The organism is Streptomyces sp. NPDC002580 (assembly GCF_042889485.1).
Taxonomy (GTDB): domain Bacteria; phylum Actinomycetota; class Actinomycetes; order Streptomycetales; family Streptomycetaceae; genus Streptomyces.
Genome location: NZ_JBIAQZ010000015.1, coordinates 1 through 57,671, shown reverse-complemented (window position 1 = coordinate 57,671; position 57,671 = coordinate 1). Strand labels below are relative to the sequence as shown.

Sequence of the window (57,671 nt, the reverse complement as noted above, 5' to 3'; positions counted from 1 at the left end):
GGAGAAGCGCCGCCCCCTACAGTCGCTTCGTGCTCTTTGGAATGGTGTGCGCCCTTGGTGCCTCGGTCTGTTTCGGTACGGCGACGGTCCTCCAGGCGATGGCCGCGCGGGCGGCGGGCGAGGGAGGTACGGGCGGCGGGGCCGGCGGGGCGGCGGCCCTGTTGCTGCGCGCGCTGCGCGAGTGGCGCTATCTGGCGGGGCTCGCCCTCGACGGGGTCGGATTCCTGCTGCAGATCATCGCGTTGCGGTCGCTCCCGATCTACGCCGTCGGCGCGGCCCTCGCCGCCAGCCTGGCCGTGACCGCGGTGGTGGCCTCGCGGCTGCTCCACGTACGGCTGAGCGGGGTCGAGTGGGGCGCCGTGGCGGTGGTGTGCGCGGGGCTCGCGATGCTGGGGCTGGCGTCCGGCGCGGAGGGGGACCGGACCGGGTCCCTGGGGCTGAAGTACGCGGTCCTCGGGACGTCCGTGGCCGTCCTGGTTCTGGGCCTCGTCGGCGGCCGGCTCCCCGACCGGGGGCGGGCGCTCGCCCTGGGCCTCGGGGCCGGGTTCGGGTTCGGCGTGGTCGAGGTCGCGGTGCGGCTCATCGAGGACCTGGATCCGGGGACGCTGCTGGCCAACCCGGCGACGTACGCGCTGCTGATCGGTGGCGGGGCGGCCTTCCTGCTGCTCACCACGGCCCTGCAACGGGGTTCGGTGACGACGGCCACCGCCGGGCTGGTCATCGGCGAGACCATCGGGCCCGCGCTGGTCGGGGTGGTGTGGCTGGGCGACCGCACCCGCGAGGGGCTGGCCTGGCTCGCCGTGCTCGGCTTCGCGGTCGCGGTGGCCGGGGCCCTGGCGCTGGCGCGGTTCGGCGAGGCGCCGGAGACCGAGCCGGTGGCCCCCTCCACGTGAACCCCGGCCCACCCGGCCGGCCTCAGGGCAGCGCCCGGCACAGCGCGTCCAGCGCGCCGGACCACGCGTGGTCCGGCGGGGTGCCGTAGCCGACGACCAGGGCGTCCTGGGCCGCGACGGCAGCGCCGGGGTGGCGGTGGCGGTCGAGACCGTGGACCGCCAGGCCCTGCCAGACGGCGGCCTCGACGACCGCCCGCTCGGTGCCCGGCGGGAGCCGGAGCACCGCGTGCAACCCGGCCGCGATGCCGGTGGCGTGCACGGCGGGGGCACGGTCCGTGAGCGCGGCCACGAGGGCGTCCCGGCGGCGCCGGTAGCGCAGCCGGGCGGAGCGGACGTGGCGGTCGTAGGCGCCGGAGGTGATGAACTCGGCCAGGGTCAGCTGGTCCAGCACTCCGGTGGACCAACCGCCCTCCCCCTTCAGGGAGATGACCTCGTCCGCCAGGGACGGCGGCAGCACCAGCCAGCCCAGCCGCAGCGCGGGCGCCAGGGACTTGCTCGCGGTGCCCAGGTAGACGACGTGGTCGGGGTCCAGTCCCTGCAACGCGCCGACCGGCTGCCGGTCGTAGCGGAACTCGCCGTCGTAGTCGTCCTCCAGGACGAGCCCCCTGGTGCGACGGGCCCAGCCGACGACGGCGGCCCGGCGGTCCGGGTGCAGCGGCACGCCCAGCGGGAACTGGTGCGCGGGGGTGAGCAGGACGGCTCGTGCACCCGCCATGTCCCGGGTGTCGGTGCCGAGTTCGTCGAACGGCAGGGGCACCGTGCGCAGGCCCGACCGGTGCAGGAGGTTCCAGTGCACGTCCAGGCCGTACGACTCCACGGCGATGGAGCGCAGACCCCGCCCCCGCAGAACCGCGCCGAGCAGCGTCAGTCCGTCTGAGAAGCCGGAGCAGATCACGATGCGGTCCGGGTCGGCCCGGACCCCGCGGGCGCGGGAGAGGTAGCCCGCGAGGGCGGTCCGCAGTTCGGGGCGTCCGCGCGGGTCGCCGTAGCCGAGGGCTTCGTGCGGTGCGGCGGCCAGGGCGCGGCGGGCCGCCTTGAGCCAGGCGGCCCGCGGGAAGGAGGCGAGGTCGGGGCGGCCGGGGACGAGGTCGTAGCGGGGACCGCCCGGCGCGCGGCGGGGCGGCGCGGCCTCCGGCGCCGGTCGCACGACCGCCCGCCCGGCCACCTGGGTGCCCGAGCCCTGGCGCGCGGTGAGCCATCCCTCGGCGACAAGGTCGGCGTAGGCGTCGGCCACCGTGTTGCGGGCGACGCCCAGGTCGGCGGCGAGCGAACGGGAGGACGGGAGACGGGTCCCCGGGGCCAGCCGCCCGCTGCGGACCGCCTCGCGCAGCGCTTCCGTGAGTCCTCTGCGCACTCCGGGGCCGGCCGGCTCCACATGCAGGTCGACGCCCAGAGTGGCCCATGTTCTCGCCATGGAAATGGACCATACCCCTGGGCTACTCATCTCGTAGGGTGGATCACATGACAACCCAGGACATGACAGCACAGAACACCCCCAAGGCGCCGACCGGTCGGACCACCGCGACGGCCGACGGCGGGAGCGCCCGGTACGCGCCCGAGCGCGCCCCCCGGCTGGACTGGGCGAAACTCGCCCCCGACGTCTACAAGGCGATGGTCAGGCTGGACGCGGCGGCCCGGCAGGGGGTGGACCCCGTGCTCCTGGAGCTGGTGAAGATCCGTGCCTCGCAGCTCAACCACTGCGCGTTCTGTCTGGACATGCACACCAAGGACGCGCTCGCGGCGGGCGAGAGCGTGGAGCGCATCGTGCAGCTCGCCGCGTGGGAGGAGTCGCGGCACTTCTACACCGAGCGGGAGATCGCGGCGATCGAGCTGACCGAGGCGGTGACCGTGCTGACGGAGGGATTCGTCGCGGACGAGGTCTACGCCCGCGCGGCCCGGCACTTCGAGGAGGCCGACCTGGCGCAGCTGATCGCCTCGATCACGGTGATCAACGCCTGGAACCGGTTCGGCGTGACCTGCCGCCTGGTGCCCGGCCACTACCAGGCGGGCCAGTACAAGTGACGTCGCGGCGCGAGCCCTCGGGGAGTACGGCGTGGTGACCGGGGCCGAGGCGTTCCGCGCGCTGCACCACGGCCGCGCGCCGGGTGATCCGCTGGTGCTGCCCGGGCCCTGGGACGCCGCGAGCGCCCGGGTGTTCAGGGACGCGGGGTTCCCCGCGCTCGCCACACCGAGTGCCGGGGTCGCCGCCTCGCTCGGGTACGCGGACGGGGAGACGCCCCCCGACGAGATGTTCGCCGCCGTCGCCCGGATCGTCCGGGCGGTCGACGTGCCGGTGTCGGCGGATGTCGAGGACGGCTACGGGCTGGCGCCCGGGGAGTTGGTGGAACGGCTGCTGGAGGCGGGCGCCGTCGGCTGCAACCTGGAGGACTCCGAAGGCGGCGTCCTCAAGGACGCGGCGCGGCACGCCGACTGGCTGGCCGAGGTGCGGAGCGCGGCGGCGGACCGGCTCTTCCTCAACGCCCGCGTCGACGTGTTCGCGTACGGGGACGGGAATCCGGAGCGGGCCGTCGAGCGGGCCGCGCTGTACGTCGCCGCGGGCGCGGACTGCGTGTACCCGATCGGGGCACCGCCCGAGGTGATCCCCGTACTGCGGTCGGGTATCCGCGGGCCGCTGAACGTGTTCGCCCGGCTCGACGGAGTTCCGGTCGGCGAACTGGGTGAGCGGGGGGCCACACGGGTCACGTTCGGACCCGGGTTGCAGCGCCGGGCCGCCGAGGCGCTGGCGGACATCGCGGCGAGGCTGAGGTAGACCGGGCCGGCCGGGCCTCCGCGAGTCGCCCGGCCAGGTCGGCCCGCGCCGCGCCGGCCCTCGTGGCACCGGTCCGCATGGGGCTGATCCCTATGGGGCGGGTCTCCATGGGCGTGCCATCCATGGGGGCGCCGCCCATAGAAGCGCTCTCCATGGGGCACCCGACGCCGGCCGAGGGACGAGGACCGCTCGTTCCCGGCCCCCTCCCCCCGCACCGCGCCCCGACAGGACCTAGGACCGCAGCCACGCCCGCCATGTCGACGCGTGCCGGTCCACCCACCGTTTCGCCGCCTCCTGGGCCGTCAGCTTGTCGTCGGCGATCATCAGGGAGACCTCGTTCTGGTCCTCGGTGGTCCACTCGAACTTCTTCAGGAAGGCCGCGGCCCTGCCGCCGGTCCTCGCGAAGTCGGCGTTCAGGTACTTCTTCAGCGGGGTGTGCGGGTAGGCGCAGGCGACCTTCGCCGCGTCGGCGTCGCAGCCCTCCTTGTAGGCGGGCAGTTTCACCTCGGTCATGGGGACCTTCTCGAACAGCCACTGCGGGGAGTACCAGTACGTGAGGAAGGGCTTCCGCTCCTTCGCGAACTGCTTCATCTGCGTGATCTGCGCGGCCTCCGAACCGGCGAACACCACCTGGTAGTCCAGCTTCAGGTTGGCCACCAGCGCCTTGTCGTTGGTGACGTACGACGGGGAACCGTCGAGGAGCTGTCCCTTGCCGCCGCTCTCGGGCGTGCGCATCCGGCCGGCGTACTTGTTCAGGTTCTTCCAGTCCGTGACGTCGGGGTGCTGCTTGGCGAAGTACGTCGGGACGTACCAGCCGATGTGGCCGGTCACGCCCAGGTCCCCGCCGGACGCGATCGTCCTCTTGTCCTCGACGTAGCGCTTCTCCTGGTCGGGGTGGCCCCAGTCCTCCAGGATCGCGTCGACGCGGCCCTGGCTGAGCGCGTCCCAGGCGGGTACCTCGTCGACCTGGACGGTGTCGACGCGATAGCCCAGCTCGTGTTCGAGGAGGTACTGCGCCACGGCCACGTTCGACTGGGCGCCGACCCAGGACTGCACGGACAGGGTCACCGTCCTCGCGCCCTGGGCGTTCGCGAAGGGCGAGGCCTGCTCGGTCATGTCGGCGGCGCCGCAGCCGGTGAGCAGCAGCAGGGCCGAGGCCCCGGCCACCGTGGAGGTCGTACGGACACGAAGTCCCATGTCAGGCTCCCTTCTTCGCGCGGCGCCCGGTCGGCTGGGTGACCCGGTCGAGCATCAGGCCGAGGCAGACGATGGCGGCGCCCGCGACCAGGCCGGTGGCCAGATCCCCCTGGGCGAGGCCGAACACGACGTCGTAGCCGAGCGCGCCGCCGCCGACGAGACCGCCGATGATGACGACGGCGAGCACCAGGACGACCCCCTGGTTGACGGCGAGCAGGAGGGCGGGGCGCGCCAACGGCAGCTGGACCTGGCGCAGTTGCTGCCACGGGGTCGCCCCGAGGGAGCGCGCGGACTCCAGTGCCGCCGGGTCGACGGCGCGCAGTCCCTGGGTGGTGACGCGGACGACGGCGGGCAGCGCGTAGACGACCGCGGCGGCGACGGCGGGGGCGCGGCCGACGCCGAACAGCGCGACCACGGGGATGAGGTACACGAACTGCGGCAGGGTCTGGCAGACGTCGAGGACGGGCCGGAGCAGCCGCTCGAACCGCTCGCTGCGGGCGGCCGCGACACCGGTGGCGAAGCCGAGCACGAGGGTCACGGCGACGGCCGCGAGTACCTGCGAGAGCGTGTCGAGGGACGGCTTCCACACGCCCAGCACGCCGATCGCGGCCATCGCGAGGACGGCGGTGAGCGCGGTGCGCCAGGTGCCGATCAGCCAGGCGAGTGCGGCGACGATCAGCAGGACCGACCACCAGGGCAGCCACTGCAGGCCGTCCCGGAGCGGGTCGAGGACCCAGGTGGTGAAGCGGCCCGCCCAGTCGGCGGTGCCGCCGATGTACGGGACACCGGAGTAGAGGTGGCCGGTCATCCAGTCGACGGCACGGTTCACCGGCCCGGCGATGCCGACCACCCACGCGTCGGGCCAGTCCAGCCGTCCCGCGAGACGTCCGGCGACCGCGACGGCCCCGGCGGCGACCGCCGCGTACACCCAGGGGCCGCTCTCGCGGGCCTCGCCGAGCCGCTCGCCCGCCGCGGCCGTGACCCGGTCGAGGACGACGGCGAGGAGCACGATCGGGATGCCGGCGGCGAGCGCGGCGCCCACGTCGACGGAGGCCAGGGCCTGATAGACGCGGTCACCGAGCCCGCCGGCGCCGATCACGGAGGCGATGACGGCCATGGACAGCGCCATCATGATCGTCTGGTTGAGGCCGAGGAGGAGTTCCTTGCGGGCCAGCGGGAGGCGGGCGGTGAGCAGGCGCTGGCGGGCCGTGGCGCCGAGCGAGGCGACGGCCTCCATCACGCCCTCGTCCGCGTCGCGCAGGCCGAGCGCGGTGAGCCGGGCCATGGGCGGGGCGGCGTAGACGACGGTGGCGAGCACGGCCGCGGGGACGCCGATGCCGAAGACCAGCACGACGGGCAGCAGGTACGCGAACGCCGGGAGCACCTGCATGGTGTCGAGGACGGGGCGCAGTGCCCGGTGGGTGCGGTCGGAGAGCCCGGCGGCGAGGCCGAGCAGCGCTCCCAGGACGACGGAGGCGAGGACGGCGACCACCATGACGGCCAGCGTCTGCAGGGTGGGCACCCACATGCCGAGGAGCCCGCAGGCGAGGAACGCGGCGGCGGTGCCGAGCGCCAGGCGGACGCCCGCCGCGCGCCAGGCCACGAGGGCGGCCACGGCGGTCACCCCGGCCCAGCCCGCCGCGAGGAGCGCGAGGTAGACCCCGCGCACGGAGAGGACGACGGCGTTGCTGACGTGGCCGAAGAAGTACAGGAACAGCGGGTGGCTGTCGCGGTTGTCGATGATCCAGTCGCCGGCTCCGCCGAGCGGGCCGGTCAGATCGACGGTCAGCGCGTCGGGCCAGCCCCCGTCTGCCCGTCCGGCGTCGGCGAGGGGCACCAGCACGGCGGCGACGACGGCGAGGACGGCCAGGAGCAGGAGCTTGCCGACGGCCGGACGGTGCCTGAGGCGGCCGGGAAGGCCGGCGCGGGGAACGGATGCGGTGACCGCTGCCATCTCACACCGCCTCCTTGCGCGGGCCCTGACCGGTAAGCGGGGCAGGACCGCTGAGCGGGGCAGGGGTGCTGAGCGGGTCCGGCCCCGTGCACTGGTCCGGGCCGGTGCGCCGGTCCGGACCGCCGTCCGGGTCCGCGCCGGTGCGGGTGGCGTCCGGCCGCCCGTCCCGCGGGTCCGCCCCGGCCACGACGCGGAGCAGCCGCTCGTGGTCGACGACGCCGAGGCAGCGGCCGTCCCGTACGACGCAGGCAGGTCTCCCCGTGAGGGCGACGGCCCTGATGGCTTCGGCGACCACGGTGTCGGGGGCGAGCCCGGCGGGGTGGTCCGGTCCGCCGGAGTGCTCCGGCGCGCCGCAGCCCCCGTCCCGCATGACCGTGCGGACCGTCATGACCTGCTCGCGGGGCACGTCCCGGACGAACTCGCGGACGTAGTCGTCGGCCGGCGAGCCGACGATCTCCTCGGGGGTGCCGAGCTGGACGATCCGCCCGTCGCGCATCAGGGCGATGCGGTCGCCGAGGCGCAGGGCCTCGGTCAGGTCGTGGGTGATGAAGACCATCGTGCGGCCCTCCTCGCGGTGCAGCCGGACGACCTCCTCCTGCATGTCGCGCCGGATCATCGGGTCGAGCGCGCTGAACGGCTCGTCGAAGAGCAGGACCTCGGGGTCGACGGCGAGCGCGCGGGCCAGTCCGACACGCTGCTGCTGACCGCCCGACAGCTGTCCCGGCCTGCGCTCCTCCATGCCCTCCAGACCGACCTTGGCGACGATCCCGGCGGCCTTCGCCCGGCGTTCCTCGCGCGGGACGCCCTGGATCTCCAGGCCGTAGGCGACGTTGTCCAGCACGGACCGGTGCGGCAGCAGACCGAAGTGCTGGAAGACCATGGCGGCGCGGTGGCGGCGCAGTTCGCGCAGCCGGACCCGGTCCATCGCGAGGACGTCCTCGCCGTCGATCGTGAGGTGCCCCGAGGTGGGCTCGATCAGCCGGGTGAGGCAGCGCACCAGCGTGGACTTGCCGGAGCCGGACAGGCCCATGACGACGAAGACCTCGCCCTTGTGGACGTCGAAGCCGACATCGCGGACGGCGGCGGTGCAGCCGGTGGCCGCGCGCAGCTCGGCCGGGCCGAGAGCGGCGAGTTCGGGGTCCGCGGGGACGCGGTCGGCCTTCGGACCGAAGACCTTCCACAGGTTGCGCACGGAGAAGACGGGGGTGTTCCCCGTGTCCCCGAAGGCGTTCCCCGTTTCCGCGGCCGGGGTCGCCGTGCTCGGGCCGGCGGTCGCCGTGCTCCCGGAGCGGCTTCCGGCGGTGCCGCCGGGGCTGCCTTCGGTGGCGCCCTCGGCGCTCGTCGTCGGCGTACTCATCGGGCACCGCCTCCGATCAGATCGGCGGCCTTCTCCCCGACCATGAGCACCCCGACCATCGGGTTCACGGCGGGCATGGTCGGGAAGACGGAGGCGTCGGCGATCCGGATGCCGTCGAGGCCGCGGACGCGCAGTTCGGGGTCCACGACCGCGAGTTCGTCCGAGGGCCCGCCCATCCGGCAGGTGCCCGCCGGGTGGTACACGGTGTGCGCGACCTGGCGTGCGTACGCGCTCAGTTCCTCGTCGTCCGTGATGCCGGGGCCGGGACACACCTCGCGCTTGAGCCAGCGGGCGAGCGGCTCGGCCGCGGCTATCTCGCGGGCGATCTTGATGCCGTCGACGAGCGTACGGCCGTCGTAGTCGTCCTCGTCCGTGAAGTACCGGAAGTCGAGGGCGGGTTTGACGGCCGGGTCGGCGCTGGTCAGGTAGAGGCGGCCGCGGCTGCGGGGCTTGGGGATGTTGGGCGTCATCGAGACGCCGTGCGCGGGGCGTTCGTAGCCGAGGCGCTCGGGGTTGTCGGTGAAGGGCACCTGGTAGAAGTGGAACATCAGGTCCGGGCCGGGTTGTTCGGGGTCGCGACGTACGAACAGGCCCGCGTCGGAGTCCATCGCGGAGTTCTCCGGGATCGGCCCGTCCGTCTCCCAGACGATCACCGACTCGGGGTGGTCGAGCAGGTTCTCCCCGACGCCCGGGAGATCGTGGGTGACCGGGATGTCCAGCTCCTCCAGGTCGCCGGCGGGTCCGATGCCGGAGTGCAGCAGCAGGCGCGGCGAGTCGACGGCGCCGGCGCAGAGCAGGACCTCGCTCCTCGCGCCGATGAGGACCTCCTCGCCGTCCTTCGTGCGGACGTGGACTCCGGTGACCCTGGTCCCGTCGAGTTCCAGCCGGTACGCCCACGTCTCCAACAGCAGTGTCAGGTTGGGGCGTTCGTCCATCACCGGGTGCAGGTAGGCCACCGAGGCGCTCGACCGCTTGTTGTCCTCCGGGTGGTACGCGAGGTCGAAGAAGCCGACGCCCTCGGTGAACGGCCGCCGGTTGAAGCCCTCCACACGGGGCACGCCGAGCGCCGACCGCGCGGCCTCCACGAAGTCCCTCGCGACGGCGTTCCGGTCCTTCTCGTCGACCGGGACGATGTTGTTGAGGAGCCGCGCGTAGTACGGCTCCATCGGCTCCGCGCCCCAGCCCTCGGCGCCGGCCGCCTCCCACTCGTCCCAGTCGGACGGCAGCGGCTTGAACGCGATCAGCGTGTTGTGCGACGAGCAGCCGCCGAGCACCCGGGCGCGGCTGTGCCGGATGTGCGAGTTGCCGCGCGGCTGTTCGGTGGTCGGGTAGTCGTAGTCGAGCTCCCCGCCGAGCAGGTCCGTCCAGCGGCGCAGGGTGAGGACGTCGTCGCGGCCCACGTCACTGGGGCCGCCCTCGACGACGGCGACGGTGACGTCCGGGTTCTCGGTGAGGCGGGACGCGATCACGGAGCCCGCCGTGCCGCCGCCGATGACGACGTAGTCGTACGTTTTCTCGTGCTGGGACATGAAGTGGTGCTCCAAGTGCCTTGTGCCGTGGGGGTGTCGGAGAGGCGACGCGGGTGCGGAGGCCCGCGGGACGGGTGCCGGGTCAGCCGGCGAACCAGCGGACCGGCTTCGGCGCGAGGTTCTGGTAGACGTGCTTGGTCTCGCGGTACTCGGCGAGCCCGGCCGGGCCGAGTTCGCGCCCGACGCCGCTCCTGCCGAAGCCGCCCCACTCCGCCTGCGGGAGATAGGGGTGGAAGTCGTTGATCCAGACGGTGCCGTGGCGCAGCAGGCCCGCGACCCGGCGGGCGCGGCCCGCGTCGGCGGTCCAGACGGCGCCCGCGAGGCCGTACTCGGTGTCGTTGGCGAGGGCGACGGCCTCGGCCTCGGTGGTGAAGGTCTCCACGGTCAGGACGGGCCCGAAGACCTCCTCGCGGACGACGCGCATCCCCCGGTGGCAGTGGTCGAGGACGGTCGGCTCGTAGAAGTACCCGCCGGCGGGCCGGACTCCGGACGGTTCGGGCCGCTTGCCGCCGGTCCGCAGCACCGCGCCCTCGGCCAGCGCCGAGGCGACGTACGCCTCGGTCTTCGCCCGCTGTTGCTCGGAGACGAGCGGCCCGCACTCGACGCCGTCCTCGGTGCCGCGGCCGAGCCGGACGGCACCGGCCCTGCGGGCGAGTTCGGCGACGAACCGCTCGCGCAGCGACTCCTCGACGATGAGCCGTGAACCGGCCGAGCACACCTGGCCGCTGTGGATGAACGCGGCGTTGAGTGCCTGGTCGACGGCGGTGTCGAACCCCTCCTCCGTGGCGCAGGCGTCGGCGAAGACGACGTTGGGGTTCTTGCCGCCGAGTTCGAGCGCGACCTTCTTGACGGTGTCGGCGGCGGCGCGGGCCACCTTCGTCCCGCTGGCGAGACCGCCGGTGAACGACACGAGGTCGACGTCGGGGTGCTCGGCGAGGCGGGCGCCGACGGTGTGTCCGGGGCCGGTGACGAGGCCCGCGACCCCGGCCGGGAGCCCGGCCTCGGCCAGCAGGCGGAGCAGGGCGACCGTGGTCAGCGGGGTGATCTCGCTCGGCTTGACGACGAAGGTGTTCCCGGCGGCGAGAGCCGGGGCGATCTTCCAACTAGCCTGGAGGAGCGGGTAGTTCCAGGGCGTGATCAGCGCGCACACGCCGACGGGTTCGTGCACGACGACGCTGTGGACCTCGCGGGACCCGGCGTCCACCACGCGCCCGCCGCCCTCGCCCACCACCAGGTCGGCGAAGCAGCGGAAGGCGTCGGCGACGCAGTCGATGTCGACCCGCCCCTCCGCCACGGTCTTGCCCGCGTCCCGGCTCTCCAGCAGCCCGAGTTCCTCGCGGTCGCGGACGAGGAGGTCGGCGACACGGCGCAGCAGGGCGGCGCGCTCGGTGACGGGGGTGCGCGGCCAGGGGCCCTCGTCGAAGGCGCGGCGCGCGGCCGCGACCGCGAGGTCCGCGTCCCTCTCGTCACCCTCCGCGACCACGGCGAACGGCTCGGCGTCCGCGGGGTCGAGGATCCCGCGCGTCGCCCCGGAGAGCGCCGGGCGCCACTCGCCGCCCACGTGGATGGTCTGTTCTGCCTGCTGTCCGGCCATGATCGGTGTTGCCTTCCGTTCCTGTTCGACGCCCCCGTGTCACGTGAACGCGACTCCCGGGAGCTGTGAGCGCCTGCCCTCCGCCCCCGGACGCATGCACAATCCGTCACCAAAAGTGCGCCGGGTCACGGAAAAATCGACCGAGAACGGACGAGAACGACCGATAGACACCCTCCTTCTCTTTGACTAAAGTCAAAGAAACAGCGATCCGGAGGCGAAACCGGTGAGGGAGGCGGAGCCCGAGATGGAGCTGGGGATGGAGCCCGTGGAAGCGGGCCAGGTGACGGCACTGCGGCGCTTCAACCGCTACTTCACCCGGCGCATCGGAGTGCTCGACGACCACTACCTCGGCCAGGACCGGCCCCTGGGCGAGGCCCGGCTGCTGTTCGAGATCGGCGCCACGGGAGCCTCCCTGCGGGACCTCCGGGCCCGGCTCGGCCTGGACGCCGGGTACTTGAGCCGGATGGTCCGGGCCCTGGAGTCACAGGGCGTCGTCCGGGTGAGCGTCCATCCCGGCGACAGCCGACTGCGGGTCGCGGAGCTCACGCCCGCCGGGCGGGCCGAGGTGGCGGAGCAGAACCGGCGGGCCGACGAACTGGCCGAGGGCCTGCTCGGCGGCCTCACCGCGCCCCGGCGCGCGGAGCTGACCGCGGCCCTCGACTCGGCGCACCGACTGCTCCGCCTCGCCGCCATCACCGTCGAGACCGTCGACGGCGCCTCCCCCGACGCCCGCGCCTGCCTCGCCGCGTACGCGGCCGACCTCGACGAACGGTTCCCCGAGGGCTTCGATCCCGGCGCCCTGGTCCGGCCCGAGGAGGTGTCGGGCGACGCGGGCGCCTTCCTGGTCGCCTACGAGGAGGGCCGGCCCGTGGCCTGCGGCGCGCTGCGCGGGCTCGCTCCCGGGGTGGGCGAGATCCGCCATGTGTGGGTGCGTCCCGGCGCCCGCCGGCTCGGCCTGGGGCGCCGCGTCCTCGACGGTCTCGAACAGCGGGCCGCCGAGCGGGACTTCACGGTCGTACGGCTCGACACGCACGCCGTGCTCACCGAGGCCCGGGCGATGTACCGGGCGTGCGGCTACACGGAGATCCCGCGGTACGACGACAACGTGTACGCGGCGCACTGGTTCGAGAAGCGGCTGCCCGGCGCCCGGGACCGGTCCGGGGCGGGGGAACCGCGCACGGTTTAGAGAGCGGCGCAGTCGAACCCGGTCGGGCAGAAGGAGTTCACGGCCGTCGCGAGCTGCTCGGTCAGATCCGTGCCGGCCGGGCTGCTGGCCACGACGGCGTACGGCGTGCCGTCGGCGGCCCGGAAGCGGTGGTCGACGGTCTGGGTGACTCCCCACTGTCTGCTGTCGTAGCGGTAGCTGAACTCCGTCCAGTCCGCGCCGCTCCGCCGGTCGAGGTACCGGTAGCCCTTGAACCCCTCCGCGATCTCCTGGGCCTGGGCCGAGGACTCCGTCGCGGAGACCTCCTTGACCTCGAACACCATGAGCCGACGATCGCCGCCGGGGGCCGTGTAGGTGACGACGGGCGCCAGCTTGCCCTGCGTCTCGTCGCGCACCCAGCCGTCCGGCACGTCCACGGTGTAGCCGAGCGGATCGACCGACCGGCTGTACCCGGGCGACGGGTCCGGGACCGTGGCCCTGGACGGGTCGACGTAGACGCCCTCGCTGCCGGTGGTGTTCCGGGTGTCCGGACTCGCACCGGGCGGTGCCGCCGTGACGGTCACCGCGGAGCCGGTCGGACCCGCGTCCGGACGCCCCGCCGGGTCGTCCCTGGTCAGCGCCCAGAGACCGCCGCCCACCCCACCGGCCAGCACGGCCACGGCCACGATCACCAGCAGCAGCCGGCGCGAGTCACCGGCCCGTCGCGCCGGACCGCCCCCGGGCGGCACGGCGTCCCCGTGCCACGGCTGGGACTGCGGGGGCGCCTGCGGATGCGACCAGGACTGGGACTGCTGCTGCGACGGCCACGGCGGAGGCTGGGGCGGCATCGGCTGCGGCGGTGGGGGCGGGAAGGCGTCGGGCCGCGGCGAACCCACCTGCGTGGCCGCAGCCCACCACTGCCGCTCCCCGTCCGGCGGCGCTCCGCCGGCCTCGGCACCGTCCCGGACCCCGCCGTCGGACTGTCCCGTACCGTCGTCGACCCATTGCCGACGGTCCGCGTCCCATCGCTGCGCCATCCCGTCACCCCCCGCTCCCCGTCGGCCCCGCCCGGCGGCCTCGGCGCGTTCCCGCCGAACCCCTGCCGTGCCCTTGCCCCCTGACGGACCGTACGTGACGACGATAGTGAGGATTCAGCCCACGGCACCCCTCTTTATGAGGACAAAGCACACACGTTCGATACGTACTTTCCGTACGCACCGCCCCGTGGCGCCGTTGGTTCCACGCCCCGGAACACAGCGATGCCCGGGTGGTGACAACCACCCGGGCATCGTGCGCGCTACGGCGGAACCGGACCGGCCGAACCGGATCCGGTCACCTCACGTCGGATCAGATCAGGCCGAGGGCGCGAACCGCCTCGCGCTCCTCCTCGAGCTCCTTCACGGAGGCGTCGATGCGGCTGCGGGAGAACTCGTTGATGTCCAGGCCCTGGACGATCTCGTACCGGCCGTCCTTCGTGGTGACGGGGAAGGAGGAGATGAGACCCTCCGGCACACCGTACGAACCGTCCGACGGGATACCCATGGAGGTCCAGTCGCCCTCCGCCGTGCCGTTGACCCACGTGTACACGTGGTCGATGGCGGCGTTGGCGGCCGAGGCGGCCGAGGACGCGCCACGGGCCTCGATGATCGCCGCGCCGCGCTTGGCGACGGTCGGGATGAACTCCTCGGCGAGCCACTTCTCGTCGTTCACGACCTCGGCGGCGTTCTTGCCGGCGACCGAGGCGTGGAAGATGTCGGGGTACTGGGTGGCCGAGTGGTTGCCCCAGATGGTCAGACGCTGGATGTCGGCGACCGTGCTGCCCGTCTTCTTCGCGAGCTGCGTCAGCGCGCGGTTGTGGTCCAGACGGGTCATGGCGGTGAAGCGCTCGGCCGGTACGTCCGGGGCGGCGGCCTGGGCGATCAGCGCGTTCGTGTTCGCCGGGTTGCCGACGACCAGGATCTTGACGTCGTCCGCGGCGTTGTCGTTGATGGCCTTGCCCTGCGGCTTGAAGATGCCACCGTTGGCGGAGAGCAGGTCACCGCGCTCCATGCCCTTCGTACGCGGGCGGGCGCCGACGAGCAGACCGACGTTGGTGCCGTCGAAGGCGACGTTCGGGTCGTCCGTGATGTCGATGCCCTGAAGGAGCGGGAAGGCGCAGTCGTCGAGCTCCATGGCGGTGCCCTCGGCGGCCTTCAGCGCCGGCGTGATCTCCAGGAGCCGCAGCTTGACCGGCACGTCCGCGCCGAGCAGCTGGCCGGAAGCGATGCGGAAGAGCAGGGCGTAACCGATCTGGCCGGCAGCGCCGGTGACGGTGACGTTCACGGGAGTGCGGGTCATGGCGTTCTCCGTATGACAGCTGGCGGTGGGGCGTCCCTGCCCCGGGTGCAGGATCGTCCCTGGCAACCACCGCAATGATCGATCAAAGGTTCCGATGATCGATCTCTCGGCGTCAAGAGAGATCCGCCGTCAGGCTATCGCGCATCCGGGACCCCGGACATCCGGGTCCGTGTGGCCCACCCCACAGATCCCCCCGGAAGGCGGCCGCGGGCCCGGGAGAAGGTGAGCCCGACGACCGCCAAAGGGGTTACCGGAGACCACCGGATCCCGTGGGGTACCGGTCCCCATGCCCCCTTCCGAGGAACTCAATCCTCAACTCCCGAGGTTTTCCACCCCACCCGGACCCACCGTTCCTCCGCCCCCGCCGCCCCTACCCGACCCACCCCGGGGGTCCGCCCCGGACCCCGCTCCTCAAACGCCGCAGGGACTGAGTCCTGCCCCCGGCCGAAGACTGAAGAACCGAAACGCACCGGCCCCAAGCCGAACAGCGAACACCGGCACGAGCGAACCCCTACTTCGTGCACCCCTTCTGACCGGACACCAGCGTCACGCAAGCCGTGGCGTCCCCGGCGTCCTTCACCGCGACCATCGGCGTGTACGCGTCCACGTCCGCGTTCCCGTCCACCACACCCGTCTGCTTCGCCGAGGCCCCCGACGACACCTCGACCCGGTCCCCTGCCGCCGCCTGCGTGATACGAGCCCACGCCGTGCCGCACGTCTTGCTGTACCGCACCTCCACCAGCGTCGTCCCCACGGTCACGCTGGTCGCGGTCTTGGCCAGTTCACCGCCGCAGCCCATGTTCTCCGGGTCCTTGCCGGTGCACGAGGCACCGGCGCACTTCACCCCGGGCGGCAGATCGGGCTGCGTACTGGCGGAGGCCGAAGGCGTCTTCGGCTTGTCGCCGGCGGCATCGTCCGCCCCACCCCGCGTGAGGTACACGGCGGCCGAGACGACCACCAGCGCGCCCACGACCCCGGCGAGGAACATCGTCAGCCGCCGCTTGCGCCGCGCGCCGCTCTCCCCCGAACCGGAACCAGAACGGGATCCGGCGCCGGAACCTCCACCGGCACCGACAGGCCGCGCGTCCTCCGGCGGCGAGCCCCCGGCCGCACGAGCCGGTCCCGCCGGAGCCGCCGGACCGAACTGCCCGGCCGACCCGTCGAACGGCGACGCGACGACCCCCCAGCCGCCACCGGCCCGCCCCGCGGCACCGGCCGAGGAGCCGGAGGCTCCACCGGAACCGGCCGCCGAGGCCCCCTCGGACGAGGACCCCCCGTACGACACCGCGTCCCCGTCCCGCGAGGACGGCTGCAGCGGCACCGACGGCGGTGCCATCGGCGGCGCCCCCACGGGACCCCCGGACCCGGTCGCGGGCGCCGCGGTCCTCCCGCCGCTCCTGCGGGCCGCCGACTGCCCGCCGCTGCCCTTCGCCGGAATCGGCCCGGACTCCCCGAGCGCGGCCCGCGCCTGGGAGATCCGTATCGCCTCCATCGTCATGTCGTGGCGCATCTCCGAACGGCTCCAGGCGCGCTCGGCGAGCTCCCACATGGTCGTCAGATGCACGGGACTGGCCCCGGTCACCTCGGCCAGCGCGACGACCGCGCCCTTGGGCGCGAGCAGCCGGCCGTTCAGGTACCGCTCCCAGGACGTCTTGCTGTAGCCCGTGCGGTCGGCCACCGCGGCGATGTTCAGCCCGCTCCGGTCGACGAGCCGTCGCAGCTGACTGGCGAACTCCTTGACCTGCGGATCGAGTTCATCCGGCAAGTCCTTCCAACGAGGCATTCTTTCCCCCCTCTTCCCCCCGTACGTGCACAACTGTTCCCCGCGTGCGGCCCCCCGGCCTCTCGGCGTGGAGCGAGGGAACCCCCGCCTCCGCCGAGTCCCCGTTCTGACTACCCACAGAGATGCGCTCGGCCGGGATCCCAGTTCCCGGAACGGGGGCGCACGGGAGCATTCGAGCCGGAGCATGCACCGTTGCACGCCCGTCGGACCACGGTCCAGTGTTCCACCGACCTCGCGTACGACCGGTCGAACCCCCGCTCCTCGCGCGGGACGTCCCGTCCCGCACCGATTGGCCAGGTTAGCCCGACTCTCCCGACAGATCCGCCCACATCGCCGAACTTGTCAAGACATCGACACATCGGGGCACGAGGACGACCCCGGACGCCACACGGACGACCGACACCCTTCCCATGATCCGCGGACCGGCCGACCGCCCCCGGGGCCGGATTCGGGCGGTTCCCGTCACACAGCGCGCACACCGTACCGGAATGGTCACTTCCGTGCCACAGGGGACCGCCCGCTGTTGAACAGCCCGTTCCCGTGCACAAGGGTTGACCCCGGGCGGAGCACTCGCCCGACGGCGGCCCGTCCTTGACTCGGGGGAGAGGACGGGCCTCCGTCGTCCCCGGCCCGGCGGGAACCCGGCCGGGGACGGCGGCGGGACCGGGACGAACGGCCCGCCCTCTCCCTGGGGAGAGGGCGGGCCGCCGGTGAGCACGGGGAACCCTGTTCGCACGGACCCTCCAGCCCGTGTGAACCGTCCGCGGTTCAGCGCACCGTGAAGTGCAACGTGTCGTCCAGGAACGGGATCTCCAGCCACGGTTTGGGCTGGGCCATCAACGCGAGCAGGATGATGGCGGTGCCGAGGACGCCGTACGTGAGCATGTCCGTGAAGCGGGAGCGGACCGCGAGCATGCCCACGCTGGGCAGTATCCAGCGCATCACGGCACCGGCGAGCAGCGCGGCGCCGATCAGGATCGTCCCGACCCGGAACACGTCGAGCGCGGTGAGCAGCAGACCGAGCGCGACGGCCGACAGCACGGCCAGGATGGGCCACTGCCGCGCGGGCGCGGGGGCGTCCTTGGGTGCCGCCCGGCCACCGCCCTCGGGCCGTGCCGTGTCCCGGGTGAACAGCGGGAAGCGCCGGGTGGTGCGTCGCGGCCGCCCCTCGGCGTCAGGCGCGCTGACGGCGTCCGTCACGGTCACCTCGTCCTGCTCCCCAGCCGGTTCCCCGGCCTTCCGCTCGGCCTCCGCCCCGGCCCCGGACTCCGACTCCGGCTCGACCACGGAGTCCGACGCGACCGCGGCCGCGGGTTCCGCCCCCGCCGCCTCGGTACCGGACGCGGCACCGTTCTCGGGCACGGACACCGGTTCCGTCACGGAACCGGCCTCCGTCCGCGCGGCGACCTCGCCCCGCACTCCCGTGACCGCGTCACGCACAGCACCCTCCGTGTCCCGTACGGCCGACTCGGTACCGGCGGTTCGCGCGCCGCGCGCCGTGCCGCCCCCGGACTGATGTGTGCCGCCGTCAGCCGACACTGCGCTCCGCCGCTTCCACCACGTTGACGAGCAGCTGGGCGCGGGTCATCGGGCCCACACCGCCCGGGTTCGGGGAGATCCAGGCGGCGACCTCGGCGACGTCCGGGTGGACGTCTCCGACGATCTTGCCCTCGGCGCTGCGCGAGACACCGACGTCGAGGACGGCGGCGCCCGGCTTCACGTCCTCGGCCCGGATGAGGTGCGCGGACCCCGCGGCGGCGATGATGATGTCGGCCCGCTTGAGGTGCGCGGAGAGGTCACGGGTGCCGGTGTGGCACTGGGTGACCGTGGCGTTCTCGCTGCGGCGCGTCAGCATCAGCGGCATCGGGCGCCCGATGGTCACTCCTCGGCCGACGACGACCACCTCGGCCCCCTTGATCTCCACGCCGTAGCGGCGAAGGAGTGTGAGGACGCCGTTGGGGGTGCAGGGCAGCGGGGCGGGCTCGTTGAGGACGAGACGCCCGAGGTTCATCGGGTGCAGGCCGTCCGCGTCCTTGTCCGGGTCCATCAGTTCCAGGATGCGGTTCTCGTCGATGCCCTTGGGGAGCGGCAGCTGGACGATGTAGCCGGTGCAGGCGGGGTCCGCGTTCAGCTCGCGGACCACCGCCTCGATCTCCTCCTGTGTGGCGGTCGCGGGGAGTTCGCGCTGGATGGAGGCGATGCCGACCTGGGCGCAGTCGCGGTGCTTGCCCGCGACGTACTTCTGGCTTCCTGGGTCGTCGCCGACCAGGACCGTCCCGAGGCCGGGCGTGACGCCCTTCTCCTTCAGGGCCGCCACGCGGACGGTCAGGTCGGACTTGATCGCGGCTGCGGTGGCCTTGCCATCGAGAATCTGGGCGGTCATGGCCCCCATACTCCCGGATGACCGGGTCCCGGTTCCAATCCGGGCCCGAAGCGGCCTTCCGGCACCCGATTCGCCCGTATCCGGCCATGATCACCGATGTTGCACTTGCACAACGCATAGGGAATGCCGCTGGACAAGTAAGAGTCCGCTAAAGAACGATGAGTACACAGTGTCGCGGGCAAGTACCGGGGGGACAGACCGCTCTGTAGAAATTCCTCCGAACCGTGCCGCGCGTCGTCCCCGCACGTGGAACAACGGAGGAAAGACCGCGATGAGCTTCGGCGACCCGAACAACCCCTACGGCCCCCCGCCGGGCCAGCAGCCCGGATACCCGCCCCAGCCGCCGCAGGGCCAGCCCGGCTACGGCTACCCGGCCGCTCCGCCGCCCCAGGGCCAGCCCGGTTACGGCTACCCCATGGCCCCGCCGGTCCCGCAGTACGGCTACGGCGGCCAGATGGAGATGCCGGGTCTGATGAAGACCGCGCGCGTGTTCCTGTTCATCCTGGGAGGCCTTCAGCTCCTCGCCGGTGTCTTCATCGGTATCGCCGTCGGCGCCGCCCAGGACGTCTCCAACGGCATCGGCTCCGGCGACTCCACCGACGGTCTGGCCGGCCTCGGATTCGTGATCGCGGTGCTCGTGCTGGCGATGGGCGCCCTCTCGATCTTCCTGGGCGTCAAGTTCAAGAACGGTGGCAGCGGCATCCGCATCACCACCATCGTGTACTCCTCGATCATGCTCCTCGGCTCCGTCGTCAACATCGCGAACGGCGAGAGCGGCTCCGTGACCTTCGGCGGTCTCATCTCGCTGACCATGGGCGGCATCATCCTGGCCTCGATGGTCACCAGCAGCGCCTCGGCGTGGTTCAACCGTCCGCGGTACTGAGCGGGCTCACCGCCGCATACGCACCAGGGCCGTGGTCCACCCCGGCGAGGGGGGGGACACGGCCCTGGTGCGTGATGGAGCCCCGTGTGTCACGGAGCCCGGTCGGGTCAGTGGAAGAAGTGCCGCGTCCCGGTGAAGTACATCGTGACGCCGGCCTTCTTCGCGGCCTCGACGACCAGCTCGTCGCGGACCGAACCGCCGGGCTGGACCACGGCCTTGACGCCCGCGTCGGCGAGGATCTCCAGGCCGTCGGGGAACGGGAAGAACGCGTCCGAGGCGGCGTAGGAGCCGCGGGCGCGGTCGGCACCGGCCCGCTCGACCGCGAGCTTCGCGGAGTCGACGCGGTTGACCTGGCCCATGCCGACGCCGACCGAGGCGCCGTCCTTGGCGAGCAGGATCGCGTTGGACTTCACGGCCCGGCACGCGCGCCACGCGAAGGCCAGCTCGTCGAGCTCGCCCTCGCTCAGCGCGTCACCGGTCGCCAGCGTCCAGCTCGCCGGGTTGTCCCCGGCGGCCTGGAGCCGGTCGGTGACCTGGAGCAGCGCGCCGCCGTCGACGGGCTTGATCTCGACCGGAGCGGCCGGGGCCCGGTGGGCCCGCAGCACGCGGATGTTCTTCTTCTTGGTGAGGGCTTCGAGGGCGCCGTCCTCGTACTCGGGCGCGACGATGACCTCGGTGAAGATCTCCGCGACCTGCTCGGCCATCTCCTTGGTGACCGGCCGGTTGACCGCGATCACACCGCCGAACGCGGACAGCGGGTCGCAGGCGTGCGCCTTGCGGTGCGCCTCGGCGACGTTCGACGCGACCGCGATCCCGCACGGGTTGGCGTGCTTGATGATCGCGACGCAGGGGTCCTCGTGGTCGTACGCGGCACGGCGGGCGGCGTCCGTGTCCGTGTAGTTGTTGTACGACATCTCCTTGCCGTGCAGCTGCTCGGCCTCGGCGAGGCCACCCGTGCCGGAGGTGTACAGGGCGGCGGGCTGGTGCGGGTTCTCGCCGTAGCGCAGCGTGTGCGCGCGCTCCCAGGTGGCACCGAGGAAGTCGGGGAACTGCGAGTCGTCGACCGGCGCGTACTCGGAGGCGAACCAGGAGGCGACGGCGACGTCGTACGCGGCCGTGTGCTGGAAGGCCTCGGCGGCGAGCCGCTTGCGGGTGCCCAGGTCGAACCCGCCGCCCTGAACGGCGGCGAGGACGTCGCCGTACCGGTCGGGGCTGGTCACGACGGCGACGGAGGGGTGGTTCTTGGCCGCCGCGCGCACCATCGAGGGACCGCCGATGTCGATCTGCTCGACGCACTCGTCGGGACTCGCCCCGGACGCCACCGTCTCCTTGAACGGGTAGAGGTTGACGACCACGAGGTCGAACGGCTCGACGCCGAGCTCGGCGAGCTGCTGCCGGTGGCTGTCGAGACGCAGGTCGGCGAGGATCCCGGCGTGGACCTTCGGGTGCAGGGTCTTGACGCGGCCGTCGAGGCACTCGGGGAAGCCGGTCAGCTCCTCCACCTTGGTGACGGGCACACCGGTCGCGGCGATCTTCGCGGCGGTGGATCCGGTGGAGACGAGCTCGACGCCGGCCGCGTGCAGCCCTCGGGCCAGATCTTCGAGACCGGTCTTGTCGTACACGCTGACGAGCGCGCGACGGATGACCCGCTTGGTGCCCTCGGTGTTCTGGGCCGTGACTGTGCTCTCGGCGGTCACTGGATAACTACCTTTCGTCCCTCGATGCGATAGCCGTTGCGGGCGATCCGCCCCACGACATCGACGAGCAGCGTTCGCTCGACTTCCTTGATGCGCTCGTGCAGAGCGCTCTCGTCGTCCTCATCACGGACCTCGACCACGCCCTGGGCGATGATCGGTCCGGTGTCGACGCCGTCGTCGACGAAGTGGACGGTGCAGCCGGTGACCCTGGCTCCGTACGCGAGCGCGTCGCGGACACCGTGGGCGCCGGGAAAACTGGGGAGCAGCGCGGGATGGGTGTTGACGAACCGTCCGCCGAACCGGGCGAGGAATTCCTTCCCCACGATCTTCATGAACCCGGCGGACACGACGAGATCGGGCTCGTACGCGGCGGTCGCCTCGGCGAGCGCCCGGTCCCAGTCGTCCCGGCTGCCGTGGTCCTTGACCTTGCACACGAAGGTCGGGAGTCCGGCCCGCTCGGCCCGCGCGAGCCCCTCGATGCCGTCCCGGTCGGCGCCGACGGCCACGATCTCGGCACCGTAGGCCGCCGAGCCCGCCTCGGCGACGGCGTCGAGCAGGGCCTGCAGATTCGTACCTGATCCGGAGACCAGCACGACGAGGCGCTTGGCCTTGGCCACGGCGGGGCCCTTTCTCGGAGGGAGCGTCTGTGTGATCGTACGAATGCTTCGCGCCCCGGGATACGGGGAAGTCTACGAAGCGGCCGACCGCCAGCAACGATACCGGCACACCGGGCGGCCCCCACGGGACGGGGGCGAGGCCGGAAGGTAGCGTCTGGGGAGGATCCACCCGGGAACGCCTCCGGCACGGGGAACGCCCTGTGCGCGCGGGACGTTGACCTGGGACGAGTACGAACGTTCGGGGCACGGCCCCCGACAGCACCCGCGACACGGCCCCGGAGACTTCCGGAGCGCGTGTCCGGGGGTACGAAGCTCGGGGCGCGAGTCCGGAGTGCGAAGCTCGGGACGTCGGTCCGGGGCGGACCGAACCGAGGCGTCAGCCCGGGCGGACCGGCCCGGGGCGCGCGTCGCGAGCGCGAAGCTGTGTGGACACGCCGCCCGCCAGAACCACCAAGGGGAAGACACTCACCTGATGCCGGACCGCAGTCTCCGACTCCCTCCGCTCCTGCTGCGCGAGCGGCACCCTTCGTCCACCCCGCCGAGGTCGGACGGGGGCGGCTCCACAGGCGGCCCCGGCCCCGCGGACGGACACGGCGGCGGCTCGGCAGGTGGCAGCGGCGGCCCCTCGGGCGAGCGCGGACCCGACGGGCCCGACACTCCTCCGTCCGGCCCGTCCGGCCCCTCCGACTCCGACGACAACCCGTTCGCGCCACCGCCGGAGGGGACCCCCGACCGGCCGTGGCAGCCGCGCGGGCACGGCCAGAATTCCGGCGAGACCGGCGAGGGCGGACAGCCCGGACCCGGGTACACGCCCTGGGGCAGCCAGTGGAGCGACCGGCAGCCCGGCCCCTCCAGCGGCGGCGGTTTCGGCGACCGGCCGCGTGCGCCGCAGGGCCAGGGCGGTCCCGAGAAGCCCGGCGGCCCCGGTACGGGCATGCGCTGGGACCCCACGGATCCGGCCCAGCGCCGGGCCCGTTTCGCGCTGCTCTCCGGCATGTGGGCGTTCTTCTTCGCCCTCTTCGGCTGGCCGTACGTGGCACTGATGCTCGGCTCGCTCGCCCTGTACTGGGGCATCAGCGCGCTCCGCGCCAAGGCGCGTACCCCGGACCCGGACGCTCCGGCGCCCGACCCGAACGTCCGTCCCCAGAAGACGGCGGCGGTGAGCGGCATCGTGACCGCTTCGCTGGCCCTCGTGGCGGTCGCCGGGATCTTCACGACCCACCTCGTCTACGACGACTTCTACACCTGCACGGACGACGCCCTGACGACGGCCGCGAAGAAGTCCTGCAACGACCTGCTCCCGGAGGACCTGCGCGGCGTGCTCGGCAACCGCAACTGACGGTTCACCGGCCCCCGCCGACGACTCGCCCTCCTGCCAGGGTCCACCCCCGGCAGGAGGCCGGTCCCGCACCGGCTCCTGCCGGGGCCCGTCCCGTCCCGGAGAGGCAGCGGGACGAACCCGGTCCGAGGCGGTGACGCGCTCCCCGGGTCACCGCCCCGGCCGCCGATCCGGGGCCCCTCACCGGCCCACGGGTCACCCCGGACGCCGACCCGTGAACCCGCCCTCCGGCCCACGGGTCACCCCCGCCGCCGACCCGAGAGCCCCCTCGCCGGCCCACGTCACCGGAGCCCGCCGCGCGGGGCCGCGCTCAGCGCGAGTCCTCCGCTCCCGGGATCCGTCCCCGGTCCGAGTCCGAGTCCTCGGACCTCTCCGTCCCGTCCGAGGACTCCGGATCCTCCGGCCCCTCCGGGCCGGCGGGCCGGTTCGCGTTCTTCAGCGCCTCCCAGCGCATCTCCCGCGACGTCTCCTCGTGCCAGGCGACCGCCGCGGCCTCCTCCCGGAGCAGGCCGAACGAGCCGTCGGCGCCCCGGCCGCCGTAGAGGTCGTACGGCTCGAAGTCCTCGAGGACGGACTCCAGCACCTCGGGTTCGACCCGGGCCACCCGCTTCGCCCCGGCCGCGGCGGACGGCGCCGTCGGCGACGCCGGTCCGGGCACCGGCGCGGCCGACGGCGTCAAGGGAGCGACTCGCCTGCGGCGCGCCATCAGGGCGGGCATCCGCGGCCGGCCGATCCACCGGCGGCCGCCCGCGGCCCGGCGGGCCCCCACCGGCCTCGGGGCCCGGCGCCCACGCCCCCTCCACTCCCCCACGCCCCACGCGACGGGAATCCCGACCATCACCGTCCACGCCGCCGCGGCGGGCCCCACCTGCCACCACACGGGCCCGAAGTGGGTCAGGGCGCCGACCCCCAGCGGCCCTCCCGCCAGCCCGGCGAACGCGCCGAGCGCGGCACCGCACCCCGCGGCGGCCAGCGAGACGACGGCCGCCGTCCGCCCGGGCGACCAGGGCTCCGCCCGGCCCGCGGCCCCGCGCGCGGCCCCCGCCCGCACCGCGGACCACGCCACCGTCACCGCGGCGGCCACCGGCACCAGGACGCCCAGCCAGTTCGGCGGCCCGCCGGACCCCGCCGCCGGAACCGCCGCGAGCAGCGGAAACGCGGGCAGCAGATCGGTCGGCGCCCGCACCCCCGCGGCGGTCGCGTACAGCGGACCCGCGACATGACCGGCGCTCAGCACGACACCGGGCCCGAGCCCGTACGCCGCTCCCCAGACCGCCGCGTTCGGCACCAGGAGCAGACACAGCAGCAGAACGGCGAACCTCCCCGACCACACCTCGGTGAGCTGGACGAACGAACCGCGAGCCGTGTCCCCGTGCCACACCAGGGACACCGCGACGAGCAGGGCGCCGCCGCCGACGAGGACCGCGACCCCGGCGGCGGCGGCCCGCATCGCGGCACCGAGCACGAGGTCGTCGGCGGTGGCGAGACGGCGTAGGGCGGACATCGGACGTGCTCCACCGAGGGGAAGGGCCTCCCCGGCCCGCTTCCCCCAGCGCGGAGCCGGCATCCGCGGGCGGCCGTACGCCGTCCAGACCCCCGCTCCCGCGGCGGTGGCCGCCACGAGCGGCAGACAGATCGCGGCCCAGGCCCAGGAGGGGCGGAACTCGCCGCCCGAGGCGTAGAGCGCGGCGGCCCCGCCGACGCACAGGTAGCCCGCCGCGACACCGGCCCACGCCGTGCGCGGTGACGCCTCGGCGTCGGCGGCCTCGCGCGCGGCCCGGTGCAGCAGCCAGACCGGAAGCGCGACCAGGAGGAGCGGTGTCACCCCCACGGGCATCGGCAGACCGGACAGCGTGTCGGTGCGGACCAGCTCCACGCCGTGCGCGAGCAGCCAGAGCGCGGCGGCCACGTGCAGCGCTCCGCCGGGTCCGCTGTCCGGGTACGGCGAGCTGATCCACAGCACCATGACGAGGACGGCGAACGAGCCGAGCCCGAGCCCCGCCGCGAGGGCCCCGCCCAGGAGGCCGGAGGCCAATCCGGGGGATCGGCCGCGCATCCGGGTGAGCAGGGGTGACAACGAGAGCCTGCGGTCGGTGATTTGGGTCACGACCCTCATGCTCCCAACGACACGCTCTTTCTCGCCGTAACAGGCGAACCTCGGATGTGTCGCTCAATATGCAGTTATGTACTTTTTCGTACGAAGGGGTGTCCTGTGGGATCCGACATGACACAGAGCCCCGCCACCTCGCTGCCTGCGCCCAAGGAGCGCCGCCGTCTGCGCGAGGAGCAGTCGCTGACCCAGGCCGAGATGGCCACCCGACTCGGCGTCAGCAGGGCGACGGTGCGGTCGTGGGAGACCGGCCGTACGACGCCACGCGGCCGCAAGGGGGAGGCGTACGCGAGACTGCTCACCGCCGAGCCGGCGCACACGCCCGCCGACCCGCGCGCCCACGAACGCGCCGAGGTGAGCGCCCGTCAGGAGGAGGGCGCCCACGAGCTGGTGGGCGCGGGGACGGCGGCGCCGTCGGCGCGCCCGGCCCGCGCCACGGGCGACGAGCCCCGGTCCGCCGACGGCACGGACCTGCCCTCGGACGGCGCGGACCTGATCTCCGCCGGCGAGGACCGGGCCTTCGACGGCGACGAACGGTCCACCGCACCCCCCCGGGGCGTGGAGCGGTCCAGCGGGTCCGCTCGGGGAGGGGAGCGGTCCGCCGGAGGCGGCAGGTGGTCCGCCCTGGGCAGGTCGCTGACCGCGGCGGACGGAAACCGCGGCGGCCGGTCCACCGGTGCCCGCCCGCGGCCCGCCCGGACAGAGGAGCGGTCCCCCGAGGCCGAGGACAGTGCTGCCCCCGGGGCCCCGCTGACACCCGCTCAGGCCTTCGACGCGCTCTACGCGTTCTGCGCGCCCGCCCTCGTGCGCCAGACCTACCTGCTGACCGGGCGGCGCGAGCTGGCCCGCGAGTCCGTGGAGTGCGCGTTCCAACTGGCCTGGTACCGCTGGCCCGAGGTGGCCGTGGACCGGGACCCCGCCGGGTGGGTGCGCGCGACGGCCTACGAGTACGCCCTCTCCCCCTGGCACCGTCTGCGTCCGCGGTACCGGAACCCGGAGGCGCCGCCGGCCGGTGCCGCCGACCGCGCGCTGCTCGACGTACTCCTCGAACTGCCGCCCGTGTACCGGCGCACGCTGCTGCTGTACGACGGGGTCGGACTCGGGCTGCCGGAGACCGCCGCCGAGACGGAGGCGAGCACGCCCGCGGCGGCCAACCGGGTGCTGCACGCGCGGGAAGCCGTCGCCGCCCGGTTGCCGGAGCTGGCCGAGCCGGAGGAGCTGCACTGGCGGCTCGCCGAGCTCGCGAGCGCGGAACGGCTGCGCGCGGCGAAGCCCCGCACGGTCCGCTGGTACGGCGAGCGCCGCGCCCAGCGGTGGACCCGGGCGGCCATCACCTTCACGATCCTGCTCGTCGGGGTGACCGCCCTGACGCTGCGCACCGCGCCGGACCACTACGAGGCTCCCCTCGCCCCGCCGGAGACCGTCCGCGGCCTGCCGCCCCGGGCCGCCCCCGGGCCGCTCTCCGAGGCGGAGCTGAAGCTCCGGGCCAAGCTGAAGGCCGAGACGGCGAAAGGGCCCGAGCGGCTCATCCCGGATGTCCGATGACGTCCGACGCCGGTCGATGCCGACCCATGAGGTCCGACGAGGTCCGACGAGGTCCGCGTGGGCGAACGCCGGTGGGCCCGCATCCACGAAGGATGCGGGCCCACCGGCGTTGGGACTGGCTGCTGATCAGCCCGCGAGGATCTCGCGCGCGAGCTTGGCCGTCTCGGTCGGCGTCTTGCCGACCTTGACGCCCGCGGCCTCGAGGGCCTCCTTCTTCGCGGCGGCCGTGCCGGAGGAGCCGGAGACGATGGCGCCGGCGTGGCCCATGGTCTTGCCCTCGGGCGCGGTGAAGCCGGCGACGTAGCCGACGACCGGCTTCGTCACGTTCTTCGCGATGAAGTCCGCCGCACGCTCCTCGGCGTCGCCGCCGATCTCGCCGATCATGACGATCAGGTCGGTGTCGGGGTCGGCCTCGAACGCGGCGAGCGCGTCGATGTGCGTGGTGCCGATGACCGGGTCGCCACCGATGCCGACGGCCGACGAGAAGCCGATGTCACGGAGCTCGTACATCATCTGGTACGTCAGCGTGCCGGACTTCGAGACCAGGCCGATGCGGCCCGGCTTCGTGATGTCGCCCGGGATGATGCCGGCGTTGGACTGGCCCGGGGTGATGAGACCGGGGCAGTTCGGGCCGATGATGCGGGTCTTGTTGCCCTTCGACTTCGCGTACGCCCAGAAGGCGGCGGAGTCGTGGACGGCGATGCCCTCGGTGATGACGACCGCGAGGGGGATCTCCGCGTCGATCGCCTCGACCACGGCGGCCTTGGCGAAGGCCGGCGGCACGAAGAGGACGGACACGTTGGCGCCCGTCTTCTCCATCGCCTCGGCGACCGTGCCGAAGACCGGGATCTCGGTGCCGTCGATGTCGACGGACGTGCCCGCCTTGCGCGGGTTCACACCACCGACGATGTTGGAGCCGTCCGCGAGCATGAGCTTGGTGTGCTTCATACCCGTGGCACCGGTCATGCCCTGGACGATGACCTTGCTGTCCTTGTTCAGGAAGATAGCCATGGCTGTTTAGTCCCTCGTCCCTTACTTCGCAGCCGCGAGCTCGGCGGCCTTGTCGGCCGCGCCGTCCATGGTGTCCACGCGCTGGACCAGCGGGTGGTTGGCGTCCGACAGGATCTTGCGACCCAGCTCGGCGTTGTTGCCGTCGAGACGCACGACCAGCGGCTTGGTGACTGCCTCGCCCTTGTCGGCGAGGAGCTGGAGCGCCTGGACGATGCCGTTGGCGACCTCGTCACAGGCGGTGATGCCACCGAAGACGTTGACGAAGACGGACTTGACGTCCGGGTCGCCGAGGATGATCTCCAGGCCGTTCGCCATGACCGCGGCGGAGGCGCCGCCGCCGATGTCGAGGAAGTTGGCGGGCTTGACGCCACCGTGGTTCTCACCGGCGTACGCGACGACGTCGAGGGTGCTCATGACGAGACCCGCGCCGTTGCCGATGATGCCGACCTCACCGTCGAGCTTGACGTAGTTGAGGTTCTTGGCCTTGGCGGCGGCCTCGAGCGGGTTGGCCGAGTCCTTGTCCTCGAGCGCGGCGTGGTCCGGCTGGCGGAACTCCGCGTTCTCGTCCAGGGACACCTTGCCGTCGAGGGCGATGACCTTGCCGGAGGCGACCTTGGCGAGGGGGTTGACCTCGACCAGGAGGGCGTCCTCCTTGATGAAGGTGTCCCACAGCGTCACCATGATCTCGGCGACCTGCTCGGCCACCTCGGCCGGGAACTTCGCCTGGGCGACGATCTCGCGGGCCTTCTCGATCGACACGCCTTCGTTGGCGTCGACCGGCACCTTCGCGAGGGCGTCGGGGTTCTCCTCCGCGACGACCTCGATCTCCACGCCGCCCTGAACGGACGCCATGGCGAGGAAGGTGCGGTTCGTGCGGTCGAGGAGGTACGAGACGTAGTACTCCTCGACGATCTCGGGCGCGGTCTCGGCGATCATCACCTTGTTGACCGTGTGGCCCTTGATGTCCATGCCGAGGATGTCCGTCGCGCGGGCGACGGCCTCGTCGGGGGTGGCGGCGAGCTTGACGCCACCGGCCTTGCCGCGGCCGCCGACCTTCACCTGGGCCTTGACGACGGACTTGCCGCCAAGACGCTCGGTCGCCTCGCGGGCTGCCTCAGGCGTGTCGATGACTTCACCGGCCAGCACCGGTACACCGTGCTTGGCGAAGAGGTCCCTCGCCTGGTACTCGAACAGGTCCACGCGCGTCCGTCCCTATCAGTGATCTCGCGGTTCGTTGGATGCGTGGGCGTGCCGCGAAGGGCAACGTGACGTCCGCTTGTCACAAGGGTGGCGCACACGGTGTCCGAGCGCGCGGCATGTCCGTCCCGCAGGTTATCGCCGCAGGACGCGGGTCCCTAAATCGCAGCTCACACGACAGCGGTGATACCTGTCACAGAACGGGCCCGGACAGCCCCTCACCGGGCCGGGATCCGGCTGGTGAGGACCCTGGAACGGCCCCTGAGGGGCCCGCTGGAGTGCCGCCGGGCGCCCCACGTGGTGGCCCCCGTCCCCCTGGGTGCCGCCGGCCCCTCCTCGGGGATCCGGTCCCAGGGATGCCCCGCCCTTTTTCGGCCGTCCGGGTCCCGGGGCCCGCGTCCCGGGTTCCCGGTCCCGGTTCCCGGGGCCGATTCCTGGGGCCTGGGATTCGGCTTCCGGAAGTCGGCCACCGGCCGGAAGCCGTTCGTCCGCCGCGCGAGGGTCCCCTCCCACCCCAGCGGCTTCTCCGGGCGAGGGGGTGGCCGGGGCGGGAGGGCCACCGGGGCCCGAGGCTCACCTCGTGTCCGGTACCGGAAGCGGCCGCTTCTCGATCGCCGCCGCCATGACCTCGGGAAACAGATCGGGCGTACAGGCGAACGCCGGCGCGTCGAGTGCCGCCAGTGCCGCCGCGTGCTCACGGTCGTACGCGGGCGCGCCCTCGTCGGACAGCGCGAGCAACGTCACGAACTGCACCCCGGACGCCTTCATCGCCGCGACCCGCTTCAGCATCTCGTCGCGGATCCCGCCCTCGTAGAGGTCGCTGATGAGGACCACGACCGTGTCGGCGGGCCTGGTGATCTGGGACTGGCAGTACGCCAGTGCCCGGTTGATGTCCGTGCCGCCGCCGAGCTGGGTGCCGAAGAGGACGTCGACCGGGTCGTCGAGCTGGTCGGTGAGGTCGACGACGGCCGTGTCGAAGACCACCAGCCGGGTGGCGATGGACCGCATCGACGCGAGCACGGCGCCGAACACGGAGGCGTAGACGACCGAGGCCGCCATCGACCCCGACTGGTCGATGCAGAGGATGACCTCCTTCTTCACGGACTGCGACGCCCGCCCGTAGCCGATGAGCCGCTCGGGCACGATCGTGCGGTACTCGGGCAGGTAGTGCTTCAGGTTCGCCGCGATCGTGCGGTTCCAGTCGATGTCGTGGTGGCGGGGTCTGCTGATCCGCGCGCTGCGGTCGAGGGCGCCGGTGAGCGTCGCCCGGGTCCGGGTGGCGAGCCGCTTCTCCAGGTCCTCGACGACCTTGCGCACGACGGCCCGCGCGGTCTCCTTCGTCGTCTCCGGCATGGCCTTGTTGAGGGAGAGGAGGGTGCCCACCAGGTGCACGTCGGCCTCCACCGCCTCCAGCATCTCGGGCTCCAGGAGCAGGGCGGAGAGCCCGAGCCGGTCGATGGCGTCGCGCTGCATCACCTGGACGACGGACGAGGGGAAGTAGGTGCGGATGTCGCCGAGCCAGCGCGCGACGGACGGTGCCGACGCCCCGAGCCCCGCCGACCGGTCCCGCCCCGACTGCCCCTTGCCGCCTTTTCCGTACAGCGCGCCCAGCGCGCCGTCCATGGCGGCGTCCTGCCCGGAGAGCGCGCGCCCTGTGCCGTCCGCCTCACCGCCGCCCAGCACCAGCCGCCATCTCCGCAGCCGCTCGTCGCCGGCGCCCACCGCTGCCTCGGTCATGGAAACACCCTCGCAAGGTCGTTGTCGTGACGTGTCCGGCCGGAGCCGTCCCCGCCGCCGGTCCGGTCGTCCGCGTCGGAGTGGGGGGTCTCGGAGCCGGAGTCGATACCGGAGCCGGTGTCGATGCCGGAGTCGGCGGGGGCACCGGCGTACGCGTCGCCGGGCTCTCCCAGCCCCAGCAGGAGGCTCAGGACCGGCAGTACGGCGTCGGCGCGCCCGGAGTCGAGGTCGGCGGCGAAACCGAACATTCCGGAGCCGGTGGCCGCCGCGCTCGTCCGTGTCCCCGGACCGCGTCGGACGAGTTCGCCCAGCGTCCGGCGCACACCCGGCTCGTACGCCGAGAACGTCCGGCGCAGCAGGGGCAGCACATCGGTGAACGCCTCCGTCGGCACCCCGGTCAGCCAGGCGTCCACCAGTCCGAGCAGCCGCTCGTCGTGCACGAGCAGCATGCCGCCCCCGGAGCCGCCCCCGACGAACCCCTCGATCCACGCGGCGGCGTCCGCGGGCTCGGTCCCCGGCGACAGCACGAGGCCCATGAGCCGGGCGGCCTCCTCCTGCGCGAGTTCCCCTTCGTCGAGGAGCAGGCGGACCGCGCGGCCTCTGACCACCCCCGGCGCGGTGTCCCGCGCGGCGAGCACCCCCAGCACGGAGTACCAGCGCCGGCGTGTGCCACCGCCGGGGACTCCGTCGCCGGACGCAGCGGACCCGTCGGCCGGAGACGGGCCGCCGCGGCCCGTCTCCGGGGCGGTCCGGGTGCCCGGCCCCGTGGACCCCGGCGCGCCCGGGGGCGTCCCGCCGCCGGACGCCTCCGCGGCGGTCTCCGACAGCAGCCCCACCGCCCCGTGCACGGCGTCGATGTGGCGGCGCATCTCGTCGGCGGCGTCGCTGTCGAGGGCCGCGCAGGCAGGGGGGAGGCCGACGAAGACCCGCTCGGCGAGGCCGGCGGCGACATCGGCGAGGGCATGGGTGTCCGTACCGCGCACGTCGCCGTAGCGCAGCGAGCGGACGAGGGCGGGCAGGGCCTGCGCGAGGTGGCCCACGTCCGCGTCGAGGGCGGCCCGGTCGGCGAGCACCCGCATCACCACGGGAAGCGCGTCCGGGAGGTCGGCGAGGAGACAGCGCTCGGCCAGTGCCGTGACATCGGCGAGCGAGGGCGCGCCCACGGCGTCCGCCTCGGCCTTGGCCGTCGCGGCGGCGAGGACGGTCGTGCCCCACACCCCGGCCTCGGCGACCCGCACCGACAGCTCCGGCTCCCAGCGCAGCCGCCAGGTCTCCCGGAAGGTGCCCGTGCTGCCGCGGGACGTCACGGGTTCGCCCCACGCGATGCCCAGGAGGCCCAGCCGGTGCAGCAGCCCGCTGCGTCCCGCGTCGTTCTCCTTGCGCAGGTCGAGCTCCACCTCCCGCTCCAGCGCCTCGGGTCTGAGCCGCAGGCGTCGCTGCGAGCGCGCGAGGTCCCGTTGCAGCGGCACCGCCGGCGCGGACTCCGGCACCTCCCCCAGGACGTCCCCGACCACGAGCCGGTCGCGCACCAGCGCCAGGGGGACGTCGGATCCCTCGCACATCACGGCGCGGACGGCGTCGGTGGTCTCCGTCAGCCCCGGCAGCGGGCGGCCCCGCATCGCGGCGAGGGTGTCGGCGAGCCGCACGGCCTCGATGACATGGGCGGACGACACGCCGTGGTCCTCGTCGCGCAGCAGCCGGGCCACCTTCGTCATCCACCGCGCGACCGGGCGGTCGGGTGCGCTGAACAGATGCCCGTACCAGCCGGGCGAGTCGATGCCCGCGCCGTACCCGCTGGCCCGGGAGAGCCTGCGGTACGTCCAGGGCACCCAGGTGAGGTCGACCTTCACCTTGGGCAGGCCCTTGAGCAGCGCCCGGTCGGCCCCGACCGCGGTCCTCCCCTTCAGCGCGGGCACGTGCCAGGCCCCGCAGACCACGGCGACGTCGTCCCCGAACTCTCTCCGCGCCGCCCTGATCCGGAGCCGCATGTACGCCTCCCGCACCAGGTCGCGGTCGTGTCCGCCGACCCCGTACGCCTCGCGCAGCGCCCCCATGGCCTCCGCCAGCACGGTGAACGGGGCGAACGGATCGGCCGCCGCGGACCGGTGCTCGACCACGTCCTCCCACCAGCGCTCCGGGTCGTCGTACCCGGCCGTCTCGGCGAGCACCGCGAGGGGGTCGACGCGCACGGCGGTGTCGAGGGACCGGTCGTCGTCACCCCCCTCGTCCGCCGGCCCCGCCCCTCCTGCGGGACCGGCGGACGCGTCGGGGCCGGCGGACACGTCAGGGGCCCCGGACGCGTCGGAGGGCTCTGCCCCCTGCTCGCCCCGGGCCGGGACCGGGTCCCGGGTCGGATCCAGGTCCCGGGCCGGGTCCGCCGTCCCCCAGGCCAAGGTGTGGGACGCCGGGAGGTCGATGAAGCGGACCGGCGCTCCGTGTTCCAGGGCCCACCTGATCGCCACCCACTCCGGTGAGAACTCGGCCAGCGGCCAGAAGGCGGAGTGACCGGGCTCGTCCACGACATGGGCGAGGAGGGCGACCGGGGGCCGCATGTCCTTCTCCGCGGCCAGCGGGACGAGCGCGTCCGCCTCGGGCGGGCCCTCGATCAGGACGACCCGCGGGGCCGCCGCGTCCAGCGCCGCCCGCACCGCCCGGGCCGACCCCGGCCCGTGGTGCCGCACGCCGAGCAGCAGCGGCCCCGGGCTCCGGACGCCCGTCCCGTCGTCCCGTACGGACGGCTCGGCGTCCCGCACTCCGCTCATGCGCTCACCTCGCGGCAGGCACGGTAGAAGTCCTTCCAGCCGTCCCGCTCGCGGACGACCGCTTCCAGATACTCCTGCCAGACGACCCGGTCGGCCGCCGGGTCACGGACGACTGCGCCGAGAATGCCCGCGGCGACGTCCCCCGCCCGCAGGACGCCGTCACCGAAGTGGGCGGCCAGGGCGAGGCCGTTGGTGATCACGGAGATCGCCTCGGCCGTGGACAGCGTGCCGCTGGGGGACTTCAGCTTGGTCCGCCCGTCGGCCGTGATCCCGTCGCGCAGTTCGCGGAAGACGGTGACGACCCGGCGGATCTCGTCGATCCCCTCCGGCACGGCGGGCAGGTCCAGGGAGCGGCCGATCTGGTCGACCCGGCGCGAGACGATCTCGACCTCGGCGTCGGCGCTCGCCGGCAGGGGCAGCACCACCGTGTTGAAGCGGCGGCGCAGCGCGCTGGACAGTTCGTTGACCCCGCGGTCCCGGTCGTTGGCGGTGGCGATCAGGTTGAAGCCGCTCACCGCCTGCACCTCCTGGCCCAATTCCGGTATCGGCAGGGTCTTTTCGGAGAGGATCGTGATCAGGCTGTCCTGAACGTCCGCGGGGACACGGGTCAGTTCCTCGACGCGGGCCGTCATGCCCTCGGCCATGGCCCGCATGACGGGGCTGGGCACGAGCGCGTCCCGGCTGGGCCCGTGCGCGAGCAACTGCGCGTAGTTCCAGCCGTACCGGATCGCCTCCTCCGGTGTACCGGCCGTGCCCTGCACCAGCAGGGTCGAGTCCCCGCTGACCGCGGCGGCCAGGTGTTCGGACACCCAGGTCTTCGCGGTGCCGGGCACCCCGAGCAGCAGCAGCGCCCGGTCGGTGGCGAGCGTGGTGACGGCGACCTCGACGATGCGGCGCGGTCCCACGTACTTCGGGGTGATCACGGTGCCGTCAGGCAGGGTGCCGCCGAGCAGGTAGGTGGCCACGGCCCAGGGCGACAGCAGCCAGCGAGCCGGGCGGGGCCGGTCGTCCTGAGCGGCGAGCGCGGCGAGTTCGGCGGCGAAGGCGTGCTCGGCGTGCGGTCGCAGCGCCTCGCCCTGTGCCCCGCTCGTCCCCCTGTCTCCCGCGGGTGTGTCGACGGACGTCGGTTCAACGGACACGGACATGCCGGGTCCCCCTCCAGCTCGGCCGGTTCGGATCTGGTTCCACCGTGCACCACACCACTGACAATGCACTCTGACCTGCACGGATGTATCCGTGAGGGCTGATTGTCAGTGGGGGGACCTACCTTCGAAGACATGACACAGCAGGCGGTGCGCTGGACGGCGGATCAGGTGCTGGCACTGGCGCCTGACGCCGCGTCGCGCAAGGCGGGGAGCAAGCTCGGCGTGGCCGGTCCGTGGTCGCAGGCGGGCGGTTCCGAGGAGGGGACGGTATGGGGACTGTGCAGGGGGAGCGGCAGCAAGCCGTACCAGACGGTCATCGACATCGCGGACCCGACGGGTCCCGCGTACAAGTGCAGTTGCCCGAGCCGGAAGTTCCCGTGCAAGCACGCGCTGGGTCTGCTGCTGCTCTGGGCGGGCGCGGCCGACGCGGTGCCGTCCGGGCCGGCGCCGGACTGGGCCGCGCAGTGGATCGAGGGAAGACGCGGGCGCGCCGAGCGCAAAGCGGCGGACGGGGGATCTGGAGCGTCCTCGCCGGCTGATCCCGAGGCGGCGCGGCGCAGGGCGGAGCGGCGGGCCGGGCGCATCACCGCGGGGGCGACCGAGCTGGAGCGGCGGCTGGCGGATCTGCTGCGCGGCGGCCTCGCCTCCGCCGAGAGCGCGGGGTACGGGCTGTGGGAGGAGACGGCGGCCCGGATGGTCGACGCGCAGGCGTCCGGTCTGGCGGCGCGCGTGCGGGAGTTGGGCGCGATCCCGTCGTCGGGACCGGGGTGGCCGGTGCGCCTGCTGGAGGAGTGCGCGCTGCTCCATCTCCTCGACCAGGGGTGGCTGCGACGGGAGCGGCTGCCGGACGACCTCGCCGCGACGGTCCGCTCCCGCGTCGGCCTGTCCGGTTCGGCGGACGGTCCGCCGGTGCGCGACCGCTGGCTGGTCCTCGCGCAGTACGACACGGCCGACGCCCGCCTCACCACGCGCAGGATCTGGCTGTACGGCGCGGAGTCCGGCCGCACCGCCCTGCTCCTCTCCTACGGCGCGGCGGGCCGGGCCCCCGAGCTCGCGCTTCCGGTGGGGCTGGCCTTCGAGGCGGAGGTGTCCGCGTACGCGGGAGGCGGGCAGTCGCGGGCGGCGCTGGGCGAGCGGTTCACCCCTCCGGCGCCCGCGGCGATACGGCCGGCGGGGCTGACCACGTTCCAGGCGGCCGCCCGCTACGGAGAGGCCCTGCGCACCGACCCCTGGCTGGACTCCTGTCCGGTCACCCTGGACCGGGTGGTCCCGACCCCGGACGGCGACGCGTGGCAACTGGCGGACGCGGACGGCGAGTCGGCCCTCCCCCTTACTCCCGCTTCGCGGTCCCGGCCCGAGTTGTGGCGGCTGGTCGCCCTCTCCGGCGGCGCCCCGGTCACGGTGTTCGGCGAGTGCGGACACCGCGGGTTCACTCCGCTGACCGCGTGGGCGACGAGCGGGAGCGACGCGGTGCCGCTGTGCTGACCGCCGTCGCCCCGACCGCCCGTCCGGGCACCGCGCTCGGCTCACCTCCTCCTCGCCGCTTCGCCTCCCGGGCGACCACCTCGCTCCTCACTCCGGGCACCCCACCAGCCGCCCCGACGGCCACCACCGTCGCGGCCATCCGGCCGCCGCTGATGCCCTCCGTACGGAAAGGACGCTCGTGAACACGACCTCGGCTGCGGCGGGACCGCCCGTCGGCGCCTCTTGGGAAGAGCTCGTCACCGTGGCGCTGCTCGGGACGGAGCGACGTACGCCTCCGGGCCTGCGCCCGGGGCAGCAGGCCTCCGTGGCCCTGCTGGACGCGGCCGCCGTGGAGACCGTGCGGCGACGGGCCGGGATCCGGCCGGCCCGGGCGGCGGCCCGCCCGGAACCGGCGGCGCCGGACCCGCGGGCCGCGCTGCCGCCCGCCGCGGCCGGCCGACTGGCGACCTTGCTGGCGGACCGTCCCGGCACGGGCGGGAGCGGTCGCAGGGGTGCGGCACCCGACCTGATGGAACTGCTGCCCCAGTGGCTGGCACTGGCGAACGCGCGCGGTTTCGCCGCGCCCCCGCAGATCCTTCCGGCGCTGCTCGACGCGGCCCGGGGGCGCACCGACCTGCGCCCCGCCGCGCTGGCCTTCGCGGGGCCGCGGGCGTTGTGGCTGGCCCGGCTCAACCCGGAGTGGCGGTTCGCGCTGCGTTCCGCGCCGGGCGGTGGCGCCGAGCTGCCGGAGCCGGACGAGGTCGCTCGTGTGCGACAGCTCTGGCAGGAGGGGCTGTTCGCCGAACGGGTCGCGCTGCTGACGTCGGTGCGTGCCAAGGACGCCTCCGCCGCGCGCGAGTTGCTCGTCACGACGTGGGCGACGGAACGTGCCGAGGACCGGCTGATGTTCCTCGACTCGTTCCGGTCCGAGCTGTGCGCCGAGGACGAACCGTTCCTCGAGCTGGCCCTGGCCGACCGCAGTCGCAACGTACGGGCCACGGCGGCCGATCTGCTGTCCGCGTTGCCGGGGTCCGCGCTGGCCGCGCGGATGGCTGCCAGGGCCGGTTCGTGCGTGGCCGTCGACCGCACCCAGGGCACGCCCGTGATCGTGGTCGAGGCCCCGCACGAGTGCGACGCGGGGATGGAACGGGACGGCGTGGTGGCGAAGCCTCCGGCGGGACGGGGCGAACGGTCCTGGTGGCTGGGCCAGTTGGTCGAGGCGGCACCGCTCGGGAGCTGGCGGGAGCGGTTCGGCGGGCGTTCCCCGGAGGAGACGGTGGCCCTGCCCGTGGCGGACGGCTGGCAGGGGGAACTGCACGCCGCGTGGTGCCGGGCGGCGGTCCGGCAGCGTGATCCCGGGTGGTCGAGGGCGCTCCTCGGGGCACCCGGAGCGCCGGAGGCCGGTGGGCCGGGGGCGGTGTCCCTGGCCGAGCGGTCCAAGCTGCTCGCCACCCTGGGCGCGGAGGAGCGGGCCGACTGGGTGGCGGGGTTCATCGGTACGCACGGGCTGTCCGAGGCGTTCCAGCTGCTCGGGGCGTGCGCCGTCCCCTGGTCGGGGAACCTCGGGCGGGCGGTGGTGGACGCCCTCGACATCGCGCGGGACGCGGGGAGCTTCCCGTGGAGTTTCAGCGGGGTGATGGGACTGGCCGAGCGCTGTCTCGACCCCGTGGAGGCGGGGCGGCTCGACGCGCTCACCTCGGTGCCGGACGAGTCGGAGCACACGGTGCCCGGGGCCGGGGGCTACTGGGCCGAGGCGTTCCAGCGGCTCGTGACGACGTTGCGGCTGAGGGCGGCGATGGCCGCCGAGCTCACGGCCCCCTGAGGCTCCGCCCGACACCGGCGCGCCCCGCCCCCGTAGGAGACCCGGGCTCCGGACGGTCCCGGACGAGGTCCTGGAAGCCTCCGTCACGCGGATCGCTCCGCGCCACCCGAATCCGCCGGGTGACGCGACCCCGACACCGGCGGTCCGCCCGGCCGACGGCACGGAAGCACCGGGCCGCCCAGGTACGCACCTGGGCGACCGAAGTGGTCGCACGACCGGGCAGGGTGGCCCACGCCCGGTGGACCGGGGCGGTCACGCCCGGTGGGCCACCGCGGGGCGCACCCATCGAACGGGGTGCCCCGGCCGGAGGACCAGGACCGTCGCGCCTGACCGGCCAGGGGTCGCGCTCCGGGCGGAGCGGTCGCGCCTCGGCGACTCGGGGCGGTCACACCCAGCCGAACGAGGGGGCACGCCCGGTGGACTGCGGTGGTCGCACCCGGTGGGCCGGAGTGGCCCCGCCCGATGAGTCGGGACCGTCGCGCCGGACCCGACCAGGGGCGGCCCCGACCGGAGTGGTTACGCCCCGACGGATCGAGGCGGTCACACCAGGCCGGCCAGGGGTCACCCCGGTCGCGGTGGTCACCCCCCAGCAGATCGAGGCTGTCGCACCCGGCCGGCCAGGGGGTCAGGTCCCGGCCGGGGTGGTCACGTCCCGTTCGGACCGGGCACGCTCGATGGCGGGGTGGTCGTGTCAGGCCGGCTGCCTGACGTTCGCCCGTACCCAGTCCACGATCGACGTGGTCGTCGCGCCCGGCGTGAAGAGTTCCGCGACGCCCTTCTCCTTGAGCGGGGCGATGTCCGCCTCGGGGATGATGCCGCCGCCGAAGACCTTGATGTCCTCGGCGTCGCGCTCCTTGAGGAGCGTGAGGACGGCCGCGAAGAGCGTGTTGTGGGCACCGGAGAGGATGGACAGGCCGATCGCGTCGGCGTCCTCCTGGATCGCGGTGTCGACGATCTGCTCGGGGGTCTGATGAAGACCGGTGTAGATGACCTCCATACCGGCGTCGCGCAGCGCCCGCGCGATCACCTTGGCCCCGCGATCGTGGCCGTCGAGCCCCGGCTTGGCCACCACCACGCGGATCGGACCGGCTGCCACACCCATCACTGCCTCCATGAACCGACTGCATCAATCTGTACCGACGAGGACTGCCGGCACATACCTGCGACTACCGACCGACCGGTACCGATCAGGGCCACCACCCGGTGACCACCCATCGGAACACGTCGACCACTTACTGTTACCAGGCGGTATCCACCGACCGCCCGACTACTGACCATCGACACATACCGCACATTTTTTTCGCCCGCCGTCCCCGGCGCCTCCGGAGCACCGGTCGGGCCAAGCGGCACAGGTGCCCCGAGCCGTATTCGGCCGGGGAAGTGAACGAACGTTATCGCCAGCATCCCGTAACCGGCAGTTTCACGGTGGAGACCGAGGGGGAAATCACACAGTGGGACAAGTTCGCCGCGCACGGTTCCGTACCGCGGCACTGGCGCCGCACACATGAGCGGCGTACGGGCCACGGCCGGAGCCTCGCGCAAGAAGAGCCGCGATCAGGTGGCCACAGCACCGCGCCGTCAGCGGGACGGCGTGGCGATGGGGCACATCGGCAACGGCACGACAGCGGGGAGCCACGCCGGGAAGAGGACAGCGGGACGACGAGAACGACTCCACGCCACGGCACGATGTCGGCTCAGCCTGCCGACGGACCGCCGCGGAGCCGGGGTCGGTGTCGTGTCCCCCGATCCTCGGCACGGCACTCCGTAGCGTCACCGGCCTCCCATGCGCCGAGGACGCGCCGTCGGCCACCGCCGTCGCCGACCTCACGGCTTTCCGCTAGGGCACACGGGGGACGGAGTGGTCCTGCCGCGTGCCGACTGGAGGTCGGCCATGAAGGTCACCGGGGCCGCGACGCCCTTTCTTCCCCTCTGTCAGCGCCTGTTTCCGACACGACTGGCCGGCCTATCGGTAGCCCTGCTGAAGGCAACAGCCCTGGAGATCGCGATCCTCGCCGGACACCTCCTCCTCTACCCCTCCGGCATCACCCAGGAGCGCCGCGCCACCCCCTCGCTCCCCTCCCCCGACGACGCCGCCAAGCTGCCCACCGAGGACAAGCCCCCGGTCGTGCTGCTCCACGGCTTCATCGACAACCGTTCCGTCTTCCTGCTGCTGCGCCGCAACCTCGCCCAGCACGGCAGGCAGCACATCGAGTCGCTGAACTACTCGCCGCTGACGTGCGACATCCGCACCGCGGCGGAGCTGCTGGGCCGGCACATCGAGGAGATCTGCGAGCGCACGGGCCACGAGCGGGTCGACATCGTCGGGCACAGCCTCGGCGGACTGATCGCGCGCTACTACGTGCAGTGCCTCGGCGGCGACACCCACGTCCGCACGCTGGTCACCCTCGGCACCCCGCACTCGGGCACCCGCGTGGCCCCTCTGATGAACGCGCACCCGATCGTCCGCCAGATGCGCCCCGGTTCCGCGGTGATCGACGAGCTGACCGGACCGGCCCCGGGCTGCCGCACGCAGTTCGTGAGCTTCTGGAGCGATCTCGACCACCTGATGGATCCGCTGGAGACGGCCTGCGTGGACCACCCCGACCTGCTCACCCAGAACGTCCGGGTCAGCGGTGTCGGCCATCTCGCGCTGCCCGTGCACCCGGCCGTCGCGACAGGGATCCGCCAGGCACTCGACATCGAGGCGTCCGGAGCCCGCGGCGCCGCCCGGGTCGGCGGTCTCACGGTGGCCTGACGGTCCCCTGACAGCCGCCTCACACCCCCGGCAACTCGAACGTATATCGAACGCCAGGCCAAAGCCTGGTCCGCCCTCCCCCGAAACGCAGCCGAATGCCCCTTTCCGCCGAAGGGGAAACCTGCCGAAGATTGTCGCGCCCGCATACCGCCGGGTACAGTCGCCGCACTGCTCTGCCAGCCCCTGTTGTCGAGGCGAAAGAGAAGTTGGTGAACGACCGTCACCCGTCGGGGATCGTGACTCCCCCGGCCCCGGCTTCCGATGCCGATCCGGCGCTCTACGCGCCGTACGGCGCCCACGAAGCCCAGTACGGCGATGTCACCGCGCACGGCGACTACTCCGCCGCCGCTTTCGGCCCCGGCGCGAACACGGCCACCGCAGATCCCTACGCCACGCACTACGACGCCGACCCGCTCTTCGGCAACATGCCGGGCGGCGGCACCGGTTCGTACGACGCCACGCAGTGGAACTCCGGCGCCCAGCAGGCGCAGGAGTACGACCCGTACGCGGCGCAGCACCAGGCCTCCTACGACACCGGCGCCTACGGGACGACGGCCTGGGCTGCGGGCTACCAGCAGCTCGCCGACATTCCCGCGCAGCACCAGGGTCCGGACGCCTCGGGCCAGTGGGACGCGAACACCTGGGTCCAGCCCGGCCAGTCGGCCGACGGGACGCAGCAGTGGGGCGCGCCGACGCAGGAGACGGGCGCGTACGACGCCACCCAGTGGAACACCGCCGGCGGCCAGGGCGCGTACCAGGCGTACGAGCACCAACAGCCGGAGCCGTACGAACACCAGCACTCCCAGCACGAGTACCCGCAGCAGCACGAACACCCGCAGCAGCACGCCGAGTCCGAGGCGTACAACCACGAGCTCACCCAGCTCGACATGACGTACGAGCCGCCCGCCGATCCGACGGCTCCGGTTCCCTTCGACCAGCTGGCGACCGCCACCTTCGAGCAGGCCCGCGATCAACTCGACCTCGACGAGGACGAGTTCGACGAGGGTGAATTCGACGAGGACGAGGACGAGTTCGAAGAGGGCGACGACACCGAGCCGGACGACTCCCACAAGGCGTACGACGCGTACGCCGAGGGGCGCGAGACGCCGTTGCTCGAAGGCGTGGAGGAGATCACCCCGGCGCCGCGTCCGGCGTCGCGGTCCGCCTCCCGTTCCCGGCGCCGCAGTCCCGCGAAACGTTCCGCCCTGCTGACCGTCGCGGTGCCCTCCGCCTGCGTGATGGGCGTCGCGGGGATCGCGGCCGCCTCCGTGGTGGACACCGGCGGGAGCGACACGCGGGACACGACGGCCAGCGCCTCCGACACGGCCGCGGTGAAGCCGTCGGCCGCCAACAACAAGCTGGACACCCAGCTCAGGAGCCTTTCCGCGGGCGCGGACGACTTCGCCGACCGGGCGAGCCGTACGCAGGAACGCATCGACCTCAAGGCCCAGCAGGTGTCGGAGAAGAAGAAGGCGGCGGAGGAGGCGGCCCGCAAGGAGCGGCTGCGCCCGAAGTTCGCCCTTCCGGTGGCGCAGCAGGGCCTCAGCGCCTACTACGGCCAGGCAGGCATCAACTGGATGTCCGTGCACACGGGCATCGACTTCCCTGTCTCGTACGGCACTCCGGTGATGTCCGCGACCGACGGGACCGTGCGGACGCAGTGGAACAGCGCGTACGGCAACATGATGATCGTGACCGCGATGGACGGCACCGAGACGTGGTACTGCCACCTCTCCACGTACAAGGTCCCCTCGGGCACCACCGTGAAGGCCGGTGACCAGATCGCGTTCTCGGGGAACTCCGGCAACTCGACCGGCCCGCACCTGCACTTCGAGGTCCGGCCGGCCGGCGGTTCGGCGATCGACCCGCTGCCGTGGCTGCGCAGCCACAGCCTGGACCCCACCTGACCCGCACCGCGCACCTCGCGGCGACGGTCGTCCTCTGATCCGCCCCGCATGCGGCGGCGAACGGCCGTCGATCCCCGGCGCCCTCCGGCGGCCGGGGATCTCCCGTGACCGGGTGGCCCCCGCTACAGCTTCTCGACCGGCGCGTACCGCAGGAGCAGCCGCTTCGGCTTGGGCTCTCCGAAGTCGACCGTAGCTTCCGTGTTCGCGCCCGTCCCCTTCACACCGACCACGGTGCCGAGGCCGAACTGGTCGTGCGTGACCCGGTCCCCGACCGCCAGGGAGACCACCGGCTTCTCGGAGGCGCCGCGTCGCGTGGCGAACCCGGAGGCCCCCGAGGCGGCGGAACGCGAGCGCGACGACGACAGGGACGCGGCGACTCCCGAGACCGGGCCGGCAGCCCTGGGCACCGTCGCCCCGGTGCGCTTCCAGTCCAGATGGACCGCCGGGATCTCCTCCAGGAAACGCGAGGGCGGGTTGTACGAGGGCTGCCCCCAGGCGCTGCGCATCGACGAGCGGGTGAGGTAGAGCCGCTCCCGCGCGCGCGTGATGCCGACGTAGGCCAGGCGCCGCTCCTCCTCCAGCTCCTTGACCTGTCCGAGGGCGCGCATGTGCGGGAAGACGCCGTCCTCCATGCCGGTCAGGAAGACCACCGGGAATTCGAGGCCCTTGGCGGTGTGCAGGGTCATCAGGGTGATGACGCCGTTGCCGTCCTCCTCGTCCGGGATCTGGTCGGAGTCGGCGACGAGCGCGACCCTCTCGAGGAACGCGGAGAGTCCGGCCGGGGCCTCGCCCTCACCGGTCTCCTGCTCGAACTCCAGTGCCACGGCGGCGAGTTCCTGGAGGTTCTCGATCCGGGTCTCGTCCTGCGGGTCGGTGGAGGCCTGCAACTCGGCCAGGTAGCCGGTGCGTTCGAGGACGGCCTCCAGCACGGTGGCCGGGCTCGCGCCGGACTCGGCGATGGTGCGGAGGTCCTCCATGAGCACGTTGAACCGCTTGACCGCGTTGGTGGAGCGCGCGGCCATGCCGTAGGCCTCGTCGACGCGGCGCAGCGCCTGCGCGAAGCTGATCTTCTCGCGCTGCGAGAGGGCGTCGATCATCGCCTCGGCGCGGTCGCCGATGCCGCGCTTGGGCACGTTCAGGATGCGGCGCAGCGGGACCGAGTCCTCGGGGTTGGACAGCACCCTGAGGTAGGCCAGGACGTCCCGGACCTCTTTGCGCTCGTAGAAACGGACTCCGCCGACGACCTTGTACGGCAGGCCGACGCGGATGAAGATCTCCTCGAAGACACGGGACTGCGCGTTCGTCCGGTAGAAGACCGCGACGTCGCCGGCCTTGGCCTCGCCCGCGTCGGTGAGACGGTCTATCTCCTCGGCGACGAACTGGGCCTCGTCGTGCTCGGTGTCCGCGACGTAGCCCGTGATGTTCGCGCCCGCGCCCGCGTTGGTCCACAGGTTCTTGGGGCGGCGGGATTCGTTGCGCTCGATGACCGCGTTGGCGGCGGACAGGATCGTCTGGGTGGAGCGGTAGTTCTGCTCCAGGAGGATCGTGGTCGCGCTCGGGTAGTCCTCCTCGAACTGGAGGATGTTGCGGATGGTCGCGCCGCGGAAGGCGTAGATCGACTGGTCGGCGTCGCCCACGACGCACAGCTCGGCGGGGAGCAGGTCGAACTCGCCGGACGGTACGTCCACGGGGTGGGCGGAGGTGCCGACGAGTTCCCGGACCAGCGCGTACTGCGCGTGGTTGGTGTCCTGGTACTCGTCGACCAGGACGTGCCGGAACCGGCGGTGGTAGTGCTCGGCCACGTCCGGGAAGGCACGCAGGAGATTGACCGTGGTCATGATCAGGTCGTCGAAGTCGAGCGCGTTGGCCTCGCGCAGCCGCGACTGGTACATCGCGTAGGCCTGGGCGAGGGTCTTCTCGAAGCCGTCGGTGGCCTGGACCGCGAAGTCCTCCTCGTCGATCAGCTCGTTCTTCAGGTTCGAGATCTTGGCGCTGAACGACTTCGGCGGGAAGCGCTTCGGGTCGAGGTCGAGATCACGGCAGACGAGCGCCATGAGCCGCTTGGAGTCGGCGGCGTCGTAGATCGAGAACGACGAGGTGAAGCCGAGCCTCTTGCTCTCGCGGCGCAGGATGCGGACGCAGGCGCTGTGGAACGTCATCACCCACATCGCGTTGGCGCGCGGGCCCACGAGCGCCTCGACGCGCTCCTTCATCTCGCCCGCGGCCTTGTTCGTGAAGGTGATCGCGAGGATCTGGCCGGGGTGGACGTGGCGCTCGCCGAGCAGGTGGGCGATCCGGTGGGTGAGCACACGGGTCTTGCCGGAGCCCGCGCCGGCCACGATGAGCAGCGGGGAGCCGGCGTGCACCACGGCCGCGCGCTGGTTCTCGTTCAGGCCGTCCAGCAGGGCCGCCGGGTCCACGGCGGGCCTGGGCGCGCCGTCGCGGTAGTACGCGTCCCGGTTCGGCGGCACGTCGAACCTGCCGCCGAACAGATCGTCCGGAACCGACTCCGGTACGTGATCGTCCTCGGGCGGCGGCGGGTGTTCGTCCTCGTGAGCCGCGGAGGGCTGGAGGGCCGCCAGGAAGCTGTCATCAAAGAGGCTGCTCATCGCTCTCCGAGTCTAGGCCGCCCCACTGACAGCCCGCCGCCACCCCGGAAACTCGGCCGGAAGTCATGACGCGGCTCGCTGGCGGACCGGCTCGCTCCGACGACACCGGAGGCGGTGACCGTACGCGTCCGCACCGCGACGGCGGCGAACCGGCCCCGGGTCGGCGCCGGGGCCGAACCCCGCAGCCGGCCGGGGTCGGCACCGGGGTGGAACCCCCACGCACCCGCACCCCCCGGCGGACACCCGGGCGCGAACCGTCGCCCGCCCGCTCGGGACACACTGCCACGAAGGCGCCGACGGGCACGCGGATCATCGTGAATGCGTCATGGACGGCGGGACGCGCGGAAAAGGTCACGAAAATGTATCGGACATATCGCACATCAACCTTCACACGGGCCACACCAGTTGGTTAGCGTGCGGGAAGGCCGCTCGACCGCAACCGGCGAACCTCGCCGGGCCGGGCGGCCTCCGCCGAGTTCGGCACGTCCATGGGGCGGCCGGAGCCGGGGACCCACCGACCTTGGGGTGAATCGGTCCAACCGCCTTGTGGGGCAAGGACCGTAGGGCAACCTTCCGGAACCACCCGCCCGAACCCGACAGCTAACCCGGTAGGCGGATGACGGAAGGAGTCGCCTCTCTTGGCGTCATACCGCACAGGGCGTCGCACGGGCACGCGGGCCGGCATACGGACCCCGGCCCTCGCGACGGCCGCTCTCGCCTCCATGGCCCTGTTCTCCCAGACGGCGAACGCCGCCCCCGCCGCCGAACCCAGGCCCAGCCTCGAAGAAGTCCAGAAGAAGGTCGACGACCTCTACCACCAGGCCGAGACGGCCACCGACAAGTACAACGCGACCCGGGAGAAGACGGCCAAGCAGCGGAAGCGCGTCGACACCCTGCTCGACGACGTCGCCGAGCGCACCGAGAAGCTGAACACCGCGCGCGAGGAGCTGGGTTCGTTCGCCGCCGCCCAGTACCGCACCGGCGCCGCCGCGCCCAACAGCACGAGCCTGCTGCTGGCCGACGACCCGCAGGACTACTTCGACCAGACCCAGCTGATGAGCCGTCTGACGACCCGCCAGAAGGCGGCCGTCGACGACTACGCCACGGAGCAGGCCGCCACCGCCAGGAAGCGGACGGAGGCCACCGAGAGCCTGCGGTCGCTGACCGCCTCGCGGAACGCGCTCAAGACGTCCAAGGCCACGGTGCAGCACAAGCTCACCGAGGCGCGTGACGTCCTGTCGAAGCTGACCGCCGAGGAAAAGGCGCGGCTGGCCGCGATCGAGGAGAAGAAGCGGGAGCGGGCCACGGCCGAGGCCGCGAAGCTGGCGCGTCAGCAGGCCGCCGCGCAGGAGGCCGCCCGGCAGCAGTCGCCGGACTCCACGGCCGGCTCGGCCTCCGGCCCGGCTTCAGGTTCGACGTCCGGCTCCACGGCCACGGACCCCTCGTACGCGGCGAAGGCGGCCAAGGCGCTCTCCTTCGCCCGCACGCAGATCGGCAAACCGTACGTCTGGGGTGCCACCGGCCCGGACTCCTACGACTGCTCGGGGCTGACCCAGGCCGTCTGGAAGGCCGCCGGCGTCAGTCTCCCGCGCGTCACCTACGACCAGGTGAAGGCCGGCACGACGGTCTCCCTGGCCGACGCCCAACCCGGTGACCTGGTCTTCTTCTACGACGACATCAGCCACGTGGGCCTGTACATCGGCAACGGCATGATGATCCACGCGCCGAAGCCGGGGGCGTACGTCCGCGAGGAGTCGATCTACTACGACGGCACCTCGGCGATCCACAGCGTGGTGCGCCCGGCGTAGAGCGGACGCGAACGACGCCTCTCGCGGGGCACGCGCGCGTGGAACCGAAAGGCCCGCGCCGCCGTGCCCCGCGCCCCCGCCGCACCGTCCGCGCCCCTCGCCCGCGCGCGCCCCTCCCGCCGGCGCCCCGCGTTTTCGCGCTCCCCGCGCGCGTGCCCCACCGGCAACGGCGCCGGAGATCCCTAGCATCGGGCGCATGCCAGACACACCGGCCGTACCGGACCCCTCCCTCCGCGCCTGGTGGGCGCGGCGGTCGCCCGCCGCCGGGGCCGCCGTCATGGCCACCGGGATCCTCTCGGTCGGGCTGCGCCTGACCGGCCACGAGGCACTCTCCCGTGTCGCGCTGGTCCTCGCGTCCGTCGCCTGGCTCGGGCTGGCCGCGGACTTCTCCGTCCGGCTGGTCCGCGACCGGGAGCGATGGGTGCGGCAGGCCGGCACCCCGGCCGGACTCACCGCCGTCGCCGCGACCACCGTGCTCGGCACCGGGCTGTCCGTACGGGGCCGGCAGGTGCTCGCCGAGGCCCTGCTCGCGCTGTCGGCCGTGCTCTGGCCGGTGCTGGTCCTGGCCGTCGTACGGAACTGGCGGCGCCGTATGACGGGCGCCGTGTTCCTCGTCTGCGTGGCCACCCAGGGACTCTCCGTCCTGGCCTCGGCGATCGGCCCGGCCGTGGGCGCCGCCTGGCTCACGCACGCGGCGCTGGCGCTGTTCTGGCTGGGCATCGTGCTCTACGGCGTGTCGTTCGCGCACTTCGACCTGTGGGAGGTGAAGCGGGGCGCCGGGGAGCACTGGGTGGCCGGCGGGGCCCTGGCGATCTCGGCGCTGGCCGGGGCGGGACTCGTCGCCGCGCACCACCTGGACCCGTACCTGTGGAACGACGACGACCAGGGCGTCCTGCGCGCCACGACCGGGGCCCTGCTCGCGCTGGACCTCCTCTGGTACTGCCTGCTGCTCGTCGCGGAGGTCGTGTGGCCGCGTCCGCGCTACGACGTGCTGCGCTGGGCGACCGCGTTCCCCATGGGGATGACGGCGGTGGCGACGCTGTCGGTGGCGGACGCCCTCGACGTGTCCTGGCTGGAGGGGCCGGGGCAGGTCCTGCTGTGGATCGCGGTGGCGGCGTGGGCCGTGGTCGCCGCGGGGGCCGTTCTCGCCGTCAGGTCCGCGACCCGGGGCCGAGGCGCCTGACACCCCCGCCCCCACACCCGAACGTCCGGTCCGCGAGGTCCCGCCGGTCCGTGCCTCTTGGCCCCGTCCCTCTTGACCCCGTTCCGCTTCGCCGTCCCCGTGCCGGCCGGACGGCCCTGCCCGAGCGCTCCACGTTTCCCGGGATCGTCCCGTTCCCGCCGGGCCGTCATGCCCGCGCGCCCCTCGTTCCCCAGGGTCGCCCGTTCACCCCGCCCGCCCGATTCGCCCGGTCCGCTCCGTGCACTCTCGCCACCCGTCCCTCTCGTGTCATCCATAGCACCGGGGCCACTCCGGTCGTCCGGGATTCGGCGCATCGGTCATCACTCTGCGTGAACCCGGCGGCGCAAGGCCGGAATCTCGGTCACATGAGGTCGCCGGGCAATCCAATGCGGACAGTTCCGCACAAGGCGTTACCAACGCCGCGCTCCCAGGTTTAACGTCCTCCCCCAGGTGACCGGCTCCCCACCGCCGCCCGGGCCAGGGGCGGCAGTCGGCCACCACCGCCGAGAAGGTCCGGCGGCGGCCCCGCTCCCCCTGTGTGAGCCGCCGCCGGACGTGTCACCGCTTGACCGCTCTCACGAGGGCGGTCGTACGGAAGGATGTGGGCCCTCGTGGCAGCGCACCGCAGGACCAAGCAGCGCTCGATCGGTGGAAACACGGCCCGCACAGCAGTCACCATCGCCCTCGCGGGCGCGGCGACGGCGACCGGCTTCGACGGGATCGGCCACGCCGACCCCCAGCTGTCCCCGACGCAGGTGAAGGCCAAGGTCGACAAGTTGTACGAGGAGGCGGAGGCCGCCACCGAGAAGTACAACGGCGCCAAGGAGAAGGCCGACAAGGCGGAGACGCGCCTGGGGACGCTCCGCGACGAGGCCGCGCGCCGCCAGGACCGGCTCAACTCGGCGCGGGACGCCCTGGGTTCGATGGCGGCGGCGCAGTACCGCAGCGGTGGACTCGACCCCGCGGTACAACTCGCGCTGTCCGACGACCCCGACCGGTACCTGGACGGCGCCGCGATGGCGGAGCGGGTCGGCAGCCGGCAGTCCTCGGCCGTCGCCGGGGTCCGCAGGGAGCTCCGGGAGATCGAGCAGTTGCGCGGCGCCGCGCACGTCGAACTCGCCTCGCTCAAGTCGCGGCAGACCGAACTGAGGCAGCAGAAGAAGACGATCAACGAGAAGCTCTCCACGGCACGCAGGCTGCTGGCGCGGCTCAGCCCCGAGCAGCGCGCCCAGTACGCCGAGCGGGGTGCCGCGGGCGAGCAGCAGCACGTCTCGCGCTCCTCGGCCCGGGAGTCGCTCCCGGCGCCGTCCGGCGCGTCGGCCGCTTCCGGTACCGCCGCCGCGTCCACCAGCTCCCGGGCCGCGGCCGCCGTCTCCTACGCCTACGCGAAGCTGGGCAGCCCCTACGTCTGGGGTGCCACCGGGCCCGACGCCTTCGACTGCTCCGGGCTCGCCCAGGCCGCCTACCGTTCGGCGGGCCTCTCGCTGCCCAGGACGACCTATTCCCAGATCAACGCCGGCCAGCGGGTCTCCCGGTCCGAACTGCGCCCCGGCGACCTGGTGTTCTTCTACCCGGGGATCACCCACGTGGGCATCTACGTCGGCAACGGGCAGATGATCCACGCGCCGAATCCGTCGGCACCCGTGCGGCTCGCCCCCCTCGACGAGATGCCCTTCGTGGGCGCCACCCGGGTGGTGTGACCCCGTCCGCCCGTCCGCCCGCCGGTTCCGGCCGAGGCGGCCGAGCCCCTGCCGGGAGCCGCCCGCCGAGGCCTCCCGGCAGGCTCCGTCAGGACGGCCGGTCCAGGAGCGCGTCCGCGATCACCGCCACGCCTTCCGCGATGGCGGTCGCCGGGGAAGCGGCGTACCCGAGGAGCAGGCCGGGCGGGCCGGGTCGCTGCCGGTGCCAGGACAGCGGATGGACCTTGACCCCGCGCGCCAGGCAGGCGGCGGCGAGGCCGGTGTCCGTGAACCCGGTCGCCCCGTCGCCGCGTACGGCACCCCCGGCCGGCTCGGGGAACGTGATCAGGAGGTGCAGCCCGGCGGCGGCGCCGTGCACGACCGCGCCCGGTATCCGCTCGCGCAGCGCCGCGATCATCGCGTCACGGCGGAGGCGGTGCCTGCGGCGCACGAGACGCAGATGCCGCTCCAGCTCGCCCGACTCCATCAGCCGGGCGAGGACGAGTTGGGGCAGGACGGCGTTGCCGAGGTCGGCGAAGCGCTTCGCGGCGACCAGCGCGTCCTGATGACGGGCCGGGGCGAGCAGCCACCCCGTGCGCAGCGCGGGGGCGAGCAGCTTGGACACGCTGCCCGCGTAGTAGACCCGCTCGGGCAGCATCGAGCGCAGCGCGGACACCGGCGGCCGGTCGTAGCGGTGCTCGGCGTCGTAGTCGTCCTCGACGATCAGTCCGCCCGCCGCGGCCCAGTCCATCAGCGCCCGGCGCCGCGCGCCCCCGAGCACGACCCCGGTCGGGAACTGGTGCGCCGGGGTCAGCAGCACGGCTCCGTACCCGCCCAGTTCCCGCACCCGTACGCCCTCGGTGTCCACGGGCACGGGCGGGGTGCGCAGCCCCTGGCGGCCCAGTTGCTGGCGGACTCCGAGCGAACCCGGGTCCTCCACCGCGATCTCCTCCACCCCGTCGGCGCGCAGCACCTGTCCGACGAGGGCCAGCGCCTGTGCGGTGCCGGCCACGACGATCACCTCGTCGGGCTCGGCGCCGATGCCCCGGTTCCGCGCCAGCCAGTGCGCCACGGCCCGCCTCAGCTCCGGTACCCCGCGCGGATCGCCGTACCCGAGCCCCGAGGCCGACAGCCCCGCCAGCGCCTCGCGCTCGGCCCGCAGCCAGGCCGCCCGCGGGAACGCGGCGAGGTCGGGCACGCCGGGCGAGAGGTCGATGCGCGCGGGGGCGGAGCGGATCAGGTCCAGGAGGTCGTCACCGGGCTCGGTGGTGAACAGGTCCCCGCGGGAGGCCTGTCGGGGTGGCGCGGGCGACGGAGCGGGGCGGACCGGGGCCGCGACGACGACGGTCCCGTTGCGTCCCCGGCCCGTCACGTGCCCGTCCTCCGAGAGCCGCCGGTACGCCTCGGTGACCACGCCCCGGGAGACGTCCAGTTCGGCGGCCAGGACCCGTGTCGCGGGCAGCCGGCCCCCGACCGGCAGCCGCCCCTCGGAGATCGCCCGCCGCAGGCGTTCCGCGAGCCAGGCGGCGCGCCCCCCGAACGGCGCCTCTCCGATGTCGAGTTGGAGGAAGTCCGAGCCGGGGACGCCACGGGTTATGGACCGGTCGGCACGCTCGTCATTGGACCTGTTCACCGGGCCATTCTCGGACGAGGCTCGACCCATGACCACACCGATCGACGCCATGGAAACGAACCGGGATCCGAGCGGGGACCGGGTCACGGACATCGACTACGTGCACGGCTACTCCGACCGCGAGACCCGCCGCCTCGGCGACCAGGCCGACACGCTGGCGGAGCTGCTGCACTCCGGCACGGCGTACCCGCCCGGCAGCGAGGTCCTGGAGGTCGGCTGCGGAGTGGGCGCGCAGACGACCCACCTGGTGACGGCGAGCCCCGGAGCGCGCTTCACCGCCGTCGACGTCTCGGCCGACTCCCTCGCCCGGGCCAGGGCCCGCGTCACGGCCCACGCCCCCGGCGCGCACGTCTCCTGGCACCAGGCGGACCTCTTCGAACTCCCCTTCCCCGACGCGTCGTTCGACCACGTATTCGTCTGTTTCGTCCTGGAGCACCTGGCCGCCCCGGACCGGGCGCTGACCGCCCTGCGCCGCGTGCTGCGCCCGGGAGGCACCCTCACCGTGATCGAGGGAGACCACGGTTCGGCGTTCTTCCACCCGGACAGCGCCCACGCACGGGCGGCGATCGACTGCCAGGCGAGACTCCAGTCCGCGGCCGGCGGCAACGCCCTGATCGGCCGTTCCCTGCATCCCCTCGTCACGGGCGCCGGGTTCGAGGAGGTCGAGGTGCGCCCCCGCACGGTCTACGCGGACCGCTCCCGCCCCGCCCTGGTCGACGGCTTCACCCGCGACACGTTCATCGCCGCGATCGAGTCCGCGGGCCGGGACGTCCTCGCGGCGGGGATGACGACGCGGCCCGCCTGGGACCGGGGCGTCCTGGACCTGCGGCGCACGGCCACGGGAGACGGGACGTTCCACTACACGTTCTTCAAGGCCGTCGCCGTGAACCCGGGCCCGGCCACGGAAGCGGACGGATCCGGCACCGGCTGACCCCGGACCGGCCGCCGCCCGCGACCCGCGCGGCGCCGTTCCCCGGGTCGCGGAACCTCCCCGACCCCTCCGGACCGTCCATGGCGTCCGTCGGTCCGTCAATTCGTCAGTCCGTCAGGAGCGCAGGCCCCGCCTCACCGTCCGGGGCCGCGGGGCTCTCCCGCTGCTCCCGCACGTCACGGGCGCCGGGTCAGACCAGCCGCCGCGCCGTCGCCCAGCGGGTCAGCTCGTGGCGGTTCGACAGCTGGAGCTTGCGCAGCACCGCCGAGACGTGCGACTCGACCGTCTTGACGGAGATGAACAGCTGCTTGGCGATCTCCTTGTACGCGTACCCGCGGGCGATGAGGCGCAGGACCTCGCGCTCGCGCTGGGTGAGACGGTCCATGTCCTCGTCGACGGGCGGGGCGTCCGTGGAGGCGAAGGCGTCGAGGACGAAGCCGGCGAGGCGCGGGGAGAAGACCGCGTCGCCGTCCTGGACGCGGAAGACGGAGTCCACGAGGTCCGTGCCGGTGATCGTCTTGGTCACGTACCCCCGGGCACCGCCGCGGATCACGCCGATCACGTCCTCCGCGGCGTCCGACACGGACAGCGCGAGGAAGCGCACCGGCCGCTCGGCGTCGGCCATCAACGGGGCGCAGCGGCGCAGGACTTCGACGCCTCCGCCGCCGGGAAGGTGGACGTCGAGGAGGACGACCTCGGGGCGGGTGGCCGTGATGACGGTCACCGCCTGGTCGACGTCCGCGGCCTCGCCGACCACCTCGACGCCGGTCCGCTCGGTCTCGCCGATCTCGGCCTGCACTCCCGTACGGAACATGCGGTGGTCGTCGACGAGCACCACACGCACCCGGCGCCCGCCCTCGGCTCCGGCCGGTCCGGCCGCGGGGGCGGCTGCTCCGGATGCGGCCGCCGAGGGGGTCCCCCCGGTCGAACCGCCGGACTCCACAGGCTCGTTCGCGTCGCTCATGACGTCTTCTCCGCCCTCTCCATCTCCAGCTCGACCTCGGTGCCGCCGTCCGGCACCGCGCGCAGTCGCGCCGTACCGCCGTTGCGCTCCATGCGGCCGATGATCGATTCTCTGACGCCCATACGGTCGGCGGGTATCGCGTCGAGGTCGAAGCCGGGGCCTCGGTCGCGGACGGACACGAAGACCGTCCTGCCCTCGACTTCGGCGTAGACCTGTACGGCGCCGCCCTCGCCACCGTACTTGGCCGCGTTCACCATCGCTTCGCGCGCCGCCTGCATCTGCGCCGTCAGACGGTCGTCGAGCGGGCAGTCGCCGACCACGACGACCTCGAGGGGAACGCCGTGCTTGTCCTCGACCTCGGCGGCGTGCCGGCGGACCGCCTCGGCGAGGGTGTCGGGCTCCTCGTCCTCGTCCTTGCCGCTGCCCTCCGGTTTGTAGAGCCAGGCCCGCAGATCGCGCTCCTGGGCACGGGCGAGGCGCCGGACCTCGCCCGCGTTCTCCGCGTTGCGCTGGATCAGGGTCAGGGTGTGCAGCACCGAGTCGTGGACGTGAGCGGCGACTTCGGCCCGCTCCTGCGCGCGGATGCGCATCAGGCGCTCCTCGGAGAGGTCCTGGGTCATCCGGATCAGATAGGGGCCGGCGAGGAGGGCGACGCCGACGAGGACCGCGAGCGCCGCCTGGAGCACCGAACCGAGGTGCGCCGCGGAGCCCTGAAGGACGAATATTCCGGAGACACCGGCGGTGACGAGCAGGACTCCCGCCGCGGACCGCAGCAGCGTGAGCGTGCGACGACGGCGGCCGACCTCCACCCAGCGGGCCCGGCGCGCGTTGTCAGCCTGGCGCCAGACCAGCGCGACACCGGCGCCGACGAAGACCGTCGGCCACAGGTACGCCTTGGTGCCGCCGCCGAGATTCACGTTGCCGACGAAGACCATGGCCACGACGACCATGAGGAGCAGGGCGAGGATCTGGCCCTTGTCCGGCTTGCGGGCCACCAGTCTGCGCCGCCCGTCGGGCGAGGTCTCGGTGGTGAACGCCGGCGTACGGACGGAACCGACACCGCCGACGCCCAGCGGCACGAAGAACCAGAACGCGGCGTACAGCAACGCGCCCAGCCCGTCCGCCACGAACAGACCGACGAACATCAGCCGCACCCAGACCACGGGCAGCCCGAGATGCCCGGCGAGCCCCCGCGCCACGCCCCCGAGCCAGCGTCCGTCGCTGCTGCGGTAGAGCTTGCGCGGGGGCCGCGGATCGTCGACGGGCATGGCTGCGGCTTCCGGCATGGCACCGATGTTCACACGCCCGGCGGACCGGAGCATCAGGGTCGGCCCCCGATACTCCCCTGATCTTCGGGAAACCGCGATCGAATCTTCGCGAAACCGCGATCGGGGAGCCGGCTCCCGGCCCTGGACTCCGGCCCTCCCCCGGGACGGATATCAGGGTTCGGCCAGGGTCATCCCGACTGCCGCCGCGCCGTCCCGCCCGTCACCATGGACGCATGACAGATCACCAGCACTCGGCGGCGGAGCCGGACCCCGGCACCGCTCCGGGCGATGAGCCGCGCGCCCGCGGAGGAGCGGGCACCGCACGGCCCGGGGACACGGACACCGCCTCCGAGGGGCTCCGCGGGTTCCGGCGCGACCACCGGCAGAAGATGCTGGGCGGGGTGTGCGCCGGGCTCGGCCGGCAGTGCGACATGGACCCGGTGATCTTCCGGATCGTGCTCGCGGTGCTCGCCGCGACCGGCGGCATCGGCCTCATCTTCTACGGCTTCGCCTGGCTCTTCGTCCCGTACGACGACGAGGAGGAGAACGAGGTCCGCAAGCTGCTCACCGGCCGTGTCGACGGCCAGGCGCTGGCCGCCGTGCTCTTCGCGCTGGTCGGCTGCGGGGTGTTCCTGTCCATGCTCAACAACGGCAGTGTGATGACGTTCGCCGTCGTCCTGTCCCTGCTGCTGGCCGGCGCGGGGTACTGGTCGCAGCACCGCGGCGCCGCCGACCCGGCCCCCTCCCCGAGCTCCCGGCCGCGCGCGAGCAGGGGAAGCCCCATCGCCGCGCAGGCCGTCGCCGACGCCCCGCCGGAGGCGAAGGCGCCACCCGCTCCCGCCTCGTTCTCCTCCTGGTGGCGCGACCCGATCGTCAAGGACGGCTCGCACGTCGGCGGCACCGGCTATCTGTGGGGGCCCCAGGAGGCACGGGAGCCGGACGCCGCGGCGGCCCTGAACACCGCCCTCGGCACCACCGGCCCCGGCCCGAGCGCCGGGCGGGAGCCCAAGCCCCGCGGTCCCCGCCGGATCGGCGGCCGGGTCTTCCTGCTCGCCCTCGCGGCGGGTGCCGTCGGCACGGGTCTGACCTGGGACGAGCAGGCGCTCGGCACCAGCCTCCAGGCGGGGCTGGCCGCCGCTCTCATCGTGTTCGGCCTGGGCATCGCCCTCAGTGCCTTCCTCGGACGCACGGGCGCGGGCACCGTCTTCCTGGCCGTGGTCACGGCAGGACTCCTCGCCGCCTCCGCGGCCCTGCCGAAGGACATCGGCACGCACTGGGCGCGGAAGAACTGGACTCCGGCGACAGCGGCCGCCGTACGGCCGAGCTACGACCTGGGCACGGGCGTGGGCACCCTCGACCTCAGCCGCCTCGATCTCGCCAAGGGGCAGACGGTGACGACCGACGCGGAGGTGGGCGCGGGCCGGCTGAAGGTGATCGTTCCCAAGGACGTGACCGTGCGGCTCACCATCGAGGTGGGCGTCGGAGACATCCAGTTGCCGGGCGACGACGAGAAGGACGTGGACGTGGAACCGGGCAAGCACAAGCAGCTGACCCTGCCGCCGGAGACGGGCGGCAAGCACGGCGGCACCCTCGACCTCGATCTCCAGGTCGGCGTGGGCCAGGCGGAGGTGGCCCGTGCCACGTCATGAGTTCCAGCCGGGAAAGCTGGTGACGGGGCTCTTCCTCGTCGCCGGAGGCATCGCCTACGCCGGGGACGCGGGCGGCTGGTGGGACACCGAGTGGTTCGCGATCATCCCGATCGTCGTCGGCGGCCTCTGCCTGGCGGGCCTCGTCGCCTCAGTGACCCACGCCGTACGCAGAAGCCGCGCCGACAGGGGTCGGCGCGGCGCGCGGTCGGAGACCGGGTCGTAGACGTGCGGTCGCCTCCCCGGCCCGGGGAGGCCGCAGGGCCCGGCAGGGCCTAGCGGTAGGTCCCGGCGCGTTGCCTGCGCCGGGCCCGCAGCGCCGCGTCCACGGAGAGGACCGAGGCACCGGCGAGGACCAGGGGGAGCCAGGCCATCAGGTAGGCGAGGTCGTTCCCGTAGTAGTACGGGGTGGCGGCCCAGCTCACCGTCAGCCAGAGGCTGAGCGAGATGAACGCGCCGCCCAGCGCGGCGAGGCGGGCGAACAGGCCGATCAGGGTGCCGATCCCGACGGCCAGTTCGCCGAGGGCGATGGCGTAGCCGAAGCCGACGGGACTCTTCAGGGCCAGGTCCACCAGGGCCGGGATCGCGGAGGAGTCCCGCACGGCGTGCATCATGTCGCCGATCGAGCCGGAACCGGAGGCCTTCATGAAGGCGCTGTCGGTGAGTTTGTCGATGCCCGCGTAGATGAAAGTGACGCCCAGGAAGATCCGCAAGGGCAACAGGGCGTACCGGGTGGCCGTGTCCCGCCAGTCGCGCCGCTCGTCGAGATACTGGTCGTGAGTGTCCGTCCGCATACCGTGAGTCATCGTTCTCCGCCGCCTCTCACCCACGTGCTGTTGACTCCTCAACAGACCATACGTACGGACGGTGCCCCCCGCTCAGGGGTCGTCACCCTTTTCCGGCCCCCACCTCCCGGAATCCCCCGGAACACCCGACGTGTCCCCTCGCCCCCGCCGCCCCTACCCGTCCCCGGGGCGCCACCCCGGACCCCGCTCCTCAAACGCCGGAGGAGCTGAAA

General features: G+C 73.2%; 42 protein-coding genes and 1 riboswitch. Of the genes, 17 read left to right on the top strand and 25 right to left on the bottom strand.

The window, feature by feature from the left end; all coding sequences use genetic code 11:
- The first annotated feature begins 41 nt into the window (after positions 1-41).
- Positions 42-893 carry a hypothetical protein gene (locus ACFYW7_RS34690; protein WP_389509995.1) on the top strand — a complete coding sequence of 284 codons (852 nt, stop codon included), beginning with the start codon at positions 42-44 and terminating at the stop codon, positions 891-893.
- A 22-nt stretch (positions 894-915) separates the two neighbouring features.
- Here the strand turns inward: ACFYW7_RS34690 and ACFYW7_RS34685 are convergent, their stop codons facing one another.
- Positions 916-2,307, bottom strand: coding sequence for a PLP-dependent aminotransferase family protein (locus tag ACFYW7_RS34685; RefSeq protein WP_389509840.1), 1,392 nt, complete (start codon positions 2,305-2,307; stop codon positions 916-918).
- A 62-nt stretch (positions 2,308-2,369) separates the two neighbouring features.
- On the opposite strand from ACFYW7_RS34685, the gene ACFYW7_RS34680 reads away from it, so the two are divergent.
- Positions 2,370-2,915, top strand: a complete 546-nt coding sequence (locus ACFYW7_RS34680) for a carboxymuconolactone decarboxylase family protein (RefSeq protein WP_389509993.1) — start codon at positions 2,370-2,372, stop codon at positions 2,913-2,915.
- 34 nt (positions 2,916-2,949) lie between these two features.
- Entirely contained in the window at positions 2,950-3,663 is a 714-nt protein-coding gene (locus ACFYW7_RS34675) for an isocitrate lyase/phosphoenolpyruvate mutase family protein (RefSeq protein WP_389509991.1), read from the top strand.
- 231 nt (positions 3,664-3,894) lie between these two features.
- Here ACFYW7_RS34675 and ACFYW7_RS34670 read toward each other — a convergent pair whose 3' ends face one another.
- The 5 genes from ACFYW7_RS34670 to ACFYW7_RS34650 all read right to left on the bottom strand — a co-directional run bounded on the left by ACFYW7_RS34670 (position 3,895) and on the right by ACFYW7_RS34650 (position 11,294).
- On the bottom strand, positions 3,895-4,860 hold the full coding sequence (locus ACFYW7_RS34670; protein ID WP_389509838.1) for an ABC transporter substrate-binding protein: 966 nt from the start codon (positions 4,858-4,860) through the stop codon (positions 3,895-3,897).
- A 1-nt stretch (position 4,861) separates the two neighbouring features.
- Positions 4,862-6,814: an ABC transporter permease gene (locus ACFYW7_RS34665; protein ID WP_389509836.1), complete on the bottom strand. Its 1,953-nt coding sequence runs from the start codon at positions 6,812-6,814 to the stop codon at positions 4,862-4,864.
- A gap of 1 nt (position 6,815) precedes the next feature.
- Positions 6,816-8,006: a glycine betaine/L-proline ABC transporter ATP-binding protein gene (locus ACFYW7_RS34660; RefSeq protein WP_389509989.1), complete on the bottom strand. Its 1,191-nt coding sequence runs from the start codon at positions 8,004-8,006 to the stop codon at positions 6,816-6,818.
- Between the two features lie 161 nt (positions 8,007-8,167).
- Positions 8,168-9,700 carry a GMC family oxidoreductase gene (locus ACFYW7_RS34655; protein WP_389509834.1) on the bottom strand — a complete coding sequence of 511 codons (1,533 nt, stop codon included), beginning with the start codon at positions 9,698-9,700 and terminating at the stop codon, positions 8,168-8,170.
- A gap of 82 nt (positions 9,701-9,782) precedes the next feature.
- The gene (locus ACFYW7_RS34650; RefSeq protein WP_389509832.1) at positions 9,783-11,294 is read right to left on the bottom strand and encodes an aldehyde dehydrogenase family protein; all 1,512 of its coding nucleotides are present in this window, start codon (positions 11,292-11,294) and stop codon (positions 9,783-9,785) included.
- Positions 11,295-11,550: 256 nt separating this feature from the next.
- Between ACFYW7_RS34650 and ACFYW7_RS34645 the strand changes: the two genes are divergently transcribed.
- The gene (locus tag ACFYW7_RS34645; protein ID WP_389509830.1) at positions 11,551-12,480 is read left to right on the top strand and encodes a GNAT family N-acetyltransferase; all 930 of its coding nucleotides are present in this window, start codon (positions 11,551-11,553) and stop codon (positions 12,478-12,480) included.
- Here ACFYW7_RS34645 and ACFYW7_RS34640 read toward each other — a convergent pair.
- The 5 genes from ACFYW7_RS34640 to ACFYW7_RS34620 all read right to left on the bottom strand — a co-directional run bounded on the left by ACFYW7_RS34640 (position 12,477) and on the right by ACFYW7_RS34620 (position 18,941).
- On the bottom strand, positions 12,477-13,475 hold the full coding sequence (locus ACFYW7_RS34640) for a hypothetical protein (protein ID WP_389509828.1): 999 nt from the start codon (positions 13,473-13,475) through the stop codon (positions 12,477-12,479). The two genes, ACFYW7_RS34645 and ACFYW7_RS34640, sit on opposite strands and share 4 nt — an antisense overlap.
- Positions 13,476-13,785: 310 nt before the next feature.
- The gene (locus ACFYW7_RS34635) at positions 13,786-14,775 is read right to left on the bottom strand and encodes a malate dehydrogenase (protein WP_389509826.1); all 990 of its coding nucleotides are present in this window, start codon (positions 14,773-14,775) and stop codon (positions 13,786-13,788) included.
- Positions 14,776-15,286: 511 nt separating this feature from the next.
- Entirely contained in the window at positions 15,287-16,558 is a 1,272-nt protein-coding gene (locus tag ACFYW7_RS34630; RefSeq protein ID WP_389509824.1) for an XRE family transcriptional regulator, read from the bottom strand.
- Between the two features lie 768 nt (positions 16,559-17,326).
- Positions 17,327-17,764 (bottom strand): DUF3017 domain-containing protein, encoded by a 438-nt coding sequence (locus ACFYW7_RS34625; protein WP_389509987.1) that lies wholly within the window; start codon positions 17,762-17,764, stop codon positions 17,327-17,329.
- 322 nt (positions 17,765-18,086) lie between these two features.
- Positions 18,087-18,941 (bottom strand): bifunctional methylenetetrahydrofolate dehydrogenase/methenyltetrahydrofolate cyclohydrolase, encoded by an 855-nt coding sequence (locus ACFYW7_RS34620; RefSeq protein ID WP_389509822.1) that lies wholly within the window; start codon positions 18,939-18,941, stop codon positions 18,087-18,089.
- 271 nt (positions 18,942-19,212) lie between these two features.
- On the opposite strand from ACFYW7_RS34620, the gene ACFYW7_RS34615 reads away from it, so the two are divergent.
- Positions 19,213-19,824 carry a hypothetical protein gene (locus tag ACFYW7_RS34615; protein ID WP_389509820.1) on the top strand — a complete coding sequence of 204 codons (612 nt, stop codon included), beginning with the start codon at positions 19,213-19,215 and terminating at the stop codon, positions 19,822-19,824.
- A gap of 107 nt (positions 19,825-19,931) precedes the next feature.
- On the opposite strand, the gene purH is transcribed toward ACFYW7_RS34615, so the two are convergent.
- Complete coding sequence (purH, locus tag ACFYW7_RS34610) at positions 19,932-21,521, bottom strand: bifunctional phosphoribosylaminoimidazolecarboxamide formyltransferase/IMP cyclohydrolase (RefSeq protein WP_389509818.1); 1,590 nt, start codon at positions 21,519-21,521, stop codon at positions 19,932-19,934.
- Positions 21,518-22,138, bottom strand: a complete 621-nt coding sequence (gene purN, locus ACFYW7_RS34605) for a phosphoribosylglycinamide formyltransferase (RefSeq protein ID WP_389509815.1) — start codon at positions 22,136-22,138, stop codon at positions 21,518-21,520. Before purN ends, purH begins: the two co-directional genes overlap by 4 nt.
- Before the next feature lie 472 nt (positions 22,139-22,610).
- On the opposite strand from purN, the gene ACFYW7_RS34600 reads away from it, so the two are divergent.
- The gene (locus tag ACFYW7_RS34600; RefSeq protein ID WP_389509813.1) at positions 22,611-23,477 is read left to right on the top strand and encodes a hypothetical protein; all 867 of its coding nucleotides are present in this window, start codon (positions 22,611-22,613) and stop codon (positions 23,475-23,477) included.
- A gap of 310 nt (positions 23,478-23,787) precedes the next feature.
- On the opposite strand, the gene ACFYW7_RS34595 is transcribed toward ACFYW7_RS34600, so the two are convergent.
- On the bottom strand, positions 23,788-25,593 hold the full coding sequence (locus tag ACFYW7_RS34595; protein WP_389509812.1) for a DUF6350 family protein: 1,806 nt from the start codon (positions 25,591-25,593) through the stop codon (positions 23,788-23,790).
- Between the two features lie 108 nt (positions 25,594-25,701).
- On the opposite strand from ACFYW7_RS34595, the gene ACFYW7_RS34590 reads away from it, so the two are divergent.
- Entirely contained in the window at positions 25,702-27,132 is a 1,431-nt protein-coding gene (locus ACFYW7_RS34590; protein ID WP_389509810.1) for a helix-turn-helix domain-containing protein, read from the top strand.
- A gap of 126 nt (positions 27,133-27,258) precedes the next feature.
- Here ACFYW7_RS34590 and sucD read toward each other — a convergent pair whose 3' ends face one another.
- The 5 genes from sucD to ACFYW7_RS34565 form a co-directional block, all read right to left on the bottom strand.
- A complete protein-coding gene (gene sucD / locus ACFYW7_RS34585; protein ID WP_389509808.1) occupies positions 27,259-28,143 on the bottom strand; it encodes a succinate--CoA ligase subunit alpha in 885 nt (294 codons plus the stop codon).
- A gap of 21 nt (positions 28,144-28,164) precedes the next feature.
- Entirely contained in the window at positions 28,165-29,343 is a 1,179-nt protein-coding gene (gene sucC / locus ACFYW7_RS34580) for an ADP-forming succinate--CoA ligase subunit beta (RefSeq protein WP_389509806.1), read from the bottom strand.
- Positions 29,344-29,913: 570 nt separating this feature from the next.
- A complete protein-coding gene (locus ACFYW7_RS34575; RefSeq protein ID WP_389509804.1) occupies positions 29,914-31,077 on the bottom strand; it encodes a VWA domain-containing protein in 1,164 nt (387 codons plus the stop codon).
- Positions 31,074-33,839, bottom strand: coding sequence for a DUF5682 family protein (locus ACFYW7_RS34570; protein ID WP_389509802.1), 2,766 nt, complete (start codon positions 33,837-33,839; stop codon positions 31,074-31,076). The genes ACFYW7_RS34575 and ACFYW7_RS34570 overlap by 4 nt, the downstream gene beginning before the upstream one ends.
- Complete coding sequence (locus tag ACFYW7_RS34565) at positions 33,836-34,984, bottom strand: AAA family ATPase (protein WP_389509800.1); 1,149 nt, start codon at positions 34,982-34,984, stop codon at positions 33,836-33,838. Before ACFYW7_RS34565 ends, ACFYW7_RS34570 begins: the two co-directional genes overlap by 4 nt.
- Positions 34,985-35,116: 132 nt before the next feature.
- Between ACFYW7_RS34565 and ACFYW7_RS34560 the strand changes: the two genes are divergently transcribed.
- Entirely contained in the window at positions 35,117-36,469 is a 1,353-nt protein-coding gene (locus ACFYW7_RS34560; RefSeq protein ID WP_389509798.1) for an SWIM zinc finger family protein, read from the top strand.
- Between the two features lie 178 nt (positions 36,470-36,647).
- The gene (locus tag ACFYW7_RS34555) at positions 36,648-38,270 is read left to right on the top strand and encodes a DUF5691 domain-containing protein (RefSeq protein ID WP_389509796.1); all 1,623 of its coding nucleotides are present in this window, start codon (positions 36,648-36,650) and stop codon (positions 38,268-38,270) included.
- A 691-nt stretch (positions 38,271-38,961) separates the two neighbouring features.
- Here the strand turns inward: ACFYW7_RS34555 and ACFYW7_RS34550 are convergent.
- Positions 38,962-39,372: a cobalamin B12-binding domain-containing protein gene (locus ACFYW7_RS34550; RefSeq protein WP_389509793.1), complete on the bottom strand. Its 411-nt coding sequence runs from the start codon at positions 39,370-39,372 to the stop codon at positions 38,962-38,964.
- Positions 39,373-40,161: 789 nt separating this feature from the next.
- Between ACFYW7_RS34550 and ACFYW7_RS34545 the strand changes: the two genes are divergently transcribed.
- A complete protein-coding gene (locus ACFYW7_RS34545; protein ID WP_389509790.1) occupies positions 40,162-41,025 on the top strand; it encodes an esterase/lipase family protein in 864 nt (287 codons plus the stop codon).
- A 209-nt stretch (positions 41,026-41,234) separates the two neighbouring features.
- A complete protein-coding gene (locus ACFYW7_RS34540; protein WP_389509788.1) occupies positions 41,235-42,932 on the top strand; it encodes a M23 family metallopeptidase in 1,698 nt (565 codons plus the stop codon).
- A 122-nt stretch (positions 42,933-43,054) separates the two neighbouring features.
- Here the strand turns inward: ACFYW7_RS34540 and pcrA are convergent, their stop codons facing one another.
- Positions 43,055-45,541: a DNA helicase PcrA gene (gene pcrA, locus ACFYW7_RS34535; RefSeq protein ID WP_389509786.1), complete on the bottom strand. Its 2,487-nt coding sequence runs from the start codon at positions 45,539-45,541 to the stop codon at positions 43,055-43,057.
- A gap of 459 nt (positions 45,542-46,000) precedes the next feature.
- Positions 46,001-46,172: riboswitch (cyclic di-AMP (ydaO/yuaA leader) on the top strand.
- A 7-nt stretch (positions 46,173-46,179) separates the two neighbouring features.
- Between pcrA and ACFYW7_RS34530 the strand changes: the two genes are divergently transcribed.
- The 3 genes from ACFYW7_RS34530 to ACFYW7_RS34520 all read left to right on the top strand — a co-directional run bounded on the left by ACFYW7_RS34530 (position 46,180) and on the right by ACFYW7_RS34520 (position 50,232).
- Complete coding sequence (locus ACFYW7_RS34530) at positions 46,180-47,349, top strand: NlpC/P60 family protein (protein WP_389509783.1); 1,170 nt, start codon at positions 46,180-46,182, stop codon at positions 47,347-47,349.
- Between the two features lie 196 nt (positions 47,350-47,545).
- Positions 47,546-48,532 carry a tellurite resistance/C4-dicarboxylate transporter family protein gene (locus ACFYW7_RS34525; RefSeq protein ID WP_389509780.1) on the top strand — a complete coding sequence of 329 codons (987 nt, stop codon included), beginning with the start codon at positions 47,546-47,548 and terminating at the stop codon, positions 48,530-48,532.
- 611 nt (positions 48,533-49,143) lie between these two features.
- Positions 49,144-50,232, top strand: a complete 1,089-nt coding sequence (locus ACFYW7_RS34520) for an NlpC/P60 family protein (RefSeq protein WP_389509778.1) — start codon at positions 49,144-49,146, stop codon at positions 50,230-50,232.
- 88 nt (positions 50,233-50,320) lie between these two features.
- Here the strand turns inward: ACFYW7_RS34520 and ACFYW7_RS34515 are convergent, their stop codons facing one another.
- Complete coding sequence (locus tag ACFYW7_RS34515) at positions 50,321-51,844, bottom strand: PLP-dependent aminotransferase family protein (protein WP_389509776.1); 1,524 nt, start codon at positions 51,842-51,844, stop codon at positions 50,321-50,323.
- A gap of 28 nt (positions 51,845-51,872) precedes the next feature.
- On the opposite strand from ACFYW7_RS34515, the gene ACFYW7_RS34510 reads away from it, so the two are divergent.
- Positions 51,873-52,775 carry an L-histidine N(alpha)-methyltransferase gene (locus ACFYW7_RS34510; RefSeq protein WP_389509774.1) on the top strand — a complete coding sequence of 301 codons (903 nt, stop codon included), beginning with the start codon at positions 51,873-51,875 and terminating at the stop codon, positions 52,773-52,775.
- Between the two features lie 190 nt (positions 52,776-52,965).
- On the opposite strand, the gene ACFYW7_RS34505 is transcribed toward ACFYW7_RS34510, so the two are convergent.
- Positions 52,966-53,739: a LuxR C-terminal-related transcriptional regulator gene (locus ACFYW7_RS34505; protein WP_389509772.1), complete on the bottom strand. Its 774-nt coding sequence runs from the start codon at positions 53,737-53,739 to the stop codon at positions 52,966-52,968.
- Positions 53,736-55,025, bottom strand: a complete 1,290-nt coding sequence (locus ACFYW7_RS34500; protein ID WP_389509770.1) for a PspC domain-containing protein — start codon at positions 55,023-55,025, stop codon at positions 53,736-53,738. The genes ACFYW7_RS34505 and ACFYW7_RS34500 overlap by 4 nt, the downstream gene beginning before the upstream one ends.
- 215 nt (positions 55,026-55,240) lie before the next feature.
- Between ACFYW7_RS34500 and ACFYW7_RS34495 the strand changes: the two genes are divergently transcribed.
- Both ACFYW7_RS34495 and ACFYW7_RS34490 read left to right on the top strand, forming a co-directional pair.
- Positions 55,241-56,656, top strand: a complete 1,416-nt coding sequence (locus tag ACFYW7_RS34495; protein WP_389509768.1) for a PspC domain-containing protein — start codon at positions 55,241-55,243, stop codon at positions 56,654-56,656.
- On the top strand, positions 56,643-56,879 hold the full coding sequence (locus ACFYW7_RS34490; protein ID WP_389509766.1) for a hypothetical protein: 237 nt from the start codon (positions 56,643-56,645) through the stop codon (positions 56,877-56,879). Before ACFYW7_RS34495 ends, ACFYW7_RS34490 begins: the two co-directional genes overlap by 14 nt.
- Before the next feature lie 49 nt (positions 56,880-56,928).
- On the opposite strand, the gene ACFYW7_RS34485 is transcribed toward ACFYW7_RS34490, so the two are convergent.
- On the bottom strand, positions 56,929-57,459 hold the full coding sequence (locus ACFYW7_RS34485; protein ID WP_389509764.1) for a DoxX family protein: 531 nt from the start codon (positions 57,457-57,459) through the stop codon (positions 56,929-56,931).
- Positions 57,460-57,671 lie beyond the last annotated feature (212 nt).

Bases quoted from the DNA above. Each gene is read 5' to 3' on its own strand.
- ACFYW7_RS34690 (WP_389509995.1), top strand. From the start codon at position 42: ATGGTGTGCGCCCTTGGTGCCTCGGTCTGTTTCGGTACGGCGACGGTC.
- ACFYW7_RS34685 (WP_389509840.1), bottom strand. From the start codon at position 2,307: ATGGCGAGAACATGGGCCACTCTGGGCGTCGACCTGCATGTGGAGCCG.
- ACFYW7_RS34680 (WP_389509993.1), top strand. From the start codon at position 2,370: ATGACAGCACAGAACACCCCCAAGGCGCCGACCGGTCGGACCACCGCG.
- ACFYW7_RS34670 (WP_389509838.1), bottom strand. From the start codon at position 4,860: ATGGGACTTCGTGTCCGTACGACCTCCACGGTGGCCGGGGCCTCGGCC.
- ACFYW7_RS34665 (WP_389509836.1), bottom strand. From the start codon at position 6,814: ATGGCAGCGGTCACCGCATCCGTTCCCCGCGCCGGCCTTCCCGGCCGC.
- ACFYW7_RS34655 (WP_389509834.1), bottom strand. From the start codon at position 9,700: ATGTCCCAGCACGAGAAAACGTACGACTACGTCGTCATCGGCGGCGGC.
- ACFYW7_RS34650 (WP_389509832.1), bottom strand. From the start codon at position 11,294: ATGGCCGGACAGCAGGCAGAACAGACCATCCACGTGGGCGGCGAGTGG.
- ACFYW7_RS34645 (WP_389509830.1), top strand. From the start codon at position 11,551: ATGGAGCCCGTGGAAGCGGGCCAGGTGACGGCACTGCGGCGCTTCAAC.
- ACFYW7_RS34640 (WP_389509828.1), bottom strand. From the start codon at position 13,475: ATGGCGCAGCGATGGGACGCGGACCGTCGGCAATGGGTCGACGACGGT.
- ACFYW7_RS34635 (WP_389509826.1), bottom strand. From the start codon at position 14,775: ATGACCCGCACTCCCGTGAACGTCACCGTCACCGGCGCTGCCGGCCAG.
- ACFYW7_RS34630 (WP_389509824.1), bottom strand. From the start codon at position 16,558: ATGCCTCGTTGGAAGGACTTGCCGGATGAACTCGATCCGCAGGTCAAG.
- ACFYW7_RS34620 (WP_389509822.1), bottom strand. From the start codon at position 18,941: ATGACCGCCCAGATTCTCGATGGCAAGGCCACCGCAGCCGCGATCAAG.
- ACFYW7_RS34615 (WP_389509820.1), top strand. From the start codon at position 19,213: ATGAGCTTCGGCGACCCGAACAACCCCTACGGCCCCCCGCCGGGCCAG.
- ACFYW7_RS34600 (WP_389509813.1), top strand. From the start codon at position 22,611: ATGCCGGACCGCAGTCTCCGACTCCCTCCGCTCCTGCTGCGCGAGCGG.
- ACFYW7_RS34595 (WP_389509812.1), bottom strand. From the start codon at position 25,593: ATGAGGGTCGTGACCCAAATCACCGACCGCAGGCTCTCGTTGTCACCC.
- ACFYW7_RS34590 (WP_389509810.1), top strand. From the start codon at position 25,702: ATGACACAGAGCCCCGCCACCTCGCTGCCTGCGCCCAAGGAGCGCCGC.
- sucD (WP_389509808.1), bottom strand. From the start codon at position 28,143: ATGGCTATCTTCCTGAACAAGGACAGCAAGGTCATCGTCCAGGGCATG.
- ACFYW7_RS34575 (WP_389509804.1), bottom strand. From the start codon at position 31,077: ATGACCGAGGCAGCGGTGGGCGCCGGCGACGAGCGGCTGCGGAGATGG.
- ACFYW7_RS34570 (WP_389509802.1), bottom strand. From the start codon at position 33,839: ATGAGCGGAGTGCGGGACGCCGAGCCGTCCGTACGGGACGACGGGACG.
- ACFYW7_RS34565 (WP_389509800.1), bottom strand. From the start codon at position 34,984: ATGTCCGTGTCCGTTGAACCGACGTCCGTCGACACACCCGCGGGAGAC.
- ACFYW7_RS34560 (WP_389509798.1), top strand. From the start codon at position 35,117: ATGACACAGCAGGCGGTGCGCTGGACGGCGGATCAGGTGCTGGCACTG.
- ACFYW7_RS34550 (WP_389509793.1), bottom strand. From the start codon at position 39,372: ATGGGTGTGGCAGCCGGTCCGATCCGCGTGGTGGTGGCCAAGCCGGGG.
- ACFYW7_RS34545 (WP_389509790.1), top strand. From the start codon at position 40,162: ATGAAGGTCACCGGGGCCGCGACGCCCTTTCTTCCCCTCTGTCAGCGC.
- pcrA (WP_389509786.1), bottom strand. From the start codon at position 45,541: ATGAGCAGCCTCTTTGATGACAGCTTCCTGGCGGCCCTCCAGCCCTCC.
- ACFYW7_RS34525 (WP_389509780.1), top strand. From the start codon at position 47,546: ATGCCAGACACACCGGCCGTACCGGACCCCTCCCTCCGCGCCTGGTGG.
- ACFYW7_RS34510 (WP_389509774.1), top strand. From the start codon at position 51,873: ATGACCACACCGATCGACGCCATGGAAACGAACCGGGATCCGAGCGGG.
- ACFYW7_RS34505 (WP_389509772.1), bottom strand. From the start codon at position 53,739: ATGAGCGACGCGAACGAGCCTGTGGAGTCCGGCGGTTCGACCGGGGGG.
- ACFYW7_RS34500 (WP_389509770.1), bottom strand. From the start codon at position 55,025: ATGCCGGAAGCCGCAGCCATGCCCGTCGACGATCCGCGGCCCCCGCGC.
- ACFYW7_RS34495 (WP_389509768.1), top strand. From the start codon at position 55,241: ATGACAGATCACCAGCACTCGGCGGCGGAGCCGGACCCCGGCACCGCT.
- ACFYW7_RS34485 (WP_389509764.1), bottom strand. From the start codon at position 57,459: ATGACTCACGGTATGCGGACGGACACTCACGACCAGTATCTCGACGAG.